Source organism: Streptomyces sp. NPDC046727 (assembly GCF_040645635.1).
Lineage (GTDB): Bacteria > Actinomycetota > Actinomycetes > Streptomycetales > Streptomycetaceae > Streptomyces.
This window is the reverse complement of record NZ_JBEYYR010000006.1, coordinates 57,672-113,933: the sequence shown is the minus strand read 5'-3', so window position 1 is coordinate 113,933 and position 56,262 is coordinate 57,672. Positions and strand designations below refer to the sequence as shown.

General features: G+C 71.9%; 54 protein-coding genes, 1 tRNA gene and 1 other RNA gene (2 of these 56 running past the window's edge). 19 read left to right on the top strand and 37 right to left on the bottom strand.

The annotated features are described in order from the left end of the window. Positions 1-304 carry the end of a glycine betaine ABC transporter substrate-binding protein gene (locus tag ABZ937_RS09430; protein WP_361688034.1) on the top strand. 656 nt of this gene lie to the left of the window's left edge, so the window shows 304 of its 960 coding nt (coding positions 657-960); its start codon lies off the left edge, out of view; its stop codon occupies positions 302-304. Between the two features lie 21 nt (positions 305-325). Here the strand turns inward: ABZ937_RS09430 and ABZ937_RS09425 are convergent, their stop codons facing one another. From ABZ937_RS09425 to ABZ937_RS09415, 3 genes are read right to left on the bottom strand one after another with little or no spacing between them, the layout of a single operon-like run. Next, positions 326-1,117 (bottom strand): S16 family serine protease, encoded by a 792-nt coding sequence (locus ABZ937_RS09425; RefSeq protein ID WP_361688031.1) that lies wholly within the window; start codon positions 1,115-1,117, stop codon positions 326-328. A gap of 60 nt (positions 1,118-1,177) precedes the next feature. After that, positions 1,178-2,290, bottom strand: coding sequence for an o-succinylbenzoate synthase (gene menC, locus ABZ937_RS09420; RefSeq protein ID WP_361688028.1), 1,113 nt, complete (start codon positions 2,288-2,290; stop codon positions 1,178-1,180). Then, entirely contained in the window at positions 2,287-3,036 is a 750-nt protein-coding gene (locus ABZ937_RS09415; protein WP_361688025.1) for a chorismate synthase, read from the bottom strand. Before ABZ937_RS09415 ends, menC begins: the two co-directional genes overlap by 4 nt. Positions 3,037-3,136: 100 nt before the next feature. Here ABZ937_RS09415 and ABZ937_RS09410 point away from each other — a divergent pair, with 100 nt between their 5' ends. Next, a complete protein-coding gene (locus ABZ937_RS09410) occupies positions 3,137-4,690 on the top strand; it encodes a helix-turn-helix domain-containing protein (protein WP_361688022.1) in 1,554 nt (517 codons plus the stop codon). Here ABZ937_RS09410 and dapE read toward each other — a convergent pair. From dapE to ABZ937_RS09390, 4 genes are all read right to left on the bottom strand, one after another. Beyond that, positions 4,671-5,726, bottom strand: coding sequence for a succinyl-diaminopimelate desuccinylase (dapE, locus tag ABZ937_RS09405; RefSeq protein WP_361688019.1), 1,056 nt, complete (start codon positions 5,724-5,726; stop codon positions 4,671-4,673). The two genes, ABZ937_RS09410 and dapE, sit on opposite strands and share 20 nt — an antisense overlap. A 134-nt stretch (positions 5,727-5,860) precedes the next feature. Continuing rightward, the gene (locus ABZ937_RS09400; RefSeq protein ID WP_361688016.1) at positions 5,861-6,502 is read right to left on the bottom strand and encodes a helix-turn-helix domain-containing protein; all 642 of its coding nucleotides are present in this window, start codon (positions 6,500-6,502) and stop codon (positions 5,861-5,863) included. Between the two features lie 378 nt (positions 6,503-6,880). Next, positions 6,881-8,680 (bottom strand): DEAD/DEAH box helicase, encoded by a 1,800-nt coding sequence (locus ABZ937_RS09395; protein ID WP_361688014.1) that lies wholly within the window; start codon positions 8,678-8,680, stop codon positions 6,881-6,883. A gap of 152 nt (positions 8,681-8,832) precedes the next feature. Then, complete coding sequence (locus ABZ937_RS09390) at positions 8,833-10,275, bottom strand: MFS transporter (protein WP_361688011.1); 1,443 nt, start codon at positions 10,273-10,275, stop codon at positions 8,833-8,835. Between the two features lie 172 nt (positions 10,276-10,447). Here ABZ937_RS09390 and ABZ937_RS09385 point away from each other — a divergent pair. Next, positions 10,448-10,522, top strand: a tRNA-Cys gene (locus tag ABZ937_RS09385). Between the two features lie 136 nt (positions 10,523-10,658). Further along, positions 10,659-10,838, top strand: a complete 180-nt coding sequence (locus ABZ937_RS09380) for a hypothetical protein (protein ID WP_361688008.1) — start codon at positions 10,659-10,661, stop codon at positions 10,836-10,838. An 82-nt stretch (positions 10,839-10,920) separates the two neighbouring features. Here the strand turns inward: ABZ937_RS09380 and ABZ937_RS09375 are convergent, their stop codons facing one another. The 8 genes from ABZ937_RS09375 to ABZ937_RS09340 all read right to left on the bottom strand — a co-directional run bounded on the left by ABZ937_RS09375 (position 10,921) and on the right by ABZ937_RS09340 (position 20,884). Continuing rightward, entirely contained in the window at positions 10,921-12,081 is a 1,161-nt protein-coding gene (locus ABZ937_RS09375; protein ID WP_361688005.1) for an SUKH-4 family immunity protein, read from the bottom strand. 127 nt (positions 12,082-12,208) lie between these two features. Then, positions 12,209-12,739 carry an AAA family ATPase gene (locus ABZ937_RS09370; protein ID WP_361688002.1) on the bottom strand — a complete coding sequence of 177 codons (531 nt, stop codon included), beginning with the start codon at positions 12,737-12,739 and terminating at the stop codon, positions 12,209-12,211. A 115-nt stretch (positions 12,740-12,854) separates the two neighbouring features. Further along, complete coding sequence (locus ABZ937_RS09365; RefSeq protein WP_361687999.1) at positions 12,855-15,167, bottom strand: molybdopterin cofactor-binding domain-containing protein; 2,313 nt, start codon at positions 15,165-15,167, stop codon at positions 12,855-12,857. After that, a complete protein-coding gene (locus tag ABZ937_RS09360) occupies positions 15,164-16,987 on the bottom strand; it encodes a 2Fe-2S iron-sulfur cluster-binding protein (protein WP_361687996.1) in 1,824 nt (607 codons plus the stop codon). Before ABZ937_RS09360 ends, ABZ937_RS09365 begins: the two co-directional genes overlap by 4 nt. Then, a complete protein-coding gene (locus ABZ937_RS09355; RefSeq protein ID WP_361687993.1) occupies positions 16,984-17,877 on the bottom strand; it encodes an FAD binding domain-containing protein in 894 nt (297 codons plus the stop codon). The genes ABZ937_RS09360 and ABZ937_RS09355 overlap by 4 nt, the downstream gene beginning before the upstream one ends. A gap of 279 nt (positions 17,878-18,156) precedes the next feature. Continuing rightward, positions 18,157-19,794, bottom strand: a complete 1,638-nt coding sequence (locus ABZ937_RS09350) for a beta-N-acetylhexosaminidase (RefSeq protein WP_361687990.1) — start codon at positions 19,792-19,794, stop codon at positions 18,157-18,159. Between the two features lie 203 nt (positions 19,795-19,997). After that, the gene (locus tag ABZ937_RS09345; RefSeq protein WP_361687987.1) at positions 19,998-20,282 is read right to left on the bottom strand and encodes a DUF3039 domain-containing protein; all 285 of its coding nucleotides are present in this window, start codon (positions 20,280-20,282) and stop codon (positions 19,998-20,000) included. Positions 20,283-20,311: 29 nt separating this feature from the next. Then, the gene (locus tag ABZ937_RS09340) at positions 20,312-20,884 is read right to left on the bottom strand and encodes a YqgE/AlgH family protein (RefSeq protein WP_361687984.1); all 573 of its coding nucleotides are present in this window, start codon (positions 20,882-20,884) and stop codon (positions 20,312-20,314) included. Between the two features lie 334 nt (positions 20,885-21,218). On the opposite strand from ABZ937_RS09340, the gene murA reads away from it, so the two are divergent. After that, entirely contained in the window at positions 21,219-22,559 is a 1,341-nt protein-coding gene (gene murA, locus ABZ937_RS09335) for a UDP-N-acetylglucosamine 1-carboxyvinyltransferase (protein WP_361687981.1), read from the top strand. A 129-nt stretch (positions 22,560-22,688) separates the two neighbouring features. Here the strand turns inward: murA and ABZ937_RS09330 are convergent, their stop codons facing one another. The 6 genes from ABZ937_RS09330 to ABZ937_RS09305 all read right to left on the bottom strand — a co-directional run bounded on the left by ABZ937_RS09330 (position 22,689) and on the right by ABZ937_RS09305 (position 29,731). Further along, complete coding sequence (locus ABZ937_RS09330) at positions 22,689-22,970, bottom strand: HU family DNA-binding protein (protein WP_014673024.1); 282 nt, start codon at positions 22,968-22,970, stop codon at positions 22,689-22,691. Between the two features lie 293 nt (positions 22,971-23,263). After that, entirely contained in the window at positions 23,264-24,679 is a 1,416-nt protein-coding gene (locus ABZ937_RS09325) for an NAD-dependent malic enzyme (protein WP_361687978.1), read from the bottom strand. A gap of 389 nt (positions 24,680-25,068) precedes the next feature. After that, positions 25,069-27,411 carry a UvrD-helicase domain-containing protein gene (locus tag ABZ937_RS09320; protein ID WP_361687975.1) on the bottom strand — a complete coding sequence of 781 codons (2,343 nt, stop codon included), beginning with the start codon at positions 27,409-27,411 and terminating at the stop codon, positions 25,069-25,071. An 88-nt stretch (positions 27,412-27,499) separates the two neighbouring features. Then, positions 27,500-28,267, bottom strand: a complete 768-nt coding sequence (locus ABZ937_RS09315) for a zf-HC2 domain-containing protein (protein ID WP_361687972.1) — start codon at positions 28,265-28,267, stop codon at positions 27,500-27,502. 62 nt (positions 28,268-28,329) lie between these two features. After that, positions 28,330-28,917, bottom strand: coding sequence for a sigma-70 family RNA polymerase sigma factor (locus ABZ937_RS09310; RefSeq protein WP_361687969.1), 588 nt, complete (start codon positions 28,915-28,917; stop codon positions 28,330-28,332). 217 nt (positions 28,918-29,134) lie between these two features. Next, positions 29,135-29,731, bottom strand: coding sequence for an ABATE domain-containing protein (locus ABZ937_RS09305; protein WP_361687966.1), 597 nt, complete (start codon positions 29,729-29,731; stop codon positions 29,135-29,137). Between the two features lie 333 nt (positions 29,732-30,064). On the opposite strand from ABZ937_RS09305, the gene ABZ937_RS09300 reads away from it, so the two are divergent. Continuing rightward, entirely contained in the window at positions 30,065-30,604 is a 540-nt protein-coding gene (locus ABZ937_RS09300) for a peptidoglycan-binding protein (protein ID WP_361687963.1), read from the top strand. Here ABZ937_RS09300 and ABZ937_RS09295 read toward each other — a convergent pair. Continuing rightward, positions 30,586-31,086 carry a helix-turn-helix transcriptional regulator gene (locus tag ABZ937_RS09295; protein WP_361687960.1) on the bottom strand — a complete coding sequence of 167 codons (501 nt, stop codon included), beginning with the start codon at positions 31,084-31,086 and terminating at the stop codon, positions 30,586-30,588. The genes ABZ937_RS09300 and ABZ937_RS09295 overlap by 19 nt on opposite strands. A gap of 461 nt (positions 31,087-31,547) precedes the next feature. Between ABZ937_RS09295 and ABZ937_RS09290 the strand changes: the two genes are divergently transcribed. Next, positions 31,548-32,921: a nitrate/nitrite transporter gene (locus tag ABZ937_RS09290; RefSeq protein ID WP_361687957.1), complete on the top strand. Its 1,374-nt coding sequence runs from the start codon at positions 31,548-31,550 to the stop codon at positions 32,919-32,921. An 87-nt stretch (positions 32,922-33,008) separates the two neighbouring features. Next, positions 33,009-34,160: a uroporphyrinogen-III synthase gene (locus ABZ937_RS09285; RefSeq protein WP_361687954.1), complete on the top strand. Its 1,152-nt coding sequence runs from the start codon at positions 33,009-33,011 to the stop codon at positions 34,158-34,160. Positions 34,161-34,178: 18 nt separating this feature from the next. Here the strand turns inward: ABZ937_RS09285 and ABZ937_RS09280 are convergent, their stop codons facing one another. The 3 genes from ABZ937_RS09280 to ABZ937_RS09270 are packed head-to-tail and all read right to left on the bottom strand — an operon-like array spanning position 34,179 to position 35,316. Next, positions 34,179-34,430: a hypothetical protein gene (locus tag ABZ937_RS09280; protein WP_361687951.1), complete on the bottom strand. Its 252-nt coding sequence runs from the start codon at positions 34,428-34,430 to the stop codon at positions 34,179-34,181. Then, positions 34,427-34,783 (bottom strand): hypothetical protein, encoded by a 357-nt coding sequence (locus ABZ937_RS09275; protein WP_361687949.1) that lies wholly within the window; start codon positions 34,781-34,783, stop codon positions 34,427-34,429. The genes ABZ937_RS09280 and ABZ937_RS09275 overlap by 4 nt, the downstream gene beginning before the upstream one ends. Before the next feature lie 56 nt (positions 34,784-34,839). Then, complete coding sequence (locus ABZ937_RS09270; RefSeq protein ID WP_361687946.1) at positions 34,840-35,316, bottom strand: ATP-binding protein; 477 nt, start codon at positions 35,314-35,316, stop codon at positions 34,840-34,842. Positions 35,317-35,543: 227 nt separating this feature from the next. On the opposite strand from ABZ937_RS09270, the gene ABZ937_RS09265 reads away from it, so the two are divergent. The 8 genes from ABZ937_RS09265 to ABZ937_RS09230 all read left to right on the top strand — a co-directional run bounded on the left by ABZ937_RS09265 (position 35,544) and on the right by ABZ937_RS09230 (position 39,875). Further along, on the top strand, positions 35,544-36,398 hold the full coding sequence (locus ABZ937_RS09265; protein ID WP_361687943.1) for a helix-turn-helix transcriptional regulator: 855 nt from the start codon (positions 35,544-35,546) through the stop codon (positions 36,396-36,398). 11 nt (positions 36,399-36,409) lie between these two features. Then, on the top strand, positions 36,410-36,607 hold the full coding sequence (locus ABZ937_RS09260; RefSeq protein ID WP_361687940.1) for a DUF397 domain-containing protein: 198 nt from the start codon (positions 36,410-36,412) through the stop codon (positions 36,605-36,607). Between the two features lie 101 nt (positions 36,608-36,708). Further along, on the top strand, positions 36,709-36,900 hold the full coding sequence (locus ABZ937_RS09255; protein ID WP_361688582.1) for a hypothetical protein: 192 nt from the start codon (positions 36,709-36,711) through the stop codon (positions 36,898-36,900). Continuing rightward, complete coding sequence (locus tag ABZ937_RS09250) at positions 36,884-37,414, top strand: DUF6879 family protein (RefSeq protein ID WP_361687937.1); 531 nt, start codon at positions 36,884-36,886, stop codon at positions 37,412-37,414. Before ABZ937_RS09255 ends, ABZ937_RS09250 begins: the two co-directional genes overlap by 17 nt. Beyond that, complete coding sequence (locus ABZ937_RS09245) at positions 37,390-38,241, top strand: helix-turn-helix transcriptional regulator (protein WP_361687934.1); 852 nt, start codon at positions 37,390-37,392, stop codon at positions 38,239-38,241. Before ABZ937_RS09250 ends, ABZ937_RS09245 begins: the two co-directional genes overlap by 25 nt. Before the next feature lie 430 nt (positions 38,242-38,671). Continuing rightward, on the top strand, positions 38,672-38,896 hold the full coding sequence (locus tag ABZ937_RS09240; protein WP_361687931.1) for a DUF397 domain-containing protein: 225 nt from the start codon (positions 38,672-38,674) through the stop codon (positions 38,894-38,896). Between the two features lie 77 nt (positions 38,897-38,973). Beyond that, entirely contained in the window at positions 38,974-39,465 is a 492-nt protein-coding gene (locus ABZ937_RS09235) for a hypothetical protein (RefSeq protein ID WP_361687928.1), read from the top strand. 74 nt (positions 39,466-39,539) lie between these two features. After that, on the top strand, positions 39,540-39,875 hold the full coding sequence (locus tag ABZ937_RS09230) for a hypothetical protein (protein ID WP_361687925.1): 336 nt from the start codon (positions 39,540-39,542) through the stop codon (positions 39,873-39,875). 10 nt (positions 39,876-39,885) lie between these two features. Here the strand turns inward: ABZ937_RS09230 and ABZ937_RS09225 are convergent, their stop codons facing one another. The 3 genes from ABZ937_RS09225 to ABZ937_RS09215 all read right to left on the bottom strand — a co-directional run bounded on the left by ABZ937_RS09225 (position 39,886) and on the right by ABZ937_RS09215 (position 44,491). Continuing rightward, positions 39,886-42,012: a glycosyltransferase gene (locus ABZ937_RS09225; RefSeq protein ID WP_361687922.1), complete on the bottom strand. Its 2,127-nt coding sequence runs from the start codon at positions 42,010-42,012 to the stop codon at positions 39,886-39,888. Positions 42,013-42,031: 19 nt separating this feature from the next. After that, complete coding sequence (locus ABZ937_RS09220) at positions 42,032-43,057, bottom strand: hypothetical protein (RefSeq protein ID WP_361687919.1); 1,026 nt, start codon at positions 43,055-43,057, stop codon at positions 42,032-42,034. 441 nt (positions 43,058-43,498) lie between these two features. Then, on the bottom strand, positions 43,499-44,491 hold the full coding sequence (locus ABZ937_RS09215) for a LysR family transcriptional regulator (RefSeq protein ID WP_361687916.1): 993 nt from the start codon (positions 44,489-44,491) through the stop codon (positions 43,499-43,501). 83 nt (positions 44,492-44,574) lie between these two features. Between ABZ937_RS09215 and ABZ937_RS09210 the strand changes: the two genes are divergently transcribed. Then, the gene (locus tag ABZ937_RS09210) at positions 44,575-45,837 is read left to right on the top strand and encodes an MFS transporter (protein ID WP_361687913.1); all 1,263 of its coding nucleotides are present in this window, start codon (positions 44,575-44,577) and stop codon (positions 45,835-45,837) included. Between the two features lie 62 nt (positions 45,838-45,899). Here ABZ937_RS09210 and ssrA read toward each other — a convergent pair. The 5 genes from ssrA to ftsE all read right to left on the bottom strand — a co-directional run bounded on the left by ssrA (position 45,900) and on the right by ftsE (position 49,787). Continuing rightward, positions 45,900-46,268, bottom strand: a transfer-messenger RNA (tmRNA) gene (ssrA, locus tag ABZ937_RS09205). A 101-nt stretch (positions 46,269-46,369) separates the two neighbouring features. Then, complete coding sequence (smpB, locus tag ABZ937_RS09200; RefSeq protein ID WP_361687910.1) at positions 46,370-46,849, bottom strand: SsrA-binding protein SmpB; 480 nt, start codon at positions 46,847-46,849, stop codon at positions 46,370-46,372. A 56-nt stretch (positions 46,850-46,905) separates the two neighbouring features. Continuing rightward, positions 46,906-48,075: a S41 family peptidase gene (locus tag ABZ937_RS09195; protein WP_361687907.1), complete on the bottom strand. Its 1,170-nt coding sequence runs from the start codon at positions 48,073-48,075 to the stop codon at positions 46,906-46,908. A 68-nt stretch (positions 48,076-48,143) separates the two neighbouring features. Further along, positions 48,144-49,061 carry a permease-like cell division protein FtsX gene (gene ftsX, locus ABZ937_RS09190; protein ID WP_361687904.1) on the bottom strand — a complete coding sequence of 306 codons (918 nt, stop codon included), beginning with the start codon at positions 49,059-49,061 and terminating at the stop codon, positions 48,144-48,146. Between the two features lie 36 nt (positions 49,062-49,097). Continuing rightward, positions 49,098-49,787, bottom strand: coding sequence for a cell division ATP-binding protein FtsE (ftsE, locus tag ABZ937_RS09185; RefSeq protein WP_031159396.1), 690 nt, complete (start codon positions 49,785-49,787; stop codon positions 49,098-49,100). A 246-nt stretch (positions 49,788-50,033) separates the two neighbouring features. Between ftsE and ABZ937_RS09180 the strand changes: the two genes are divergently transcribed. After that, entirely contained in the window at positions 50,034-50,234 is a 201-nt protein-coding gene (locus ABZ937_RS09180) for a hypothetical protein (protein ID WP_361687900.1), read from the top strand. A 103-nt stretch (positions 50,235-50,337) separates the two neighbouring features. Here ABZ937_RS09180 and ABZ937_RS09175 read toward each other — a convergent pair whose 3' ends face one another. The 4 genes from ABZ937_RS09175 to ABZ937_RS09160 all read right to left on the bottom strand — a co-directional run bounded on the left by ABZ937_RS09175 (position 50,338) and on the right by ABZ937_RS09160 (position 55,822). Further along, positions 50,338-51,291, bottom strand: a complete 954-nt coding sequence (locus ABZ937_RS09175) for a hypothetical protein (protein ID WP_361687897.1) — start codon at positions 51,289-51,291, stop codon at positions 50,338-50,340. Between the two features lie 296 nt (positions 51,292-51,587). After that, on the bottom strand, positions 51,588-52,694 hold the full coding sequence (gene prfB / locus ABZ937_RS09170) for a peptide chain release factor 2 (protein WP_361687894.1): 1,107 nt from the start codon (positions 52,692-52,694) through the stop codon (positions 51,588-51,590). Between the two features lie 67 nt (positions 52,695-52,761). Further along, entirely contained in the window at positions 52,762-53,988 is a 1,227-nt protein-coding gene (locus tag ABZ937_RS09165; protein ID WP_361687891.1) for a serine/threonine-protein kinase, read from the bottom strand. Between the two features lie 139 nt (positions 53,989-54,127). Further along, positions 54,128-55,822 (bottom strand): serine/threonine-protein kinase, encoded by a 1,695-nt coding sequence (locus ABZ937_RS09160; RefSeq protein ID WP_361687888.1) that lies wholly within the window; start codon positions 55,820-55,822, stop codon positions 54,128-54,130. 418 nt (positions 55,823-56,240) lie between these two features. Between ABZ937_RS09160 and ABZ937_RS09155 the strand changes: the two genes are divergently transcribed. After that, on the top strand, positions 56,241-56,262 hold the beginning of the coding sequence (locus tag ABZ937_RS09155; RefSeq protein ID WP_361688579.1) for an FHA domain-containing protein. It continues 3,500 nt past the right edge of the window; only the first 22 of its 3,522 coding nucleotides appear in the window; its start codon is at positions 56,241-56,243; its stop codon lies beyond the right edge, outside the window.

The following is a 56,262-nucleotide window of genomic DNA, read 5'->3' as shown; positions in this document are numbered from 1 at the left end:
CACCCAGGTGGCGAAGGGCGGTTGCGCCTACGGCGAGGTGTTCACCACCGACGGCCGCATCACATCGATGCACCTGGTGGTGACGGCCGACGACAAGAAGTTCTTCCCCCACTACAACGCCACCCCCGTGGTCAACACGAAGGTCCTGGAGAAGTGGCCGGCCATCGCGGGCGTCATCGAGCCCGTCACCCGGAAGCTGGACAACACGGTGGCGCGGACCCTGAACGCCAGGGTGGACGTCGACGGCGAGGACCCGCACCAGGTGGCGCTGGACTGGATGAAGCAGGAGGGGTTCGTGACGTAGCCCGCCCTCTCCCGCCGGGGACTAGCAGCTCGGAACGGGGCCCTTGCCCTTCTCCAGGGCCACCAGGGAGTCGACCGCGCCCTTGAGCGTCGTCACCGGAACCAGCCGCAGGCCCTTCGGCAGCTCCGCCTTCGCCTCGCCGCACTCCGCCTTCGGGACCAGGAAGACGGTGGCCCCGTCCCGGCGCGCGGCCTGCGTCTTCAGGGCCACCCCGCCGACCGCGCCGACCTTGCCGGCCGCGTCGATCGTGCCCGTACCGGCGATCGTGCGGCCTCCGGTGAGGTCGCCGCCGCTGCCGTCGCCGTCCAGCTTGTCGATGATCCCCAGGGTGAACAGCAGCCCCGCGCTGGGCCCGCCCACGTCGGCGAGCTTCAGCGTGACCTTGACCTTGTCGGGGCTGAGCCCGAGGTACTTCAGCGCCGCCTGGGCCGCCGCGTCCTGGGACTCCTCCATCTGCGCCTGGTTGTGCTTCTCGATCTCCTTGACGGTGTCACCGCTCGGGTAGACCGCGTCGCGCGGCATGACGGCCCGGTCGGTACGGAACCAGTTGTCGAGCACGTCACCGAGGGAGACCCGGGTGTCCGGGCCGGTCGCCACGATCGTCGTCATCCGCAGCTGCCCGCTGGTCTTCCGGGTCGCCGCGCCGGAGACCGTGATCACCTGGGTGCCCCGGTAGGCGCCGAGCACGTTCGCCGTGCTCCCGGGCTGCGCCACCGAGAACGGCAGCGGCGCGAACACCGCCGTGGCGAGCAGTGCCGCGGCGGGCAGTGCGCAGACGGCGAGGGCCTGGGGGCGTGTGAGACGTGAGAGCACGGGGTCAATCTAACCCGGCGCCCTTGTCCGGCCCCCGGCCCCTCACCGCCCCCGGGCCCCTCACGCGGCGTAGAGGTCCCGGCGCTCGCGGGTGAACCGGCGCAGGGCGTCCGGCAGGGGGGTGACGCCGATGCCGGGGCCGGCCGGGACCGGGAGATGGCCGTCCTCGTCGAGGACGAACGGCTCGGTGATGTCCTCCGCGAAGTAGCGGCTGGACGCCGAGGTGTCCCCGGGCAGGGTGAAGCCGGGCAGCGCGGCCAGGGCGAGGTTCGGGGCGCGGCCGATGCCGGTCTCCAGCATGCCGCCGCACCACACCGGCACCCCGTGCGCGTGGGCCACGTCGTGCACCCGGCGGGCCTCCAGGTAGCCGCCGACCCGGGCGGGCTTGACGTTCACCACCCGGCAGGCGTCCAGGGCTATCGCGGACGCGGTGTCGCGGGCGTGGTGCAGGGACTCGTCCAGGCAGACCGGGGTCGACAGCCGCTGCTGGAGCAGGGCGTGGGCGTGCAGGTTGTTCTCCTCCAGCGGCTCCTCGATCAGCAGCAGCCCGAACGCGTCCAGCCGCCGCAGGTGCGCGGCGTCGGCGAGGGTGTAGGCGGTGTTGGCGTCGACCTGGAGGGGCAGGTCGTCGCCGAAGCGCTCGCGGACCGCCCGTACCGGCTCGACGTCCCAGCCGGGCTCGATCTTCAGCTTGATCCGCACATACCCCTCGGCGAGGTAGCGCTCGACGTCGTCCAGCAGCTCGGGGACCGAGTTCTTGATGCCGACCGACACCCCGGCGGGCACCCGGTCCCGTACCGCGCCGAGATAGGTCGCGAGCGGCATGCCGTACGACCGCAGCTCGGCGTCCAGCAGCGCCGTCTCCAGGGCCGCCTTCGCCAGCTCGTGGCCCTTGACCTTCGCCACGGCCGGGGCGAGGGCGGCGGCCGTGGCCTCCCCCAGCGCCGCCACGCGCGGGATCAGGAAGTCGCGCAGCACGATCTCCGCGCCGGCGACGAACTCCGAGCAGTACAGCGGCTCGGGGTCGGCGGCGAACTCCGACCAGCCCTCGGCACAGTCGGTGACGACGTGCAGGAGGAAGGTGTCCTTCGTCGTCATCGTCCCGAAGGACGTACGGAACGGGGTGACCAGCGGGATCGCGACGTGCACGATCTCGACGCGTTCGAGCTTCACGCGGCCCCCTCCGTCCGGGTCAGGGTGTACCAGCCGTCGCGGGACATCCCGGTGGCCCGGAATCCGTCCGCGAAGGCCGTCAGCAGCACCTCGCGCACCGCGTACCGCCAGCGCAGGGCCAGCGCCGGGTCGGCGGCGCGCAGCTTCACGACGTCCTCCGGCACCCGGCACCACAGGTGCCGCTCGTCGCGGCGGGCGAGGGGGTCGCCGTCGGGGGCGGTGGCGGTGACCGGTCCGCGGGGTCCGGCGTCGTACGACGCCGTCGGCGCGCCCAGCTCCCAGGTCACCGTCAGGCGGTCGCTCTCGTCGCCGTCGTTCACGCCGTCGGCCATGGGGCCGTAGAAGTCGACCAGGTACTCGGTGCCGGCGGCGCCCAGCTTGACCAGGTTGAAGCGGGCGTTGCGGCCGACCAGCGGGTCGAAGGTCCAGCGCATGGTGCGGGCGCCCAGGCCGAGCGCCCAGTCGCGCTGGGCCAGCTTCAGGGTGTGCCCGAGCCCGCGCTCGGCGGCGGCCACCAGCGAGTACGTGCTGCGATCGGCGCCGAGGACGGCGACGGACGCGCCGGCGAGCCGCTGCCCGTCGTACGCGGCGTGGACCGCGCCGCCGGCGTGCACCAGGCTGTGCAGGACCTCGGCCGGATAGGGCGGGGCGGTGCGGGGCGTCTGCCAGACGTCGCTGAAGTGGTCGGCGACGGCCGCGAGGGAGGCGACGTCGTGGACGGTACGGATGGTGACTCCTGCTGTCATGGCACGAGTCTCGGAGGAGCCGGCTCCGCGTGTGTTGTGCGAGCGGCCAACACACGCGTACGTTCGTTGCACCATCCGCCAACAGCCCGCTGGGGACCTCATGGACGCCTGCACCCTCGGTGATCTCCTGGACGTCGTCGGCGGCCCCGCCCTGCGCCTGCACACGGCTCCCGCCGGCCTCGGCGTCCCGGTCACCGAGGCCGTCCTGCACGACGGCCGCATCCCGCTCCCCCGGCTGCCCGGCGGGCTGCTGCTGGCGGTCGGGGTGCGGGCGGCGGACGCCGGGCCGCTGCTCGCGGCGGCAGCGGAGGCGGGGCTGACCGGGGTGGTCGTGCGCGGCGCGGACGGCCCGGTCGCGGCGGCTCAGGAGCACGGCGTGGCCCTGCTGTCGATCGCCGAGGACGCGGCCTGGCACCACGTCCATCTGCTGCTGGCCTCGGCCATCGCCGCCCAGCCCGCCGCCATGCCCTCCGACACCGGGCTCGGCGACCTGTTCGCGCTGGCCGACGCGATCGCGACGGCGACCGGCGGGGCCACCGCCGTCGAGGACCCGCGGCAGCGGATCCTCGCCTACTCCACCGTCGCCGGCCAGCCCGTGGACGAGGACCGCCGGCAGGGCATCCTCGGCCGGCAGGTCCCGGCGAGCGCGGAGAACACCGAGCAGTACCGGCGGCTGTTCGCCGCCGACCGGCCGGTGCGGCTGCCCGCGCTGACCGACGCCGGCCTGCCCCGGCTGGCGATGCCGGTACGGGCCGGCGGGGAGACCCTCGGCTCGGTGTGGGTGATCGACGGCGGCGCGCTCGCCCCGGACGCCGAGGACACCCTCGCCCAGGGCGCCTCCACCGCCGCCCTGCTCCTGCTGCGCGCACGGGCGGCCCGGGAACTGGCCCGGCACCGCGGCAGCGACCTGCTGCGCCGGCTGCTTGACGGCACGGCTCCGGATCCGGCGACGGCCGCCGCCCGCCTGGGGGTCGACGGCCCGGCCCGGGTGGCGGCCTTCGTCCTGGACTCCGCCGCGGGCGTCCCGGACACCGAACGCACCGCGCTGCGCCTGCTGGACGTCGTACGCCTGCAGTGCGAGGCCCGCTACGGGCGGCACGCGTGCGTGCTCCTGGACGGCGTGGTGTACGCCGTGCTCCAGGGGCCCGGAGAGCGGCACCGGCGGCTCGCCGAGGACATCGTGGCGCGGGCCGGGCAGGCGCTGCGGGTGCCGGTGCGGGCGGCGCTGGGCGAGGTGGTGCCGGGCGCGGACGAACTCGCCGACTCGCGGGCCGACGCGGACCTGGTGCTGCGGGTGCTGGACGCGGAGCTGCCGGTGGCCGCGGTGGAGGAGGTGCGGGCCCGGGTGACGCTGCTGCGGCTGACCGAGGTGATGGGCGAGCGACGGGAGCTGAGCGCGGGCGCGTGGCGGCGGGTCCTGGCGTACGACGCCGGGCACGGCACGGAGTACGCCCGCACCCTGGTCTGCTGGTTCGACGCGGGCTGCGACATGGCGGGCGCGGCGAGACTCCTCGCCGTGCACCCCAACACCTGCCGCTACCGCCTCAGGCAGCTCCAGCAACACGCCGGGATCGATCTGGACGACCCCGACGAACGGCTGGTGCTGTGGCTCCAGCTACGGACGCTGGCGGGCCTCAGCGCAGCCACGCGCTGAGCCGGGCCTCGCACCGCTCCAGGTGGTCCACGGGGACGTACTCACCCGCCGTGTGCGCCAGCGACGGATCGCCGGGGCCGAAGTTGAGCGCGGGCACACCCAGCGCGGCGAACCGGGCCACGTCCGTCCACCCCAGCTTGGCCCGCGGCTCGCCCCCGAGGGCGGCGACGAGCCCGCCGACCCGGTCGAGGTGGGGCAGGGCACCGGCGACGACCTCGGTGACCCGCACCTCGTACTCCGGGAAGAGCCCCCGCACATACGCCTCCGCCTCCTCGCCCGAACGGCTGGGCGCAAACCGGCAGTTGACGGTCACGACACACTCGTCCGGTACGACGTTCCCGGCGACCCCGGCGCGTACGGCGACGGCACTGAGCCCCTCCCGGTACTCCAGCCCGTCGATCACGACCCGCTCGGGGGTGTGCGCGTCGAGCCGCTGGAGCACCTGCCCGGCCTTGTGGGCGGCGTTGGTGCCCTGCCAGGCGCGGGCGGTGTGCGCGCGGGCGCCCTTGACCACGATGTCGGCGGTGAGGATGCCCTGGCAGCCGGCCTCGACACCGGCACCGGAGGGCTCCATGAGGATCGCGAGGTCCGCCTCCCCCAGCAGCCCCGGCCGGGCGGCGGCGATCCGGCCGAGCCCGTTGCGCTCCCCCTCCACCTCCTCGCACTCGTAGAAGACGTAGGTGAGATCGCGGACGGGCTCGGGCACGGTGGCCGCGAGCCGCAGCGCGACGGCCACCCCGCCCTTCATGTCACAGGCGCCGAGCCCGTGGACCCGCCCGCCGGCGAGCCGGGAGGGCAGGTTCCCGGCGGCCGGCACGGTGTCCAGGTGGCCGGCCAGCACCGCCCGTTCCGGCCGGCCGAGGTCGGTGCGGGCGATGACGGAGTTCCCGACGCGTTCCACGCCGAGGTGGGGCAGGCGCCGCAGGGCCGCCTCCACCGCATCCGCGATGCGCGCCTCCTCCCCGCTCTCGGAGGGCAGGTCGACGAGGGCGCGCGTGAGCGTGACGACGTCGGATTCGAGATCAAGACCGTTCATGCGAGGTGCGCTTCCTCCGCCTCGGGGCTCTGTACGACCCTCGATGATGCGGAGCGGGAGCGACGGACGGGTGCGCGGATCGGCCAAAGGTCGGGGCGGCGGGTTGGCCGAGCGGCCAAGGTGAAGCCGGTCGCTCAGCGCAGGGCTTCCGCGACCTCCCGCGCCGCCTCGACCACCCGGGGCCCCACCCGCTCCGGCACGGAATCCACCAACATCACCACACCCACACTGCCCTCGACGCCGGTGACCCCCACCAACGGCGCGGCGGCACCGCTCGCCCCCGCCTCCAACTCACCGTGCGTGAGCGTGTACCCGGGATCGGCGGACGGCGACTGCCGGGCGGCGAGGATCGCCCTGCCGGCCGCGCCCCGGTCCAGCGGATGCCGGAACCCGGCACGATAGGCCACGTGGTAGTCCGTCCACGTGGGCTCCACGACCGCGACGGCCAACGCCTCGGACCCGTCCACGAGCGTCAGATGCGCCGTGGCGCCTATGTCCTCGGCCAGTGACCGCAGCGCGGGCAACGCGGCCTCGCGTACCAGCGGGTGCACCTGCCGGCCCAGGCGCAGCACCCCGAGCCCGACCCGGGCTCGCCCGCCCAGATCACGCCGTACGAGCGCGTGCTGCTCCAGCGTGGCGAGCAACCGGTACACCACGGTCCGGTTCACGCCCAGTTTGGTGGACAGCTCGGTGACGGTCAGCCCGTGGTCCGTGTCGGCGAGCAGTTTGAGGACGCGCAGTCCCCGGTCGAGCGTCTGAGAGGTCTCCGCGGTCACGACGCCCACTCCTTCGGCGGTGAGGTCGGCAGCCCCTGAGCGACGACCGCGTAGCCGAGTCCCGTCGGCGACGCGCTTCAGAGGCCGCCGATCGGCAGGTCTGCCCGGCGGCTCTCCGGGCCGAGTCGCTTCACGGCTGCGCTCCGCGGCGGCGCTGCCACGGGGCGTGTGCGTAGCGGGACAGTAGCGAAGCCGGTTCGCTGAGCGGAAGTCTTAGTCCAGAATCCGGGCAAGACCAGATCCGGCCTGCCTGCATTCGTCCGGATACGCACACCGATACCGCACACAGGAACGGCCCGCTCTTCGGCCGACCGAGTCGCGTGGGTGGGGAGGTGGGTGGGTGGGTGGGCCGGGCATCCGCCGAAGCCGGGCGCAGCGTCACCGCATGCGCGTCGCCCACTCCTGCACCTTGGCGATCCGCTGCCGCAGCTGTCCCGCCGTCGCCTCCGCACTCGGCGGGCCCCCGCACACCCGCCGCAGCTCGGTGTGGATCACCCCGTGCGGCTTGCCGCTCTGGTGGACGTACGCGCTGACCATCGTGTTGAGCCGCTTGCGCAGCTCCATCATCTCCTTGTGGCTGACCACGGGCCGCCGCTCGGCGGGCAGTTCGAGCAGGTCGGCCTCGGCGTCCGGCTTCTTCCGGCTGTGCGCGATCTGCCGGGCCTGCCGCTTCTGCAGCAGCAGCTGCACCTGCTCGGGTTCGAGGAGCCCCGGAATCCCCAGGTAGTCCTGCTCCTCCTCGCTCCCGGGGTGCGCCTGCATACCGAACTCGGCACCGTCGTACAGCACCCGGTCGAAGACGGCGTCGGACTCCAGCGCCTCGAAGGGCAGCATGTCCTGCTCGCCGGTGTCCTCGTCCTGCTGCTTGTTCGCCTCCTCCATCTCCTTCTCGGATTCGGCGTACGGGTCCTCCTCGCCCTCCTTCTTCGGCTTGTCGAGGGCGTGGTCCCGCTCCTTCTCCATCTCGTTGGCGAAGGTCAGCAGATCGGGCACGGTGGGCAGGAACACGGACGCGGTCTCGCCGCGCCGCCGGGACCGTACGAATCGCCCGACGGCCTGCGCGAAGAACAGCGGAGTCGAGATCGTGGTCGCGTACACCCCGACCGCGAGGCGCGGCACGTCGACGCCCTCGGACACCATGCGCACGGCGACCATCCACCGGTCGGTGTTGCCGCTGAACTCGTCGATCCTCTTCGAGGCGCCGGCGTCGTCCGACAGCACGAGCGTCGCCTTCGTCCCCGTGATCTCCCGGATGAGCTTGGCGTACGCGCGCGCGGAGTCCTGGTCGGAGGCGATGACGAGCGCACCCGCGTCCGGGATGGCCTTGCGGACCTCGGTCAGCCGCTGGTCGGCGGCGCGCAGCACGCTCGGCATCCAGTCGCCGCGCGGGTCGAGGGCCGTACGCCAGGCCTGGCTGACCGCGTCCTTGGTCATCGGCTCGCCGAGCCGCGCGGCGATCTCGTCGCCCGCCTTCGTACGCCAGCGCATGTTGCCGCTGTAGCTGAGGAAGATCACCGGCCGGACGACATGGTCGGCGAGGGCGTTGCCGTACCCGTAGGTGTAGTCGGCGGCGGACCGCCGGATCCCGTCCGTCCCTTCCTCGTACGTCACGAAGGGGATGGGATTGGTGTCGGACCGGAACGGCGTACCGGTCAGCGCCAGCCGCCGGGTCGCGGGCTCGAACGCCTCCAGACACGCCTCGCCCCAGGACTTGGAGTCACCGGCGTGGTGGATCTCGTCCAGGATGACGAGCGTCTTGCGCTGCTCGACCCGGTTGCGGTGCAGCATCGGGCGCACACCGACACCGGCGTACGTGACCGCGACCCCGTCGTAGTCCTTGCCGAGCGGGCCGGCGCTGTACTCGGGGTCGAGCTTGATCCCGATCCTCGCCGCCGCCTCGGCCCACTGCTTCTTCAGGTGCTCGGTGGGCGCGACCACGGTGACCTGCTGCACGACGTGGTGGTGCAGCAGCCAGGACGCCAGCGTCAGCGCGAAGGTCGTCTTGCCGGCGCCGGGCGTGGCGACCGCGAGGAAGTCACGCGGCTGCTCCTGGATGTACTTCTCCATCGCCCCCTGCTGCCAGGCACGCAGCTTGCTGGCGGTACCCCAGGGGGCCCGGCCGGGGAAGGCGGGCGAGAGATGGTGGGAGGAAGCGGAGGTGGCGGCGGTGGTAGTCACGGTCTCCGTAGATCAGTGGTCGGGTGGCTCCATATGACAACCGGGCCACCCTACCGGCGCCGCCCTCGGGTCAACGCGCGAACAAGCCAGGGTCGCCCGTGGGTGGGAGGCACGTCACAACTGCCGCGGCCGTCCCGCGATCACCACCGCTTCTAGGCCTCCCGCCGCCGAAGCCGGCGGGTGACCCAGGCCCCGGCCAGCGCCACGCCCGCCATCGGCAGGAAGACGGCGGCGAAGGCGGCGGGGTGGCCGTCGGCGGCGGACGCGGCGGTGGGGGTCGCGGTGCTGCCGCCGCCCAGGGCCGCGAAGGCCGCGCCGGTCGCGGCGAGGAGGACGACGTTGGAGAGGGCGTCGGAGATCTGGAGGGCGGCGGAGTTGGTGCCGGCCTCCTCCGGGGCGGAGAGCTGGAGCAGCAGCACGCTGGTGGAGGCGATCACCAGCCCCATCCCGAAGCAGCCGACGCCCCAGGCGACGGCGACGGTCCACACGGGCACGGAGTGCACCAGCACGCTCGGCGCGGCGACGATCGCGGCGGCGACCAGCACCATCCCCACGGTCATCAGCCGCTCACGGTACGGCGCCACGCGCGGACGGGACTGCACGAACGACCCCAGCGCCCAGGTCCCGCCGCCGGCGGCCAGCGAGAACCCTGCGAGCGTCGGCGACAGGCCGCGCTGGGTGACGAGCATCAGCGGTACGAAGGACTCGGCGGTGATGAAGGAACCGGCGGCGAGCCCGCGCAGCAGGACGACGGAGGGCAGGCCGCGGGCCGCCCGGTAGGTGCCGCGCGGCAGGAGGCCGAGGACGGCGGGCACGAGCAGCGCGGCACCGGCCAGCCCGGGCAGCAGGGCGAGGGGCCGCAGGTCCTGGGCGGCGTACTGGAGGAGCCCGGCGCCGAGGGAGATCCCGAGGGCGAGCCGGATCCGCCGCCGGTCGAAGGAGCCGGCGCCGGCCTCCTCGTCCACCGGACCCGACGCCCTCCGCCGTATCTGCGGCAGCGCGAGGGCGAGCGGGAACACGACGAGGACCGGGATGCCGAGGAACACCCAGCGCCAGCCGAGGTGCTCGGTCGTGGCGCCGGAGGCGAGGGGGCCGACGACGGACGGTACGACCCAGCCGGCCGCGAAGGCCGCCATGATCGCGGGCCGCAGCCGTTCCGGGTAGGCACGCCCGACAACGACGTACAAGGCCACGATGACCAGCCCACCGCCCAGCCCCTGCACGGCCCGCCCGAGGATGAACACCCACATGACCTGCGCGGTCCCGGCGACGACGAGCCCGGCGGCGAAGGCCCCGATGCCGGTGGTGAGCGCCCCCAGGGGCCCCCTCCGGTCGGACCACTGCCCGGCCAGCACCATCCCGAACAGGCTGGTGGTGAAGTACCCGGAGAAGGCGAACGCGTACAGCGCCACGCCGTCCAGTTCCCGCGCGGCGACGGGCATGGCGGTCCCGACGGCGGTCGCCTCGAAGGCGATCAGCACCACGACGGACACGATCCCGACACTGAGCGCCCGGTACGACCGGCTCAGCACACCGCCGCCCTGCTCGACGGGCACTTCAAGGACGGCGGGGTCGCGGGATCCAAGGGCACTCATGCCGTCAGAGTAAGCCCCACAACCCACTTTGACCCCTGTCAGGAGTCCGACCTTCCCTCGGCCCTTGGTCGTACACCCCCCGCTTCATGAACGCCGTGTGGCAGTCGCATTGCACCCCACCGGATCCCCTTGATCCCCCACCCCGCCCCCCGTACGTTCGTCTCACGAACACGGCCGTGTGCCCGAGTGGTTCAGGGGCTCGCCTGCAAAGCGAGTTACGTGGGTTCGAATCCCGCCACGGCCTCCACTACCTCCCTGCGGGGGCAGCTCACCCACTAGGGTGCGCTCGGCGAGCCGCTGGTTGCGGGGGTGTGCATGGTGAGTTCATGAACACTACCTCTCGCCCCAAGAAGACCTTTTCCCGGATTCCACGAGCATGCGCGGTGAGCGCTGCCGTGGGCATCGCCTGCGCGGCGGGGTTGGCGTCCGCCACATCCGCCGTGGCCGCGGCGCCCGCCACGCACGTCGCCACAAAGGCCCCGGCCTACGGCGGCGGGTACGGAGACGGGGACGACATGGCGTGCGGCAACGGCCTTCTCGCCATTCTCAACTTCTGCAACTGACGTAGCGGAGAAGTCCACCCATCCGCCCCCAGGGCGGTCCGGGACAGGGGCTGGAGCCCGTTCCCTGACCGCCCTGCCGACCTCAGAACGCTCCGCCCGCCTCGTCCTGGAAGAGTTCCGTCCAGTAGTGCCAGGTGGTGTCCGGCAGGGTGCCGGTGGGGTCCAGGGTGTTCAGGGTGTGGATCATGGTGGCGACCAGGTGGTCGTAGGCGTGGGTCGCCAGTTCGTGGCCGAGGTGTTGGTCGATCGTGCGCTCGTGGTGGATGAGCCACAGGGTGAACGCCAGTGTGGAGACGTCGGTGTTGAGGGAGTGGAGCGTCGCGTCCGGCTCGCTGAAGGTGAGGACCGCGCCCGTTCTGCCGTCGACCACCAGGCTGGTCTCCTCCAGCAGACGGCCGAGACGGATCAAGTGGTCGCAGTGGGCGGGGAGTTCCGCGAGCGGGTAGTCGGGGCGTTCCTGAGAGAAGTACTCGCGCAGCGTCGGCAGGGGGACGTCCGTGTCGGCGTGGAAGAACACCGCCTCCTCCGGCAGCCCCGTCTCGCGCAGGAAGCGGCGGGTCGGCTCGTGCGTGAGCGTCACCGGGAAGTCGACCTCCTCGAAGCGGGCCACCCTGCCGTGCCCGAACTCCTGGTCCAGGACGCGCGCGGGGACGTCCAGGGTCAGGCCCGACGCCGTACCGGGGCCGGCGACCAGGGCGAGGGGGCGGATCAGGGCCGCCGCCTTCCAGTACGGCGGGACCTCGCCGTCCGTGCCCTCCTCGAAGAGCGCGAGGAGGCGGCGGGATGCCTCGGCGACCGTCTTGGGGCCGTGGTGGCCGGCCAGGGAGGCGAAACGGCCGCGCAGGCCCGCCAGTTCCTCGGTGACCGCGGCGAAGCGCAGCAGTGTGTTCAGGGAGGGCGCGAAGGGGCGCGGGTCGGCCGGGTCGAAGAGGTAGGCCGTGGTCAGCTCGCCCGTGCTGCCGTCGAGCAGGATCGACTCGCGTTCCATGCCGGCCGGGGTGAGGAGTTCGCCTATCACCAGGCGGCTGCGCAGTTCCTCCGCCAGGGCGAGGGGGCCGCCCTCGGCCGCGTCGGCGAGCGTGCGCAGGCCGTGTGTGCGCAGCGGGGAGAAGGTCAGCAGGTCGGTCTGCGGGGGCAGGCCCGCGCCCGCGAGCAGGCCGCGCGTCGGAACGTGCGTGACGTAGCGGTCCAGCTCCGCCTCGGTCAGCGTGATCGCGGTCGTACCCGCGTCCGTCGCGCTCATCGCTCCCCCGCGATCTTCCCCGTGCGTGCCGGGCATGCGTACGCCGTCGTACGCGGCCCCGGGCAGGTGCCCCACCGCTCAGCACACTACGCCGCTCCACTGACAACGGCCCTCACGAGGGAAGACGTCAGGCGACCCGGGCTCGTTGCGCGTCCGCGAGGATCGCGTCCACCGTCTCCTCGGGTGTCCAGCCGGACGTGTCCAGCCAGAGGCCGATGCGCGGGGTGCGCAGCCGCAGTTCCTCGTCCAGGGCGGCCACGGTCCAGCCGCCGCCGTACCCGGTCTTCGCCCGGCCGGCCTCGCGGGCCGCGACCTCCGCCGCGGCGGGTGCCAGGACCACCACGTACAGGGGGCGGGTGCGGACCAGGCCGGCGTACGTCCGCAGGTGTTCGCCGAGCACGACGTCCTGGACGACCGCCGTGAAGCCCGCCGCCGCGTATCCGTCCGCCGCTGCCGCCGACAGCCCGTGGCGCAGGCGGAGCTGGTCCGCGGCCTCGCCTTCGGCTCCGGGCGTGTACTCCGCCCGCCCGGACACGATCATCCGGCGGAACGCGTCGCCCCGCACGTGCGCCGCGCGCGGCAGCCTCTCCGCCAGGCGCTGGGCCACCGTCGACTTCCCGGCCGCCATCACCCCGGTGACCAGGACGACGCCGTCCATCAGGTGAAGTAGATCCCGCCCAGCACGACGGCCAGGGCCGCCACGGCGAACAGCGCGATCCACAGGGCCAGCTTGCCCACGCCGGGCGCGGGTTCGTAGCGCGGCTCAGGCGTGCTCACCGGTCCGCCACCACGGCCGCCTGCGGGCGGATCGGGAGGCGGTTGACCGGGCGGCCGGTGGCGGCGCGGACCGCGGAGGCGATCGCCGCCGGTGCCGTCACCACCGGGACCGCGCTGACCGACTTGGCGCCGAAGGGGGCCACCACGTCCCGCTCCTCGACCAGTTTCACGATCCGGATGTCGGGGGCGTCCAGGGCGGTGGGGAGGGCGTAGCCGGTGAGGTCGGGGTGGCGGATCAGGCCGCGCGGGGTGCGGAGGTTCTCCGTCAGAGCGATGCCCACGCCCTGGGTGACGCCCGCCTCGATGCGCGCCGCCAGCTGCACCGGGTTCAGCACCCGGCCCACGTCCTGGGCGACCGCCAGCTCCACCACCCGGACCGAGCCCAGCTCGACGTCGACGTCCACCACCGCGCGGATCGCGCAGAACGCGAGGCCCACGAAGGCGTCGCCCTGGCCGGCGGCGTTCAGCGGCTCGGTGGGATGCGGGCGGCACTGGGCCGTGGCCCACAGCTCCTTGCCCTCCAGCGCCTCCGTGACGGTCGTCGACAGCACACCGTCGTAGGACGTGATCTTGCCGTCGGTGATCTGCAGCAGCTCCGTCGACATGCCGAACTTGTGCGCCAGCGGCTGGAGGAGCTGGGTGCGGACCATCTTGGCCGCGCGCTCCACCGCGCCGCCGGACACCCATGTGTGCCGGCCCCGGCAGCCCGCGCCGGCCGGCGGCTGGTCGGTGTCGACGGGGGCGACGTGGACCTCCTCGATGCCGAGGGTCTCCTGGACGATCTGCCGGGCCAGCGTGGTGAAGCCCTGGCCGGTCTCCACGGCGGCGCACAGCACGGTCGCGACGCCGTCGTGGACCTTGACCGTCGCCGTCGACACCTCGTCGGCGCCCTCCGCGCCGAGCATGTGCACCATGCCCAGGCCGTAGCCGACGCCCCGGCGCACCGCGCCCGGCTCGCCCGCGCCCTCGGGGCCGCCCGGCAGCAGCCACTCCTCCTCGGGCGTGTCCTTGGGCAGGGCGGGCAGCGGGAAGTCCCGTACGGTCTGGAGGAGTTCGGCCACCGGGGCCGGGCAGGTCACCGTCTGGCCGATCGGGAGGACGTCGCCGGTGGCGAGGACGTTGCGCAGGCGTACCTCCGCCGGGTCCAGGCCCAGCTTCTTCGCCAGCTTGTCCATCTGCGCCTCGTACGCGGCGCACACCTGCATGGCGCCCTCGCCGCGCACATGCCCGGAGGGCGGGTTGTTGGTGCGGACGGCCCAGCCCTCGATGAAGGCGTTCGGTACGACGTAGGGGCCGCAGGCGAAGGAGACGGCGGCGGCGAGGGCCTCGGCGGAGGTGTCGGCGTAGGCGCCCGCGTCGAGGAGGATCTGCGCCTCGACCTTGACCAGCCGGCCGTCGGTGTCGGCGTGGTGGCGGTAGCGCAGCAGGGTTGGGTGGCGGTGGGCGTGGCCGAGGAAGGACTCCTCGCGGGTGACCGTGAGCTTGACCGGGCAGCCGGTCTTGAGCGCGAGCAGGCCGAGCGGCAGCTGGAAGCCCTGGTCCTCGCGGTCGGCGGTGGCGCCGGGCACCCCCGTGACGACGATCTTCACCCGATCCGGGGACAGGCCGTAGCAGGCGGCTGCCGTGTTGCGGTCGGCGTGCGGGTCGGTGGAGGCCAGGTACAGCTCCACGCCGCCGTCGGGGCGCGGTACGGCGAGGCCCGCCTCCGCGCCGATCGGGGCCGGGTCCTGGCGGCCGATGCGGTACAGGCCCTCGACCACCACCTCGCCGGCCGCCTCCGCGTCGCCGTGGCGCAGCGGGATGTGCCGGATCAGGTTGCCGTCGGGGTGCAACGGCTCGGCTTCGAAGGCGTGTTCGGGGTCGGTGACGGGGTCGAGTACCTCGTACTCGACGATCACGGCCGCGGCGGCCATCCGCGCGGTGTCCGGGTGGTCGGCGGCGACCGCGGCGATGGGCTCGCCGTGGTGCCGTACGACCTCGGAGGCGAACACCGGCCGGTCGGGCGTGCCGCGGCCGTGGCGGGGCGTGCCGGGCACGTCCTCGTGGGTGATGACGGCCCGTACGCCGGGCATCTCGCGCGCGTGGGTGGTGTCGATGGACACGATGCGCGCGTGCGCGTGCGGGGAGCGCAGTACGGCCGCCCACAGCAGGCCCTCGGCCCACAGGTCGGCCGCGTACGGGAAGGTGCCCTCGGTCTTGGCGCGGGCGTCCGCGTGCGGCAGGGAGGCGCCGAGGCCGTGCGGCGGCGACGGCTCGGCCTCGGGGGCGGGTTCCGTGGCGGTGGTCGCGATGCCGGCTTCGTTGCTCACCCCTGGCCTCCGTCCTGGCCGTAGTGCTGGTCCTGCGGTCCGGGCGGCGTGCCGTACGGGTCGTACGCGTCCGGTGTGTCGTACGACTCCGGTGGCTGCGGCGTGTCGAACGCGCCCGGCGCCTCGAACGCCGACGGGTGGACACCGCCGGAGCCGGGGCCCGCCTGGTGCGGGATGCGCGGCTCGTCCGCGTTCGTCTCGGCGCCGGCGTGGGACGCCTCGCGCTCGGCGACGACCTCCTTGACCGCTTCCAGGACGCCCCGGTAGCCCGAGCACCGGCACAGGTTGCCGCACAGCGCCTGCCGGGTCTCCAGCTCGGTCGGCGCCGGGTTGCCCTCCAGCAGGTCGTGCAGGGTCATCGCCATGCCGGGCACGCAGAAGCCGCACTGCACCGCGCCGCACCGGGCGAGCGCGCGCTGCACGTCGGAGGGCTGCCCGTCCTCGGCCAGGCCCTCGACCGTACGCACCTCGCTGCCGGCCGCGGTGACCGCCGGGACCAGGCAGGAGGCCACCAGGCGGCCGTCGACCTGCACGTTGCAGGCCCCGCACTCGCCCTGGGAGCAGCCGTCCTTGGCGCCGGCGAGGCCGAGCCGTTCGCGCAGCACGTACAGCAGGGACTCGCCGATCCACGCGTCGGTGACCGGGCGGTCGGTGCCGTTGACGCGCAGGACGTAGGAGGCGAGGGGATGGTCGTCGTGCGGCGGGAGGGGCGCCTCGGCCGGCTCCCCGGCCGCCTCGGGGGCGGACTCCTCGGCGCCTTCCGGGACGCCGTCCGGCGCGGGTACGGCCGGGTCGGCGAGGTCCGCCGGGCCGGGCGTGCCGGACGCGTCGGCGGGGGCCGTCGGGTGAGCCGGCGTCACGGGGTCCGCGGGGGCCGCCGGGTCGGCCGTGGCCGCCGTTGTGGCGGCCTGGGGTGCGCCGGCCGGGTCCGCGGGCGGCTCGTGGCCCGCGGGGGCGTCAGCGGGGCGTTCAGGGGCTTCGGCGAGCCCGTGGGCCTCCGCCTCCGGCGCCGTACCGGGCTCGACGGGCGTGTCGGCCTCGCCCTCACCGGGGTCGTCGTGACCGGCCTGGACGTGTCCGGCGTCCGCGTGGCCGCTCTCGGCGTCGCGGTTCTCGGCGAACCCGGCCCCGTGACCGGCCGGACCGTGTCCGTACACGTCCTCGCGGACGTATCCGCCGTCCGCCCCGTACGCGTCCGGGGCGCCGCCCGCCGGGTGCGCCCCGGTGTGGTCGGGCAGGCCGGGGTTGTCGCCGTGGTCGGCCGGCTGGTCCGCGGGCCGGTCCCACGCGCGGCCCGCGCCCTCCGTCGCCCAGGGCGCCGGCGCGCCGCCCGGCAGCGTGGCCGGCGGGGTGCCGCCCCACTGCTCGACCAGCGAGGACGTGGTGAACTCGCCCGACTCGTCCGGCAGGTCCCCGCCGGCGACCGGGATGGACCACTGGCCGGTGACGTCGTGGGCCGGTGCGGCGGCCGGTGCCGCGGGCTCCTCGAAGGTCCACTGCTGGGTGGCGGGGGGCTCGTAGCTGAACCGGTCGTCCGCGGCCTGCGGCCGGGCCTGCACGGCGTTCGCGTCGGGCCACTGGCCGCCGTCGGGGGCGGGCCAGGTGCCCGCGGCGCCGTCGTCGTGCGTGGCCGTTATCCGCGGCGGCACATAGCCGTGTCCGGGCGCGGCCAGCGGGCTGTCGCCGGACAGCAGGGCGTCGATGCCGCCCTCGGGGAGTTTGACGAAGGCGGTGGCGCCGTCGTCGTAGTCGCCCTGGGGCAGCGGGTTCCAGCGTCCGCCGCCCTGGGGCGTGCCCTCTCCGTGCTGGTCGTCGGTCACGACAGCGCCCTCCCCAGTGCTCGTCGGGCCAGCGCGGCGACGGTGCGCCGCAGGTGCAGTACGGCGGGCGGAAGCGGGGTCACCGAGCCGTCGGGCTCGGGAGCCGGATCCGGGATGCAGGCCGCGGCGACGTACTCACCGAAGGCATGCAGGGCCTCCGGGACGAGGGCGCGGTCGTTGTCCCAGTCGATGAGCCGCGCGACCCACTCCTCGGCCTCCAGGGGCCGCAGCGGCATCGGCGCTATGGCCCCGACGGCGCAGCGCACACCGCGCCGGGCGGGGTCGAGGACGAGGGCCACGGAGGCCAGCGCGCGGCCCGGGCCGGTGCGCCCGGTCGCCTTCAGGAAGACCTGCGGGGCGTGCAGCAGCGGTACGCGCACGTAGCCGATGAGTTCGCCGCCGCGCAGCATCTCCACGCCGGCCAGCAGGTGCGACACCGGGATCTCCCGGCGGGCCCCGCCCGGGCCCGCGATGATCAGCGTCGCTTCCAGGGCGGCCAGTACCGGCAGCGCGTCCCCGGTGGGGGCGGCCGTGGCGATGTTGCCGCCCAGGGTGCCCGCGTTGCGGATGTGCGGCGGGCCCGCGGCGCGCGCGGCGGCGGCGAGCGCCGGGATCAGGGCCGCGAAGTCGGGGCGGCCCATGCGCGCGTGGGTGAGGCCCGCGCCGAGCAGCGCGTGGCCGTCCTGGTACTGCCAGCCGCGGATCTCGCTGATCCGGCCGAGTCCCACCAGCGCGGAGGGCCTGAGCTGACCGGAGTTGACGGCCGCCATCAGGTCGGTGCCGCCCGCCACGGGGACGGCGGTGGGCATGGCGGCGAGGGCCGCCACGGCCTCGTCCAGCGTCGTGGGCAAGGTGACGGCCTGCGCCGCCTGCGGTGCGTGCGTGGTCAAACCGGCTGCCCCTTCCCGCTGCCCCACCTGGTCCCGCCTGTGTTGCCGTACGGTACGTGCTGACAGGGCGGACGACGCAACTCTGGCACATCTTCGCAACACCCGAACGCGGGGGTCCGCTAGGAGGCATTCGCCCACCTCACCAGGGAGATGGTCCGTTTTCGCACGGCATCACCGGTACAGGCGGATTGCCACCCTTCGGGGATGTTGACGGTGTTTTCCCGCTGCCTGTTCGGGGACGGGCCGCTTGTTCGGGAACGGCCGCGGCCGCCCGCGCCGCTACCGGTTCGGCGGCAGCCCCTCGATCGGGCGGCCGAGCACGCCCGGGCGCTTCTGCCACGGACGGGGACCGGTGGGTGGCCGATAGGCGACGCCGAGGGCGTCCAGTCGCCGGTAGTGGGCGGTCATCCGGCGCTCGAAGTCCGCGAAGTCCCGTTCCGCCGGGGCGGGCAGCCGGCTCCAGGCGACCTCGGCGAAGGCGGCGAGGCGGGGGAAGGTCTGGTAGTCCACGCGCGCGACGTCCTCCATCACCTCGGTCCACACGTTGGCCTGGGTGCCCAGCACCCGCCGGGCCTCCTCCTCGGTGAGCCCGTCCGGCACCGGCTCGAACCGGTAGACGTCCTCCAGGGTCCGCACGAAGCCGATCGGTACGGGCTCTTCCTCGCCCGGCGCCTGCCGGTGGTCCAGGTACACGTACTGCTCCGGGCACATGACCACGTCGTGCCCGGCCCGCGCGGCGGCGATCCCGCCTCCGTAGCCGCGCCAGGAGGAGACGGCCGCGCCCGGGGCGAGCCCGCCCTCCAGGATCTCGTCCCAGCCGATGAGGCGGCGCCCGCGCGCGGCGAGCCAGGCGTCGAAGTGCCCGATGAACCAGGACTGCAGCGCGTCCTCGTCGGTGAGGCCGAGGTCGGTGAGCCGCGTCTTGGCGGTCACGGACTCGGCCCACTGCTCCTTGCGGCACTCGTCGCCGCCGACGTGGACGAACCGCGAGAACTCGGCGGCGCCCGCGGGGAACAGCTCCAGGACCTCCTCGAACACCCCTTCGTAGAAGCGCAGGGTGGTGTCGGTGGGGGCCAGTACATTGGCCGAGATGCCCCAGGTGTCCCAGACGGAGAGGGCGGTGGTGTCGATGACGTCGGCGTTGCCGAGTTCGGGGTACGCGGCGATGGCGGCCTGCGAGTGGCCCGGTACGTCGATCTCCGGGACGACGCTGATATGCCGCTCGGCGGCGTAGGCGACGATCTCCCGGATGTCGTCCTGGGTGTAGTAGCCGCCGTGCGGTTTCTCGTCCCACAGCGGTGAGGCCCGGTGGCCGAATTTGGTCCGCGAGCGCCAGGAGGCGATCTCGGTCAGTTTCGGATACCGCTTGATCTCGATCCGCCAGCCCTGGTCGTCCGTCAGGTGGAAGTGCAGGACGTTGAGTTTGTGCGCGGCCATCAGGTCCAGATAGCGCAGCACGCCCTCCTTGGGCATGAAGTGCCGGGCGACGTCGAGAAGAAGGCCCCGCCAGCGGAACCGGGGGGCGTCCTCGATGATCCGGTGCGGGACAGCGGGGGTGGTGTCCGGGCGTACGGGGGCGCGCCGGAAGGCGTCGGCGCCGAGCAGCTGGCGCAGGGTCTGCGCGCCCCAGAACACACCGGCGGGCCCGCCGCCGCGGATCTCCACGCCCCGGCCGGGGACGGCATCGAGCCGGTACGCCTCCGGGTCCAGGCCGTCGTCCAGGAGCAGTCGCACGGAGTCCCGGGCGCCCCGCGGGCCGGGGCGCAGCGGCAGGCCCAGGGACGGGCCGAGCGTGGCGCGCAGCCAGCGTTCGGTGCGTTCGGTGCCCGGACCGGCCCACAGCGTGGTGTCAGGGCCGAGCGGCACGCCGGACCCGGCCGGCTCCTCGACGGCGCGCGGCGCCGGAATCAGCTCCATGACATCAGCCCCTCACCCCGCGGCCCGTTGCACATCACGCAACGGCCTTTGCGCCCAACGCATGCACGACGCCTCGAAGGCTAGGCACTGCACCGAGACCCCACAAGAGGTCTGGACCACTCAGCGCCCGGAAAACACAAAGATCCCCGGGACGCGCCTGACGCGCACCCCAGGGACCTCACCGTCCACGGCGGACCGGGGACCTACTTGTCGTCGCCGCCCTTGCCCTCGTCGCCACCGCTGCCCATGGACTCGTAGATCTCCTTGCACATGGGACACACGGGGTACTTCTTCGGGTCGCGGCCCGGCACCCAGACCTTGCCGCACAGCGCCACGACGGGGGTGCCGTCGAGGGCGCTCGCCATGATCTTGTCCTTCTGGACGTAGTGGGCGAAGCGCTCGTGGTCACCGTCGCCGTGGGACACCTGTGGCGTCGGCTCTACGAGGGTCCCCGTACCAGTCCCGCGCTCGGGCTCAAGAGTGCTCATATCAGCAAGGGTACTGAAGCTCACAGGCATCAGTTGAGCGACGGGTCGTCCGGGTACGTGGCCACCATCGCCAGTTCGTTCCGCTGGCGGCGCAGCACCTCGCGCCAGAGTCTCTCCGGGGCCGGCGAGGAGACGTCGCCCGGCTCGGACTCGACGACGTACCAGGCGCCCTCCACCAGCTCGTCCTCCAGCTGGCCCGGGCCCCAGCCCGCGTACCCGGCGAAGATTCTGAGGCTGCCCACGGCGGAGGCGAGCAGTTCCGGCGGGGCCTCCAGGTCGACCAGGCCGATCGCGCCGTGCACCCGTCGCCAGCCCAGCGGGGCGCGGTCGCCGTTCGCGCCGCCCGGGATGACGGCGACGCCGAGTGCCGAGTCCAGCGAGACGGGCCCGCCCTGGAAGACGACGCCGGGCTCGCCGGCGAGATCGCCCCAGCCCTCCAGGATGTCGCCGACGACCACCGGCGTGGGGCGGTTGAGGACGACACCGAGGGAACCCTCCTCGTCGTGGTCGAGAAGGAGCACCACCGCGCGGTCGAAGTTCGGGTCCGCCAGGGCGGGCGTGGCCACGAGCAGCCGCCCTGTGAGCGAGGACACCTCGGTCATGCCAGACATGATCCCGCATCTTCCCCCGGTGTGGGGAGCCAATCGGGGGCACGGGAGTGACGGCGGCACGATCCGGGGGAAGCGGCCTGTCAGAGCCTCGTCCGGGGTCGCGGCGGGGGGCGGGAGGGCGCAGGGGGGCGGCCCCGGCGCACACCCGCCGCGCCGGTGACCCCATGTGCCCGTTTGGGAACGGTTCGTGTTGTGACACAGCTATGACGTGACTGGGCGGTCCTTGGGCTTACGGGAGGGGGGTGATCGGCGATTACCCTGTCTTCCCGGCCCCCGCGCACAGTGATCGGCCGGCCCCTGCCCAACTCATCGGAACGCGAGATTCATGACCGTCAACGACGATGTCCTGCTTGTCCACGGCGGAACCCCGCTGGAGGGCGAGATCCGTGTCCGCGGTGCGAAGAACCTCGTGCCGAAGGCCATGGTCGCCGCCCTGCTGGGCAGCGAGCCGAGCCGACTGCGCAATGTTCCGGACATCCGTGACGTGCGGGTCGTCCGGGGCCTGCTCCAGCTGCACGGGGTGACGGTCCGTCCGGGCGAGGAGCCCGGCGAACTGGTGCTGGACCCGACGCATGTCGAGAGCGCCAACGTGGCTGACATCGATGCCCACGCGGGTTCCAGCCGTATCCCGATCCTCTTCTGCGGTCCGCTGCTGCACCGTCTCGGCCACGCGTTCATCCCTGGCCTCGGCGGCTGTGACATCGGCGGCCGGCCCATCGACTTCCACTTCGACGTGCTGCGGCAGTTCGGCGCGACCATCGAGAAGCGGGCCGACGGCCAGTACCTGGAGGCGCCGACCCGCCTTCGGGGCACGAAGATCCGGCTGCCGTACCCGTCCGTCGGCGCGACCGAGCAGGTGCTGCTGACGGCCGTACTGGCCGAGGGCGTCACGGAGTTGTCCAACGCGGCCGTCGAGCCGGAGATCGAGGACCTCATCTGCGTGCTGCAGAAGATGGGCGCGATCATCGCGATGGACACCGACCGCACGATCCGCATCACCGGTGTGGACAAGCTCGGCGGCTACACCCACCGTGCCCTGTCGGACCGTCTGGAGGCCGCGTCCTGGGCCTCCGCGGCCCTCGCGACCAACGGCAACATCTACGTCCGCGGCGCCCAGCAGCGCTCGATGATGACGTTCCTGAACACCTACCGGAAGGTGGGCGGTGCCTTCGAGATCGACGACGAGGGCATCCGTTTCTGGCACCCCGGTGGCCAGTTGAAGTCCATCGCGCTCGAGACGGACGTGCACCCCGGCTTCCAGACCGACTGGCAGCAGCCGCTGGTGGTGGCCCTCACCCAGGCGACGGGCCTGTCCATCATCCACGAGACGGTGTACGAGTCCCGGCTGGGCTTCACCTCGGCCCTCAACCAGATGGGCGCGCACATCCAGCTCTACCGCGAGTGCCTGGGCGGCTCGGACTGCCGTTTCGGCCAGCGCAACTTCCTGCACTCCGCGGTCGTCTCCGGCCCCACGAAGCTGCAGGGCGCCGACCTGGTCATCCCCGACCTGCGCGGCGGCTTCTCGTACCTCATCGCGGCCCTGGCCGCCGAGGGCACGTCCCGCGTCCACGGCATCGACCTCATCAACCGCGGCTACGAGAACTTCATGGAAAAGCTGGTGGAACTCGGCGCGAAGGTCGAACTGCCCGGCAAGGCGCTCGGTTAACGGGGTGAGAAGGCTGTAGAACGGCCGTACGACGAAGGGGCGGCCCTCCGGTGAAGGAGGGCCGCCCCTTTGGCGTCATCGCGCGTCAGAACGCCTCGTACGCCGTCCCGTGGCGTACGAGCGGCAAGATCACTTGCCCTTGGCGGCTTCCTTGAGCTTGCTGCCCGCGGTGACCTTCACGCTGAAGCCGGCCGGGATGTTGATGGGCTCGCCGGTCTGCGGGTTGCGCGCGGTGCGAGCGGCACGGTGGGTGCGCTCGAAGGTCAGGAAGCCGGGGATGGTGACCTTCTCGTCGCCCTTGGCGACGATCTCGCCGACGGTCTCGGCGAACGCGGCCAGCACGGCGTCGGCGTCCTTGCGGGTCACCTCGGCGCGGTCGGCCAGCGCGGCCACCAGCTCACTGCGGTTCATGTTGTTACTCCCGTGTTTTTCTTGCCGTTGGGGTGTGCCACGCGGCGGGGCCGCATAGGAGGCACTGCGATGCCGATGCGCTCGCGCCCAGGGACGCATCCTGCCCCTACCTGCGGCGGGAAAGCCAATCCGGCACCCGTAGGAGTCGTGAGAACACCCTGGGGAGTCACACGAAAAGCGCCCGCTCGGCCGTCACCCTAGAGCGCGCCCGGCATCCGGTGGTTCCACGACGCGCCGGTGCGGGGGCCGCCGTGGTGATGCTCACAGCCCCCCGCACAGTACGACAGCCGTGGCTAGGCCGTCGCGCCGGCGGCCTTGGCGGCCTCGCGGACCGCCCCGGCCACCGCGCCCGCGACCTTGTCGTTGAAGACGCTCGGAATGATGTAGTTCGGGTTCAGCTCGTCCTCGGTCACCACGTCGGCCAGGGCCTTCGCGGCGGCGAGCATCATCTCGGTGTTCACCGTGCGGGACTGGGCGTCCAGCAGGCCGCGGAAGACACCCGGGAAGACCAGCACGTTGTTGATCTGGTTCGGGAAGTCCGAGCGGCCGGTGGCCACGACGGCCGCCGTCTGCCGGGCGATGGCCGGGTCGACCTCGGGATCCGGGTTCGCGAGCGCGAACACGATGGCGCCGTCGGCCATGGCGGCCACGTCGTCGCCGTCCAGGACGTTCGGGGCGGAGACGCCGATGAAGACGTCGGCGCCGCGCACGGCCTCCTTCAGGGTGCCGGTGAGGCCCTCGGGGTTGGTGTTGTCGGCGATCCAGCGCAGCGGCGAGTCGGCCGGGGCGTTCACGAGGTCCTCGCGGCCGGCGTGGACGACACCGTGGATGTCGGCGACGACCGCGTTCTTGACGCCGGCGGCGATCAGCAGCTTGAGGATGGCCGTACCGGCCGCGCCGGCGCCGGACATGACGACCCGGATGTTCTCGATCGCCTTGGTCGCGACGCGCAGGGCGTTGGTCAGGGCGGCGAGCACGACGATGGCGGTGCCGTGCTGGTCGTCATGGAAGACGGGGATGTCGAGGGCCTCGCGCAGCCGGGCCTCGATCTCGAAGCAGCGCGGCGCGGAGATGTCCTCCAGGTTGATGCCGGCGAAGCCGGGGGCGATCGCCTTGACGATCTCCACGATCGCGTCGCTGTCCTGGGTGTCCAGGCAGATCGGCCAGGCGTCGATGCCGGCGAAGCGCTTGAAGAGGGCCGCCTTGCCCTCCATGACGGGCAGCGCGGCCTTGGGGCCGATGTTGCCGAGGCCCAGCACGGCGGAGCCGTCCGTCACGACCGCAACGGAGTTGCGCTTGATGGTGAGGCGGCGGGCGTCCTCGGGGTTCTCGGCGATGGCCATGCACACGCGGGCCACGCCGGGCGTGTAGACCATGGAGAGGTCGTCACGGTTGCGGATGGGGTGCTTCGACGCCATCTCGATCTTGCCGCCGAGGTGCATCAGGAACGTACGGTCGGAGACCTTGCCGAGCGTGACGCCCTCGATGCCGCGCAGCTTCTCGACGATCTCCTCGGCGTGGGCCGTGGAGGTGGCCGCGATGGTGACGTCGATACGGAGCTTCTCGTGGCCGGACGCGGTGACGTCGAGGCCGGTCACCGAGCCTCCGGAGGACTCCACGGCGGTGGTGAGCTGCGAGACGGCGGTTCCGCTCGCGGGCACCTCCAGCCGGATCGTCATCGAGTAGGAGACGCTGGGCGCCGTTGCCATGGCCGACTTCCTCTGCTTTCACCGTGTCGCGAGTTGTGCCGTCCGATCGTCGCACCTACCGCTCAGTACGTGTTAGTCGCCCTGGATTGCGGACGTTGTGTTCACACGGACTTCCCCAGCAGATGCATGATTTCGGAAAACCACTTCCACCATACGAGAAACGATCAGGTGAGGAAAGGGGCCCGGGACGCAAAGAAGGAGGCCCACGTCACACACGTGACGTGGGCCTCCCACACGTTCATGACACCGACCCGCCATGCTCGCCTCGCGGCAAGTGGTCCCTCTGAGGGACGAAGGTTGGGCCCGGGGGCTTGGATCGGGCCGGTGCCACGACAAGGCTAACAAACGGATGCCGCACGGCCATTCCCGTGCCGGAGGTTCACCGGAAGTCAGTCCCTGAGCAGGTCCGGAACCCCCGCCGGGTCGGGCTCGTCCCGCTCCCCCGACACCACCGTGAGCTGCTGGGTGGCCCGGGTCAGCGCCACGTACAGCACGCGCAGGCCGGCCGGTGACTCGTCGGCGATCTCCGCGGGCGAGACGACGATCGTCGCGTCGTACTCCAGGCCCTTGGCCTCCAGGCTGCCGAGGGCCACCACCCGGTCGCCGAGCCCGGTCAGCCAGCGCCGGGCCTCCTCGCGCCGGTTCATCGCGACGACCACGCCGACCGTGCCGTCCACCAGGTCGAGCAGCCGCTCGGCCTCCGCGCGCACGGTCTTCTCCAGCGAGTCCCGTACGACGATGAAGCGCGGCTCGACCCCGGTGGACCGTACGGCGGTCGGCGACTCGGAGCCGGGCATGGCGAGCGCGAGCACCTTCGCGGCCAGCTCGGCGATCTCGGCCGGGTTGCGGTAGTTCACGGTGAGCTGGAAGCGGCGCCGGGGCCGGGTGCCGAGGGCCTCGTCGCGGGCCTCGGCCGCCTCGTCCGGGTCGGACCAGGAGGACTGCGCCGGGTCGCCGACGACGGTCCAGGTGGCGTGCCGGCCGCGGCGGCCGACCATGCGCCACTGCATCGGCGTGAGGTCCTGCGCCTCGTCCACGATGACGTGCGCGTACTCGGTGCGCTCCTGCGCGAGGCGCTCGGCCCGCTCCCGCTGGGTCTCCTCGCGCACCGGCATCAGCTCCTCCAGGCCGGTGAGCTGGTCCAGCGGGTCGAGTTCCCGCTTCTTCCTCGGCCGGGCCGGGGCGCCGAGGATCGCCTGGAGTTCGTCGAGCATGGCGATGTCGTGCACGGAGTGGCCGTCCCGCTTCAGGGAGCGGGCGACCTTGCGGACCTCGCCGGGGTTGAGGATCCGCCGGGCCCAGCGGCCGAGCCGGCGCTCGTCGGCCATGGCGGTGAGCACGGCCTTCGGGGTCAGCTCGGGCCACCAGGCGTCGAGGAAGGCGAGGAAGGCGTCCTCGCTCGTGATGTCCTCGTCGAAGGACGAGCGCAGCTCGGCGGCCAGCTCCGGGTCGGTGTGCCGGGCGCCGGCGCCGGACTTGGCCCACAGGGCGTCCAGCAGCAGCTTGCGGGCGCGCGGGCGGAGCAGGTTGACCGGCGCGGTGCCGCCGAGGGCGTTGCGGCGGATACGTTCCAGCTCGGCGGCCTCCAGTTCGAGGCGGCGCCCGAAGGCGACGACACGCAGGCGGGACGGCGGACCGGTGACCGCTTCTCCCCCTTCTCCCCCCGGCGCGGTGGACCCCAGCTCCAGGGCGCCCCGGGCCGCCTTCCGCAGCACCTTCAGCATCCGGTACGAGCCCTTGGCGCGGGCCACGGACGGCGAGTCGTACAGGCCGGCCTCCTCGCCGTCGACCAGCGAGCCGATCGCGCGGATCGCGACCTGGCCCTCCTCGCCGAGCGAGGGCAGCACGCCCTCGGTGTAGGCCACGAGCAGCGGGGTCGGCGAGACGATCAGGATGCCGCCCGCGTAGCGTCTGCGGTCCTGGTAGAGCAGGTAGGCGGCGCGGTGCAGGGCGACGGCGGTCTTGCCGGTGCCCGGGCCGCCCTCCACGTAGGTGATGGAGGCGGCGGGGGCCCGGATGACCAGGTCCTGCTCGGCCTGGATGGACGAGACGATGTCCCGCATGGTGTGACTGCGGGCCTGGCCGAGGGCGGCCATCAGGGCGCCGTCGCCGATGACGGGCAGCTCACCGCCGTCGAGGAAGGCCGTCAGCTCGGGCCGCATCAGGTCGTCCTCGACACCGAGCACCCGGCGCCCCTTGGACCGGATGACCCGGCGCCGTACCACCCGCCCCGGCTCCACGGGCGTGGCCCGGTAGAAGGGGGCGGCGGCGGGGGCCCGCCAGTCGATGACCAGCGGGGAGTAGTCCTCGTCGAGGACGCCGATCCGGCCGATGTGCAGGGTCTCGGCGATGTCGGCGGTGTTGTCGGCCCGTACGGCGCCCTCGGCGGGCTCCACCGCGGTGTAGGCGCCGTCGGGCCCCTTCTTCCCGTCCTTGCCGAGCAGCAGGTCGATCCGTCCGAAGAGGAAGTCCTCGAACTCGTTGTTGAGCCGGTTCAGGTGGATGCCGGCCCGGAAGACCTGCGCATCCCGCTCGGCGAGCGCGCCCGGGGTGCCGACCTGGCCGCGCTTGGCCGCGTCGTTCATCAGGAACTCGGCCTCGTGGATCTTCTCCTCGAGCCGCCGGTACACCCGGTCCAGGTGTTCCTGTTCGACGCTGATCTCTCGGTCACGGGCGGAATCGTGTGCGTCGTGTACCGAGCCGACCGCGGACTGCTGAACCTGAGCGGCCACCGGGCCCCCTTCTGACGTGCTGGGCAGCCGTCAACCGTACGCGAAGGGGACCCATCAAAGCTACGGGGTGGCCGTTCCCCCCAGGATGCTAGGCCTGCACCTGGACGAGCTTCTTGCCCTCGAAGGTCACCACCTCGAAGTGGTCGATCTCGTTGGGCTGGAAGGCCGCGGCCCCGCCGATGTACAGCGGTTGCTTCGACTGCTCGGTCTTGGCGTCCGGGATGCCGTACCCCCAGTCCGGGACGGACCACGACGACATGGTCACGCGCTGTCCGTTCTTCGCGACGAGCACCAGGGAGCACTTCAGCGGCCCCTTGACGTTCTTCAGCTCCAGAACGGCCTGCGTGCCCCAGTCCTTCGACGTCATGGCGACGGTCGCGCTGACGTGGGACGACGGGTCCGTGGCCGACTTCTTGTCGGACATGGTCCGGAACGTCTGCTGGGCCGGTGTGGCGGTGACCTGCCCGCCGCTGTCCGAGCCGCCGTTCACCGCCACCGCGGCCAGCGGCCCGGCGATGATCAGGGCTGCCGCCGCCGCGATCATGTACATGCTGCGCCGGCGCTTCTGAGCCCGCCGCTCGGCGACCTCGTCCACCAGCTTCTCCACCACCCGCGGACTGGGCTTCGCGGACAGCGACTCGCCGATCGCGGGCGTACTGCCGGAGCCCGGCAGGTCCGCGAGGGCGGCCAGCATCGGCTCCATCCCGGCCAGCTCGTCCAGCTGCTGGGCGCACCACTCGCAGCCGGCGAGATGCGCCTCGAAAGCGGTTGCCTCGGCGTCGTCGAGGATCCCGAGGGCATAGGCGCCGACGGTCTCGTGCTCGCTCGGCACCGAAGATCCCTGACTGGGGTTCATGGGCCCAGACATACCCGGACCACCCGGTCCGAATCCCTGGATACCCCCGTACCCGCTGCTCATCACGCCGTCACCCCCCGCTCCTCCAGTGCCAGCTTCATCGACCGCAGGGCGTAGAACACCCGAGAACGGACCGTTCCGCTCGGTATGCCCAGTGTTTCGGCCGCCTCATTGACGGTACGCCCCTTGAAGTACGTCTCGACGAGCACCTCCCGGTGGGCCGGGGTCAGGTCGTCGAGCGCATCGGACAGCGTCATCAGCCACAGCGCCTTGTCGATCTCGTCCTCCGCGGGGATGACCTCCAGCGGCGACGGATCGACCTCCTGCGGCCGGGCCTGCCGGCTGCGGTGGCCGTCGATGACGATGCGGCGCGCGACCGTCACCAGCCAGGGGCGTACCGAACCGGTCGCCCGATTGAGCTGACCGGCGTTCTTCCAGGCACGGATGAGCGTTTCCTGTACGACGTCCTCGGCGCGCTGCCGATCACCGGCGACCAGCCGCATGACATACGCAAGGAGGGGCCCCGCGTGCTCCCTGTACAGGGCACGCATCAGCTCCTCGTCGGGTTCGGAGGGCTGCGATGAGGACATGCGATGTCGGGCCCTCGCTCCACGTTCATTGGCCACGGCCGCATCCTTGCGCACGCCCACCTCCGGTGTCCGGGGGTTCCCCCAGTCGGTCGCTCGCCCACCTGTACGGACCGGGGTGCCCGAGTGTTCAAACCGGAGTGACAGATTTCTTGGGGGTGACGTGACGAGCGGGACATGGGCGCACATTCCCACCGCGTGATCTTTACATTTCCGACACATCGCCGGAGGCGGCCGGGAATGCCCGTGTACGGGCCAACCAAACCTGGTGTTACGGAAATCACGCCCGCGTCAACGCGGCGCGCCGCCGGTGCCGGGCCACCCGTTCCCGGTTCCCGCACACCTCGCTGGAGCACCAGCGCCGTCGCCGGCCACGGGACGTGTCCAGGTACACGAGGGGGCAGTCGTCCGCCTCGCACTTCCGCACGGCGGCCCGCGCGACGGGATCGGTGAGCAGCTCGACGGCGTCCCGCGCGACGACGGCGAGCAGCGCGGCACAGCTCGGCGGCCCGGCCAGCTCCCGCACCAGGCGGCCGTCCTCCCCGGGTACGGCGAGGGGTGCCGGGGTCGCGGCCCGCGCGACCTCGTTCACCCGGCCGAGCGCACGCCCGTACGCGGGAGCCTCCACGCCCCGCATGCCGCGCACCAACAGCCCGACGCTCCCCCGCAGTTCCCGGAACCCGGCCGCCCAGGAGCCGTCGACGTGTTCCAGGGGGGTGACGGCCGGCACGAGCCCCGCGCCGGCGATCCAGGCGCACAACGCCCCCGCCCCGTCCAGCCGTTCCACGGGATGGCTGGTCGCGAGGAGGTCCAGACAGATCCGTCCGGCGTCGAACCGCGGCTCGTACGAGGGTTTCGAGGCCGTACCCAGTGCCATGTGCCTGTCACCGCCTAGGGTCACCAGGGTGGGGATTCCCCCTCTCACAGTGCCTGCCCGCACCCGTCTCCGGAACCCCCCGTACCGCCTGAGGCACGCTCCCCGGTGCCGCGCCGGCCCACCCGGCCCACGCCGTTTCCTCTCCGGCCCGTCCCCGGCGGGGACTTCGGTGCCCGGAGGGCGGGCCGGCCCCTCCCGGTCCGGATCCGCCGCCGGCCCTCGCCGCTCCCCGCCCGCAGCCGTGACCCTTTGTCCTGCGAATCTCCCGCGAACGCACAGCGAGCCGCCCCCGGGGGGACCCACGAGGGACGGCGGTTCAGAAAGGACACGTTCATGAGCATGCGCACCCGGGCCGTCGCGATGGCGACCGCCGCGCTGCTGGGCGCCGGAGCCACCGGGCTGGCCGTGGCGCCGGCCGCGAACGCCGCCCCGTACCACGGCATCGACGGTGGCGGCGCCGTCAACGACGACTGGCAGGACGAGGAGGACCTCGGCGTCGACGACTACACGGAGAGCAACGCCACCGCCCTGTGGGAGACCGTCCTGTACGCGGACGGCGCGCAGTGGCAGGACGACGACGGAGACTGGCACACGTTCGCGAAGAACCGGATCGACGGCTCGTTCGGCCCGGAGACGGAATCGGCGACCCAGTGGTGGCAGGAGCACCACGGCCTCTCGGACAACGACGGCGTCGTCACCGACCAGAGCTGGACGTACGCCCAGCGGTGGCTCTCCGGCCCGGCCTCGGGCGGCGTCGTCACGTACCACGGCGACGTACGGAACGTCACCTTCAAGCGCATCAGCGGCAAGTACCGGGTCCGCATCAAGGGCACCGGCCAGTGGAAGCTCGCGTACTACGACCAGCGGGGCTGACAGCGGGTCGAGGGCAGGGGGCGGGCGATCGCACGGTCGTCGCCCGCCCCTCGGCGACCTGGGACGCGGGCGGCGTTCGCACCGTCACCGGCTCCCCGGGGCAACGCCCACACCACCGCGACCCCCGTCGCCAGCACGACGACGCCGAACGCGACGAGCGCGGCCTTCCGCCACCGCGAATCGGCCTCCGCCACCTCGGTCTCCGGCTCTCCGGCGGGTGCCACCGTACGCCCCCGCGGCCACGCCTGATCGGCCAGCTCCCACAGCGCCAGCAACCGCGCCTGGTCCGCGCCGGCCAGCCGGGCGAGGACCTGTGCGGCCCCCCTCGGCGGCGGCTTGGTCCCGCTGAGATACCGCTGCCAGGACGACTTGCTGTACGCGGTCCGCCGGGCCAGCTCGGCCAGACTGAGCCCGGTACGGCCCTTCAGGACGCGCAGTTGCTCGACCAGGTACCGCGCCTCGCTCGGCAGCGAATCCGGCAAGGGCTGCCAGCGTGTCATTCCCGTCCCCCCGCCTCCGCGTGCGGCCCCGCCCCGCCGCGGTCCGGCGTCAGCCTGACGCCCGCCCGAAGACCTCCGGCAGAGCGCACACGCGACCGCCCGGAGCACTCCCGGCGACCCGCGCGCGGTCCCACGGGACGGCCCGGCCCACAGGGGGAGGAACGGACCGGAGTGGCGAGACCGGGACCGCCTCTTCTACGCCACGCTCGCGGGGGGCGCCGGGTCTGCTGCGGGGGCGCGGTACCGAGAACGCCGTACGCACCGGTCCGCCGCATCGCAAGCCTCGTCGACGGGCGGGCCGCCTCACCGGCCGCTCCGCGGGGGAGTGAGAGCAACGTTCCCTTCCGGTCACTCACAGCCACAGGGCCGGAAACGCGTCCTCCCTACCTTCGGGCTCAGTCAGTGGTTGGCAGACCGAGCAGCCGGAGCCCCGTGGAGGCGTGATGACAGCCCCAGCCCCAACCCGTCGCAGTGGCCGCTGGATCGAGCTCTGGGATCCGGAGGACGAGCAGTTCTGGATCGCGACCGGGGAGCGGATCGCCCGGCGGAACCTGTGGTTCTCCGTGCTCTCCGAGCACATCGGGTTCTCCGTCTGGGCCCTGTGGTCGGTGCTGGTCCTGTTCATGGGCCCCGAGTACGGCCTCACCCCGGCCGACAAGTTCCTGCTGACCTCGATGGTCACGCTGGTCGGCGCGGTGGTCCGGGTGCCGTACACCTTCGCCGTGGCCGTCTTCGGCGGCCGCAACTGGACGATCATCTCGGCGAGCCTGCTGCTCGTCCCGACCGTCGCCGCGTACCTGGTGATGGAGCCGGGGACGTCCTTCTCCACCTTCCTCCTGGTGGGCCTGCTGGCCGGCATCGGCGGTGGCAACTTCGCCTCTTCCATGACCAACATCAACGCCTTCTTCCCGCTGCGGAAGAAGGGCTGGGCGCTCGGGCTCAACGCGGGCGGCGGCAACATCGGCGTGCCCGTGATCCAGCTCGTCGCGCTCGCCATCATCGGCGCGAGCGGCGGCCCGCGCGTGCTGCTCGGGATCTACATCCCGCTGATCGTCGTGGCCGCCGTACTCGCCGCGGTGTTCATGGACAACCTGGCCTCGGTGCGGAACGACACCGGCGCGGCCAAGGACGCCGCGAAGGACGCCCACACCTGGATCATGTCCTTTCTCTACATCGGCACCTTCGGCTCCTTCATCGGCTACAGCTTCGCCTTCGGCCAGGTGCTGACGAACCAGTTCGGCCGGACCCCGCTGCAGGCGGCGTACCTCACCTTCATCGGCCCGCTGCTCGGCTCCCTCATCCGCCCCGTGGGCGGCTGGCTCGCCGACCGCTACGGCGGCGCCCGCATCACCCTGTGGAACTACGTCGGCATGGCCGCCGCCACCGCCGTGCTCGTCGTGGCCGCCATGCAGAAGTCGCTGCCACTGTTCGTGTCCGTCTTCGTCGTCCTGTTCGTGCTCAGCGGGCTCGGCAACGGCTCGACGTACAAGATGATCCCCGGCATCTTCCAGGCCAAGGCGCTGGCCAAGGGGCTGGAGGGCGAGGAGGCCGTCGCCTACGGCCGCCGTCTGTCCGGCGCCTCGATGGGCCTCATCGGAGCGGTCGGCGCGCTCGGCGGCGTCGGCATCAACCTCGCCTTCCGCCAGTCCTTCCTCGCCTACGGCTCCGGCACGGGCGCGTTCGTCTCCTTCCTCGCCTTCTACGGCCTCTGCTTCGCGGTCACCTGGGCCGTATACCTTCGCCGCCCGGTGCGGGCCCTCCCGGCCGCGGCAGCCGCTTCGGAGACGAACGCCCAGCTCAGCTACGCCGAGGTGTGACGTAACACCGGCGACATCAAGCCGAACCGAGCCTGTCACGGATCGTTGACAGGCTCGATCGGCGTGCCGGTCAGCTAGGAGAGCCCCATGTACGACGAAGAGCAGCAAACCGAGCACGGTCCCCTCGCCGGGTTCACCGTGGGCGTCACCGCCGCGCGCAGGGCCGACGAACTGGGCGCCCTGCTCCAGCGGCGCGGCGCCACCGTCCTGCACGCCCCCGCCCTGCGGATCGTGCCGCTCGCCGACGACAGCGAACTGCTGGCCGCCACGAAGGAGATCATCGACCAGGTGCCGGACGTCGTCGTGGCCACCACGGCGATCGGCTTCCGGGGCTGGGTCGAGGCCGCCGACGGCTGGGGGCTCGGCGAACAGCTGCTCGGCCGGCTGCGCGGGGTACGGCTGCTGGCGCGCGGCCCGAAGGTCAAGGGCGCGATCCGCGCGGCGGGCCTCACCGAGGAGTGGTCACCGTCCTCGGAATCCCTGGCCGAGGTGCTCGACCGCCTCCTGGAGGAGGGCGTCGACGGCAACCGCATAGCCGTTCAGCTGCACGGCGAGCCCCTCCCCGGCTTCGTGGAGTCGCTCCGCGCGGCCGGGGCGGAGGTCGTCCCCGTCCCGGTCTACCGCTGGATGCCCCCGGAGGACCTCAGCCCCCTGGACCGCCTCCTGGACGCGGCCGTCACCCGTGGCCTCGACGCCCTCACCTTCACCAGCGCCCCCGCGGCGGCCTCCCTCCTCAACCGCGCGGAGGACCGCGGCCTGCTGGGCGAGCTGCTGGCGGCCCTGGCCCACGACGTCCTGCCGGCCTGCGTGGGCCCGGTCACCGCGATCCCCCTCCAGGTCCGCGGAGTGGACACGATCCAGCCGGAACGCTTCCGCCTGGGCCCCCTCGTCCAGCTCCTCTGCCAGGAACTCCCGGCCCGCGCCCGCTCGTTGCCCATCGCCGGCCACCGGGTGGAGATCCGCGGCCACGCGGTCCTGGTGGACGGCGACCTCAAGCCCGTCCCCCCGGCCGGCATGTCCCTCCTCCGCGCCCTGTCCCGCCGCCCCGGCTGGGTGGTGGCCCGCGCCGACCTCCTCCGCGCCCTCCCCGGCGCGGGCCGCGACGAACACGCCGTGGAAACGGCGATGGCCCGCCTCCGCACGGCCCTCGGCGCCCCGAAACTCATCCAGACGGTGGTGAAGCGGGGCTACCGCCTGGCCCTGGACCCGGCGGCGGACGCGAAGTACGCGGATGCCTGAGGGGGCGCCTGGCTCAGCTCACAAGTACGTGGCTTGGTGGACGTACAGGCACTCGTGGCGCGGGACGATCAAGTAGAGGAAGAATCCGCCGGGGACATGCGAGACGTTCCCCTTCGGGCCCGCCTCCTGGTACGAGGCGCCGTCGAGGTAGAACGCGGCTGCGGCGCGGACCAGCTCGTCGGCCTGCTTTTCGACCTCGGCCACGAAGGCCGGTGGAGCGCCACCGATGACGTACTCCTCATCCGGGTCGTACTCCCATCGCCAGGTCACGCGGACACCGCCTGCCGGGCCTCGGTCTCGACCGTACGGAGTTCTGCCATCGCCGCGCGGAACTCAGGGTCGTCCCGACTGTCTGTGCTGTGCATGGAGACAAGGGCGGCCTGATAGCGGGAACGCAAGTCGGGCCGCCGCTCGATCTCCACCTGCGCCTGCCAGTAAGTGAGCCAGTACTGAAGGTGGCCGATCTTGCCGTCCTGGAGGGCAGCCCCCAGTGCCTGCTCCTTGTGCTGTTCCATTTCGCTCACCCGGTGCGGGGCGATGCGCGCCAGCGCGATGCGAACCGCCGCCGGAGTGCCCTCGGGGCGGGGGATCAGCTCGTGGCTGTGATCCGGTTGTGTGGTCACGCGGCGGCTCCTCCGTGCTCACGTGCTCAGCTTCCTGCACCCCACCGTACTGGGCATCACGGACAGCGGTGTGGCGTCCGGGGCGTCCGCGCCCCACCCACCTCGAACCACAGCAGCTTCCCGGCGCCACGGCCGAGCGGGCTGTCCCCAAGGGGCCATCCTCCCCACGAGTCGGCGTACTCCGGTACGAGGCCCAACCCACGCCCGCTGTCGGCGTCCGCCGGGGGCAGCGGTGCCCGGTCCCAGGGCGGCTCCCCGAAGGGCGCGGGGATACGGGGATGACTGTCCCAGACCCCGACCCGCAACCGCCCGTCGGCAAGGGCGGTGAGCCGCAGGGAGGCGGGACCGCCGGTGTGCCGGTAGGCGTTGCCGACCAGCTCGGACGTCAGCAGCTCGACCGAGTCGAGTTCGTCGAGTCTCCCGTGGCCGCTGAGCACGGCCCGTACGGTCATACGTGCGACGCGTGCCGCGCGGGGATCATGGGGCAGCCGAAGGGCGTACGCCCAGGTGTCGGGCAGGGATACGGTGCCCATGAAAACCTCCGGTGAGAGAAGGGACTCGGGCTCGCTCAACGTCCGCGCCGGGCGGTGGCTTTGCCTGGGCGTAGGTGCGCTTCCGGCTTCTGGGCGGGGAAGTTGAGTAGGTACGAGGCAACCGTAGGGCAGATGGTTAGATGCATCTAACGAATCAATAAGGATGCATCCATTCTTCACTCGTGTGAGGGAGCGCAGCGCCGCGTCGCGGCCGGGAAGGAGACGTCGTGCCGCCCACCAACAGCCCTACGCTGCGGCAGCGAAGGCTGGGTGCAGAGCTGCGCAAGCTTCGAGAACGAGCGGGACTCACCGCCACAGGCGCCGCCGAACTCCTCGGCGTCAACCAGGCACGCGTCAGCATGATCGAGACGGGCCGCACCCCCATCAGCGCCGACCGGCTGCGCTCCATGGCAGGTGTCTACGACTGCGGCGACGAGGAACTCGTCAACGCCCTCGCCGCGATGACCGGCCGACGTACCCGTGGCTGGTGGGAGGAGTACCGCGACCATGTACCGGTCGCCCTGGTCGACTTGGCGGAGCTGGAGCATCACGCTGCCGCGATCCGCGTGGCACTGGTGATCCATATCCCGGCGCTACTGCAGACCACCGACCATGCCCGCGCCCTCTTCCAGTCGGCGGCGCCGCCCATGCGTCAGTACGAGATCGAATATCGCCTCACGCACCGGATGAAGCGGCAAGGCATCCTGCACCGCGAAGATCCGCCTCCGTACACGGCGATCATCCACGAGGCGGCACTGCGCATGGGCTTCGGCGGCCCCGTCGTCACCCGAGGCCAGCTCAAGCACCTGATCGACATGAGTGAACTGCCCCACGTCACCATCCGAGTGATCCCCTTCGGCGCGGACCGCTTCCCGGCCACCGGCCCGGCCTTCGACTACGTCGAGGGGCCCGTCCCGCATCTCGACACGGTCCAGCTGGACTCACACCACGGGGCCTGTGAATTCCTGGACGCCGAGGCACAGTTGCACAAATACCGGGCCGCGCTGACCCGCATGGAGTCCTGCGCACTCAGCACCGCCGAGACACGCGACTTCATTCACCACCGCATCCAGGACCTATGAGGGAGCCAACCATGCCGACTCTCCGCTGGCAGAAGTCCACCTACAGCGCCGAGGGCTCGAACTGCGTAGAGATAGCCACCACCCCCACCACGATCCACATCCGCGACTCGAAGATCCCCGCCGGCACCCGCCTCACCCTCACCCCCTCCGCCTGGGCGGACTTTCTCCCGTACGCAGCGCACGCCGGATCCTCATCCGCTTCGCGCTGACGTTTTCCAGAAGCGGAAACCAGCAACCCTTGCCGAGCACCTGACACGGTCAGGAAGATCTGTCGGGTCAGTCGCCCCACGAACGCGAGGAGCGCGCAGTGGTGAAGCTGACACGGCTAGTGGGTGAGTGCGACGGGGGAGAGTGCCCCACGTTATATCTCACGGACCGTGGAACTCTGGCGGTACAGGGAAGCCTTCTGACCGACCACGGCAGAGAGGTTCCAGCGCATGAAGCCCTTGTGGAAATCCCCGTCGAACTGATCTGGAAGGCTGTCCGTGGCAACCTCATCTAGCCGTTCCCTGGCGGACTGGTTCACCGCGTTCGAACAGGAAGCCTTTCGGCTGGAGACGTTGGACGACTACAGCCAATCCGGCGGCGTCGAGGCATACCAGGAATTCCTGGCAGGACGAGAGCAGCCGGAGTCGTACAAGACCGCCGCATGGCTGACGACGGTGGGGAACGCCACCGCCGCCGGCAAGCGCGTGTACCGCGTACACGTCCTGTCCCGGCCGTTGACGGACTACCTCCGGTTCGAGTTGTCCTGGGGATACCAGCGGAACATGACCGCCGGCGAGGAGTTCTTCATCCTCGACACCACCGACCGGGAGAGCCCGATCCCTGACGCGCCCGACTTCTGGATGTTCGACGGCAGTGCGGCAGCGGTGATGGAGTACGACGGTTCCGGGAAATACCTCGGGTCCGAATTCGCGGACGACGACCGGCTGGCCGAATTCCGGTCCTATCGGGACACCGCGCTCGCGCATGCCGTGCCGTTCACGGAATGGTGGGCGCGGCACGGCAGGTGAACAAATCTGAGCTGGGGTCCGCGCTGCGGGCGCTGCGGCAGGCATCCGGGAAGGAGGCCAAAGCCGTCGCCCGCAGCGCGGCCATGTCCGCTTCGAAGCTGTCCAAGATCGAGAACGGCAGTGTCATGCCGAGCATCGTGGACGTGGAGCAGATCCTCACCGCCGTAGGAGTGTCCGAGGATGTCAAGGCCGAGTACATGTCGGCTGCTCGGGCAGCGGCGACCGAGGCAACAGCATGGCGCCTGTACCGGCGGCTCGGGTATCACCGGAAGCAGCAGCAGATCCAGGCGATCGAATCCCGTACGACATTGATCCGGCTCTTTCAGCCCGCGCTCGTGCCTGGTCTGTTGCAGACGCCGGAATATGTTCAGGCCGTCCTCGGGCGTAAGCAGCTCACCGCGGACCAACTCGCGCGTGCCGTAGGGGCACGACTGGCGAGACAGGGCATTCTGTACGAGCCAGGGCGGCAGCTGCGCTTCATTGTCACGGAGTCCGTACTGCGGTGGAGAATCGTCCCGCCTCTGGTGATGGCCGGGCAGCTCGACAAGCTCATCTCGGTCTCCCGACTTCCGGGCGTCGACCTTCGGGTGGTGCCGCTTTCGGCGCCGCAGAACGACTTTCCCAGTCACTCCTTCTCGATCAAGGATGATCGTATGGTGACGGTAGAAACCGTTCACGCAGAGCTGTCGGTGACCGATCCCCGAGACGTCGCTCTCTACGTCGAGAAATTCGAGGGCTTCGCAGAAGTCGCACTTTCCGGCGATGCCATGCGCGGCATGGTCGAAGAGATCCGGGATGAGCTCTTGCAGGAACAGGAAATCGACTAGTTCGGCATCCCTGGTCTGCCGAACATAGGGCCATGGAGAGCGAAGCGAGTGTCCGAGTGATGCGCGGCGAGCCGTCACCGAACCACAGCGCAGTGACCGACACGAATGTGCTGCTGCGCCGGCGTCAGGCACAGGCGCACCCATCGTGAACGGGAAAACCTACGCCCAGCTCATCGCCGAGCGTCCCTTGATGACGCTTCGGGTGTCGCACGACTCCGGTCGGACATGGGGTTCCGAGCAGGCTGTGCTCGCTGACGACGATCTCCCGCCTCTGGCCACGGCAGCGTGGCCGCCCTGCGAGTGCCCGCGATGCACCGGGGCCGGTAAGCGCCCGTCCGGCTGAGGCGCACTCCATTCCCTTGTACTCCCGCCCGACACGGGCGGCGGCGGTCAGCCATGGCCGCGATCAGTTGAGCAGGAAGGTGCAGTGATGCAGAACGGAACTGACCTGTACGCGCTCGACATCAGCGGGGCCTCGTTCGTGAAGGCGTGCGGCGGCCCTTGCACCGAGGGGTGCGTGACCCTGGCCCCGATCGGTGACGGCGTCTGGGCGCTGGGCGACAGCAAGCGGCCGAGCGCGGAGCCGTTGCGATTCACCACGGAAGAGCTGGACGCGGCCGGCATCGACCCGGCGCGCTTCGGCCTGAACATCTGATCCTCCCGCCAGCCGGGCCGGGCCCGAGCCCCTCCCCGGCCCGCGCCCGGCTGGCACCTCTCGAAACGGAACGACAGGTGCACCACCACGGCTACCTATGGACCGGGCCGAAAGCGCGCTTCGACCAGGAGGCTCTGCGGCGGCCCCCGCACCCCCACCCGCCTCCGGCCCCGGTGTCCGATGGTGACGTACACGCGGCACAGCTGCTCAAGCGCTACCGGGAAGTGGTGGCCGAGTTCCCCACCTGCGATCTGCCGCCGATCCAGACGGCGTACTGGCTGATCAAGCCGCGCTCGTTGGTCCGGGGCACGTGGCACGAGGCCAAGGAAGCGGCCGTCTGGCTCGGCGAGCGACTCGCCGAGTACGCGCACCGGTTCGCCTCGGACCGGGAACGGGACGCCGACCGACTCGCCGCCCTGGTCGACTCGGCCGCCGAACAGCTGCGTTCCGGACGGGACGTATCCGTCGGAGCCTACCTGGAGAGCCCCGCCTACCTGTCCTTGGCCGTCGTGACCTGTTCGCCGAACCACTCGATGCCCGAACTCCCCTGCCCCGCACGCGCCGGGTGAACCCATACGGACAAGCCTCTGGAACTCCTCAAGTGATTTGGAGACTGCCTGGCGGGACAACCACCATGATCTGCATGAAGGGATTCGCGGGACTCAACAAGCGGCACGACGTCGTGCTGGTCATCCGGGACGCGGACGTCGTCGCCGCGGCGTTGCGGCAGGCGTTGGAGGGGGCCTCGGACGAGGAGCGGCCGGGGCTGGAGCGTGCGGTCGCGGTCGTCGCCTCCGCCGCCGGTGCGAGCGAAGGCCGGCTTCGGGCCGACTGGGTCCGGGCGCGGCTGGCCGACGTCGGATTCACCGGGGACCTCGCCTCGGTCGCCGCCGTGAAGGCGCTGCGTCAGGCGGAGCCGAGCCTGAGCCTGCTGGCGGCGGTCCAGCTGCAGAAGGAAGCGGTGGCCCACCCGGAGTAGGCCCCGCGGATCACGCCCCCGCCTCCGCCGGCGGCGCCGCCACCACGCCGGTACGGCGGAGCTTCTGCCAGCGCAGCCGGCCGCCGGTGAGGGCGGTGATCCAGGACTGGAGCAGGACGACGTACATGAGCTGGCGGTAGAGGAGCTGCTGGAGCGGGAGGGAGAGCAGGGGGGTGAGGGGTTCGCGGTCGAGGCGGAAGGCGTAGGCCGCGCACGTCGCCTGCACGGCGAGGACGGCGAACCAGGCCGCGATCGTCTTCCCGGTCGGGCCGAAGACCAGGCCGTAGACCAGGAACAGGTCGATCAGGGGGGCCAGGAGGGGGGCCACCACCGTGAAGAGCGAGACCAGGGGCAGGCCGACGCGGCCGAAGCGCCCCGACGGGCCCCGCTCGAACAGTGCCCGGCGGTGCTTCCAGATGGCCTGCATGGTGCCGTACGACCAGCGGTAGCGCTGGGACCACAGCTGCTGCACCGACTCGGGCGCCTCCGTCCAGGCGCGGGCCTTCTCGGCGTACACCACCCGCCAGCCGTCGCGGTGGAGGGCCATGGTGACGTCGGTGTCCTCGGCGAGCGTGTCGTCGCTCATGCCGCCGACGCGTTCCAGGGCGGACTTCCTGAACGCCCCGACCGCGCCGGGGATGGTCGGCATGCACCGCAGGATGTCGTACATCCGGCGGTCGAGGTTGAAGCCCATCACGTACTCGATGTGCTGCCACGCGCCGATGAGCCGGTTCTTGTTGCCGACCTTGGCGTTGCCGGCGACGGCGCCGACGCGGGGGTCGGCGAAGGGCTGGACGAGTTCGCGGACGGTGGCGGGTTCGAAGACGGTGTCGCCGTCCATCATCACGATCAGGTCGTGCCGGGCGTTCGCCAGGCCCCGGTTGAGAGCGGCCGGCTTGCCCGCGTTGGCCTGGCGGATCACCCGGACGTCGGGCAGGGCCAGCGCTTCGACGATCTCCGCGGTGCCGTCCGCCGAGCCGTCGTCGACGACCAGCACTTCGACGGGGTGGTCGCTGCGGGTCAGCGAACGGACCGTGTTCTCGATGCACTTGGCCTCGTTGTACGCCGGGACCAGCACCGACACCGGCTCGGTGACCGGCTCTTCGCCCCAGCGGAAGTCGCGGCGCCGGGTGCGGCGGGCGTGCGTGCTGGACAGCAGCAGCATCAGGCCGAACCGGGCGAGGACCAGGATGCCGACCGCGGCGAGACCGACGACGAGCACGTCGGTGATGTTGTCGGCGGCCTTCACCAGGAAGGTCCAGGCCTTCCCCTTCCACAGGTCGAGGCCCGTGACCGGGGTGTCCGCGCTCGGCGCCCGCAGCGCGCCGGTGAGGGTCTGGAAGGTGTAGCCCCGGTGCTGGAGCCGGGGCACGAGCGTGTCGAGCGCCTGGACGGTCTGGTGCCGGTCGCCGCCCGAGTCGTGCATGAGGACGACCGCGCCCCGGCCCCCGTGGGGCGTGGCGTTGCGGATGATCCGCTCGACGCCCGGCCGCCGCCAGTCCTCGCTGTCGGTGTCGTCCACGACGGTGAGATAGCCGCGGCTGCCGATGTACCGGGTGACGGGCCAGGACCTGTTGTCGATGGCGTTCGCGGAGGAGGAGTACGGCGGCCGGAACAGCGAGCTGCGGATACCGGCCGCTCCGGCGAGGGCCAGCTGGTTCTGGGACAGCTCCCAGTCGATGCGCTTCGTGGAGTGGTACGACAGGTCGGGGTGGCCGAAGGTGTGCAGGCCGACCTCATGCCCCTCGGCGACCATGCGCCGGACCAGCTCCGGGTGGCGGGAGGCCATGGTGCCGGTGACGAAGAAGACCGCGTGCGCGTGGTGCTTCCTCAGTACGTCGAGCACCTTCGGGGTCCAGGTCGGGTCGGGGCCGTCGTCGAAGGTGAGGACGATGCGGTGGTCCGGTATGCGCAGGCTGGTGCTGCGGCCGTGACGGGTGTCGATGACCGGCCCGCCGTCCAGGATCCGCCGCGGCACCTCGTCGTTCGCCGCCGCGGGCCGGACCCGGTGGTCCGCGAGGATCTCGTTGTGCACGTAGCCGCGCAGCATGAGCATCGCCAGGGTCGCGCACAGGACCAGGAGGGGGAGCAGGTAGCGCAGCGGCAGCCGCGTACGGCTGCGGGGTCGTGAGGCCATCTGAGGGTGTTCCGCCTGGTCAGAGTGAGATCTTGGGGTGCGGGTGCCGGGTGCGGCCGGGCGGGGTGTGGGTACGGCCCGTCGGGGACGGCGTGGGGGCGGGAGCGGTGGCGGTGCCGGAGTCGGACGGCGCCGGGGACACGTCGGTGGACGGGGCCGACGGGGTCGGGGAGCCGGAGGTGCCGTCCTCGGCGCCGGGCGCGGTGGAGGTGCCGGCCCCCGGCTGGGCCGACGAAGAGTCCTCGGCGTCGGTGGGCGTCGCGCTGCCCGGTACGCCGGTTCCGGTCGCCGCGGCGCCCACGGCCGGGCCGGTCACCGCGGTACCGGTCCCCGGCGGGGGCGGGGTCGTGGAGACGCTGGGCAGCGGCGAGGTCTCCACCTTGCCGGCCGGCTTCTCCTCGTGCTGGCCCGGCACCGGCAGCCAGGGCGCGGCGGAATTGCCGGACAGCAGGGTGGCGACGATGACGGCGGCGTAGCTCGCACAGGCGACGGCCACGGCCACACCGAGACGACGGAAACGGCGGCTACGACGCCCCGACTCATCCACGAAGACCGGGCCGTCGGAGCCACGGGGGTTGGGTACGGGGGCGAGCGCGTCGTCCGCTGCCGCGTCACCGCTCACAGGGACGAGCCGAACGTCGCCCAGCTGGACTGTGACGTCGTGCGGGGCGGAGGGGCGGGAGGAGTCGCTGGAATCGGCGCAGGCGGAGGAGTCAGTGGAGTCTGTGGAGTCGGTGGTCTCGGTCGGCTCCGCGGATTCAGCGGGCTCGGCGGACTCGGCGGACTCGGCGGACTCGGCGGACTCGGCGGACTCGGCAGACTCGGCAGACTCCAACGGCTCGGCAGACTCGACAGTCTCCGCAAGCTCGGCGGACTCAGCGGAGTCGAAGGGCTCGCCGGGCTCGGCAGACTCCAACGGCTCAGCGGACTCGACAGCCTCCGCAAGCTCAGCGGACTCACGGGACTCGACCGGCTCGCCGGACTCCATCGGCTCGGCAGGCTCGACAAGCCCGGCGGACTCATCGACCGGCTCGGTCGACTCCATCGGCTCAGCAGCCTCCGCGCCACCCTCGCCGGCATCCCCAGACTCAGCAGACTCGGCGCCGGACTCACCGGCCCCAGCCTCCGCGGACTCGACCAGCTCGCCAGGCTCGACCGACTCCACCGGCTCAGCGGACTCGACAGCCTCCGCAAGCTCAGCGGGCTCAGCGGACTCGACTGGCTCGACGGGTTCCGCAGCCCCCGCTTCCCTGTCCGAATCCGTCCGCTCCCCGCCCCTGGTCCCAGCCAGACTCCGCCCCACGGACGCCACTTCACACCCTCCTGGTTGGGCGTCTTTCCGCCACCTTTTCATGCACGCAGATCCCCCCACGGGACAGTTCCGAGCGCGCTCACGATCCCGGACACCGTCGAACGGATCGGGCCCCACACCCTGTGTCCGGGCCATGAATGTAGCGCACGCGAAGGAGTGCCGTTCGTCGCGTCGTCACCCGTGGACGGGCGGCATGCCCCCGCTCATCACCTCTTCGTCGGTGGCCGGAATCCAGCTATCGGCAGGCCTTCGCAGCCACCCCTCAATCCGCGCGATCTCGGCCACCGCCTTCCGGAGTGCGGCCAGTCCGGGATGAACCAGCCCTTTCCGCCAGACCAGGGAGACGGGCGACAGCGGCACGGGATCGACGAGGGGACGCCGTACCGTGCCGGGCATGGGCGGGAAGTCCACGACGGCCAGCACCGGGTTCCCGGTCTTCGCCATGATGCGGCCGAACTCCTCGTCCCCGACGACCAGCGGAAAGGGCGGCGCCAACCGGATGCCCCGGCCCTCGAAGAGCCGCAGGGCCAGGTCGGTCCACTCCGGGGTGCGCGGGTTGCCGGCGCCCGCGTACACCGTCTCTCCCGCCAGCGCGGCCACCGGTACCGCCGCCGGCCCGGCCAGCGGGTGGCCCTCGGGCAGGACGACGGCCATCGGCTCGTACCGCACCGGCTGCTGTGCCAGGCCGGAGCGGAGCGCCGGGTCGAGGCCGGCGAACCGGCCGAAGGAGACGTCCAGGCGGCCGGCCAGCAGCTCGGCGGCGGCTCCGGTGAGGCCGCTCTCGTAGCGGGCCATCAGCTCGTGGGCGGGGGCGAGTTCGCGGGCCCGGTGCAGCACCCGGCGGCCGGTGACCAGGCCCTCGGTGTTGAGGTCGACCAGCAGGGGGCGGGCCTGGGCGGCCGAGAACGCGGCGAGCAGGTCGTCCTGGGCGGCGAGGACGCGGCGCGCGTGCGGCAGCAGGCGTTCGCCGTCCGGGGTCAGCGTGACCTGCCGGGTGGTCCGTACGAACAGCTCGGCGCCCAGCTCCCGTTCCAGTCGCCGTACGTCCCGGCTGAGCGCCTGCTGGGCGACGTACAGGCGGGCCGCGGCCCGGGTGAAGTGCAGTTCCTCGGCGACGGCGACGAAGGCGCGCAGCAGGCGGGGGTCTATGTGAGCGGGAGCGGGCATGGCGCGAACTTACAACGTGAGTGCGTGAATCGGCGCAGGGAAGGTGTTGGACCCGGTGATCCACTGCGGGCGACCCTGGATCCATGCCGCAACAGACCGCCCAGGACACGCGACAGTCCACCCAGGAGGATCGAATAGAGAGCGAAGCACGGCGATTCACCGGATATCGCCGCCTCTTCAGCCTTCCCGGCGCCCGCGCCTTCACCGTCGGCAATCTGCTCGCCCGGCTCCCCATCGGCATGTTCAGTGTGAGCGCGGTCGTGATGATCGCCGGTTCCCGTGGGTCGTACGCCCTCGCCGGTGCCGTCACCGCGACCGGGCTGGCGGCGACCGCGCTGGCCGGGCCCTGGCTCGCCCGGCTGGTCGACCGGCACGGGCAGGCCCGGGTCGCGCTGCCGGCCACGGTGGTCGCCGTGCTCGGCAGCCTCGCCCTGCTGCTGTGCGTCCGCTACGACGCCCCCGACTGGACCCTGTTCGCCGCCTACGCCGGCACCGCGGCCACCCCCAACATCGGCGGCCTGTCCCGCGCCCGCTGGGCCCATCTGCTGCGCGACGAACCCGACGCGCAGCACACCGCGAACGCGTTCGAGCAGGCGGCGGACGAGCTGTGCTTCATGCTCGGGCCGGTCCTCGCGTCCTTCCTGACCGGCACCTTCTTCCCGGAGGCGGGGACACTCGTCGGGGCGGTGCTGCTGCTCGCCGGCATGGCGCTGTTCACCGCCCAGCGGGCCACCGAGCCGCCGCCACAGGCCCGTTCGAAGGGCCGGTCACCGCTGCGCAGTCCGGGCATCCCGGCCCTGCTGGCCTGCTTCACGGCCACCGGTGCGGTGTTCGGCTCGATGGAGGTGGTCACGATCGCGTACGCCGACGCCCAGGGCCACCGCGCGGCGGCCGGGGTGGTCCTCGCGCTGCAGGCGGCGGGGTCGTGCGCGGCGGGACTGGCGTACGGCGCCCTGAAACCGACCGGGCTGCGGCTGGTCCGCTGTCTGGCGGGGATGGCCGTGCTGATGACGCTGCCCTGGCTGGCGGCGGGGCTCACCGGGTCGCTCGTCGCTCTCGCCGGTGCGCTGCTGGTGGCGGGCATGGCGACCGCTCCGACGATGGTCACGGCGATGACGCTGGTGCAGCGGCGCACCCCGGCCGACCGGCTGAACGAGGGCATGAGCCTGATGGTGACCGGGCTGCTCACGGGGATCGCGTGCGGCTCGGCTACGGGCGGCTGGGCGACGGAACACCTCACGCCGACCGTGGCGTACGCCGTACCGGTGACCAGCGCGGTCCTCGCCCTGGGGGTGGCCACGCTCGCCCGCGTCGGCGCGGTGCGCCCCGCGGTGCCGGCCGCATGACAACGGCCCCGCCGCTAGAAGCGACGGGGCCGTTGCCCACATGGGGTGCCCCCGGAGGGGTGTGGTGGAGATGGCGGGAATCGAACCCGCGTCCAACGGTGCGGAACCAGGGCTTCTCCGTGTGCAGTTCGCTGTGCTTTTCTCAGCCCCGGCGATCACGCGAACAAGTCGCCGACGGGCTCAGTCACTGTTTGATTTCCCTCTTCACCCCGTGACCGGGATCAAGGTTTAGTTCCCTAGCTGATGCCAGGATCCGGGTCGGGAACAGCCCCGGGCTGACACTTCGCAAGTCGCTACTTAGGCAGCGAGGGCGAAGGAATCGCGCTTGGTGTTGGCGATTATTGTTTTCGGCCTGTGGTTTACGAGATCATGGCCGCTTCCTCGACACGCTTCCCCTGCTTCGACATCCGCTGTCGAAACCGATCATCCCCATGTTGATTTCTCAAGGTTCACACCGGGCGCTCGCGTCCGGTGCTGTTGCCATCGTACGGGAACAACGCAGGCCCGTGCCAGCGTATTCCCCCCGGCCGGCCTAGCCGCGCTGCCGTCGGCGTGCCGACGCCATCGCCCGGTCCGCCTCCCGCCGGTCCTGCTTCTCGCGCAGGGTCTGGCGCTTGTCGTACTCCTTCTTGCCCTTCGCCAGCGCGATCTCGACCTTGGCGCGGCCGTCCTTGAAGTACAGGGCGAGGGGCACGATCGTGTGACCCGTCTCCTGGGACTTGGCCTCCAGCTTGTCGATCTCCACGCGGTGCAGCAGCAGCTTCCGCTTGCGGCGGGCGCTGTGGTTGGTCCACGTGCCCTGGCTGTACTCGGGGACGTGCACGTTGTGCAGCCACGCCTCGTGACCGTCCAGTTGCACAAAGCCGTCGACCAGCGACGCTCGCCCCTGGCGCAGTGACTTCACCTCGGTGCCCATGAGGACCAGACCGGCCTCGTAGGTGTCGAGGATGTGGTAGTCGTGCCGCGCCTTCTTGTTCTGCGCGATCAGCTTGCGCCCTTTTTCCTTAGCCATAGTGCCGACCATTTTCGCACCAAGGAGGGGGTGCGAGTACAGCCGATTTCGTGTGGCTACGACGGGTCGCCGAGACCGGTGAGGACGGTCTCGGCCCGCTGCAGGGCCCCGGTCCCCGCCTCCAGGTCGGGCGTGATGCCCCGGCCGTCGACGGCGCGGCCGGAGGGGGTGCGGTAGTGGCCCACGGTCAGCTCGGCCACCGACCCGTCGGGCAGGGTCGTCGGCATCTGGATGGAGCCCTTGCCGAAGGTGCGGGAGCCGATCACCACCGCGCGGCCCCGGTCCTGGAGGGCGCCGGTGAGCAGCTCGGCCGCGCTCATCGTGCCGCCGTCGACGAGGACGACCAGGGGGCGGGTGGTGTCGCCGCCGGGGTCGGCGTGCAGGGCGCGCTGGGCGCCGTCGACGTCATAGGTGGCGACCAGGCCGCCGTCCAGGAAGGCGGAGGCGGTGTCCACCGCCTCGGTGACCAGTCCGCCGGAGTTGCCCCGCAGATCGAGGACGGTCCGCCCGTCGGCCGGGGCGACGCGCAGGGCCTCGCGGACCGCGTCGGCGGAACCCTTGGTGAACGCGGCGATCTTGAGGACGGTGACCCCGTCGGGCAGCCGGCGCACGGTCACGGAGTCGGTGGACAGCCGGACCCGGTGCAGGGTCTTCGTCCACGCGCGCGTGCCGCGCTCCAGGCCGAGGGTGACCGTCGTACCGGCCGGGGCGCCCTCGGCGTCGCCGCGGAGTAAGGAGACCACGTCGGTGACCGGGCGCCCCACGACCTTGCTGCCGTCGACGCTGCGCAGCCGGTCGCCGGCCCGGATCCCGGCGTCGGCGGCGGGCGAGCCGGGCCGCACCCTCGTGACCGCGATCCCGCCGTCCGCCTCCTGCCGCGCCCACAGGCCGACGCCGGTGTACCGGCCGTCGAGCGCGGCCCGGAACTCCTCGTACTCGCCCTCGGAGTAGACCGCGGCCCAGCGGTCCCCGCTGCGGCTGACGGCCCGCTCGGCCGCCTCCATCGGGGACTTGCCGTCCGCCATCGCCTCGGCGGCGGCCTTCTCGACGGCCTCGTGCCGGGTGGCCGGGTCCATCGGTCCGGCGGCGGCCTTCCGCGCGAGCCCGCCGGGTTCGGGAAAGGAGCCGGTGGCGGCGCCGGCGACGAGCACTCCGGCGAAGACCAAGGTCAGGGCGGCCCCGTGGCGGATGCGGCGGGGCTGACAGAACAGGTCGCGGCCTGACATGGCCGTGAGTCTAGGGGAACGCGAAGGGGCCGCACGGCCTGAACTCCGTACGGCCCCCTTGGCATGCGTCACACCTTCAGGTACTTGCGCAACGCGAAGAAGGCGGCGAGCGAGGGCATGAGCACGCTGGTGGCGAGGATCAGCGGCAGCTTGGTCAACACCGCGTCCCAGCCGACGAAGTTGATGAGCGTCAGCTTGTGGGAGAGGTCCATGCCGTGGTCGATGGTGAAGTACCGGCCGACCACCAGGCCCACGCAGGCGAGGCCGCCGCCGATGAGTCCGGCGACCGCGGCCTCGGCGATGAACGGCGCCTGGATGTAGAAGCCCGAGGCACCGACCAGGCGCATGATGCCGGTCTCGCGCCTACGGCTGAACGCCGAGACACGCACGGTGTTGACGATCAGCAGGAGGGCGACGATCAGCATCATCGCCATCACGCCGAGCGCGCCCCGGTTCATCAGGTTCAGCAGCTGGAAGAGGTTGTCCAGGATGCCCTTCTGGTCCTGCACCGACTGCACGCCGTCCCGCCCGTTGAACGCGGTCGCGATCACCTGGTACTTCTGCGGGTCCTTGAGCTTGATCCGGTACGACTCCTGCATCTGGTCCGGCGTCAGCGAGCCGGCCAGCGGGGAGTTGCCGAACTGCTCCTTGTAGTGCTTGTACGCGTCGTCCTGCGACTCGTACGTCACCTTCTCGACGACCGGCATCTTCTTCAGGTCCACGAGGATCTGCTTCTTCTGGTCCTCGGTGACCGCGCCCTTGGCGCAGTGGACGTCGTTCTCCGCGTCGTGCTTGTTGCACAGGAAGATCGAGACGTTGACCTTGTCGTACCAGTAGCCCTTCATGGTGCTCACCTGGTCGCTCATCAGCAGCGAGCCGCCGAACAGGGCCAGGGACAGGGCGACGGAGACGATGACGGCGAAGGTCATCGTCAGGTTGCGGCGGAGACCGACACCGATCTCCGACAGGACGAACTGGGCGCGCATGGCGGGTTCTTCAGGCCTTTCGGGAGCTGGGTGCGGTCAGTGCTGGTAGCCGTAGACGCCGCGGGCCTGGTCGCGGACGAGGCGGCCCTTCTCCAGCTCGATGACGCGCTTGCGCATCTGGTCCACGATGTTCTGGTCGTGCGTCGCCATGATCACGGTGGTGCCCGTCCGGTTGATGCGGTCGAGCAGCTTCATGATGCCGACGGAGGTCTGCGGGTCGAGGTTGCCGGTCGGCTCGTCCGCGATCAGCAGCTTGGGCCGGTTGACGAAGGCGCGCGCGATGGCCACGCGCTGCTGCTCGCCACCGGACAGCTCGCCCGGCATCCGGTCCTCCTTGCCGCCGAGCCCGACGAGGTCGAGCACCTGCGGCACGGACTTGCGGATCTCGCCGCGGGACTTGCCGATGACCTCCTGCGCGAAGGCCACGTTCTCGGCCACCGTCTTGTTAGGCAGCAGCCGGAAGTCCTGGAAGACCGTCCCCAGCTGGCGGCGCATCTGCGGCACCTTCCAGTTGGAGAGGCGCGCGAGGTCCTTGCCCAGGACGTGCACCTGGCCGTGGCTGCACCGCTCCTCGCGGAGGACGAGCCGCAGGAAGGTGGACTTTCCGGAGCCGGAGGACCCCACGAGGAAGACGAACTCGCCCTTCTCCACCTCCAGGGAGACATCCCTGAGTGCGGGGCGGGTCTGCTTGGGGTAGACCTTGGAGACGTTGTCGAATCGGATCACGGATGCACCACGGGTCGCCGGGGGTAGATGAGCGTGACCATACGCGAACCGGGTGTGCAAGTGCAGTCGCAGGTTGAGGTTGGGCAAGACTTGTACGTTTTTGTACTGGCCCCTGTCCGTGCCTCCTCCACCGAGGCCCCGCGCACGCTCCGCGGGAACCTGGCACAGTGGAGGGGGAACGCAGGGGAACGTTCTCGTTCCCGCGAACGTTGTACGTGTGATGGCCGGTGCAAGGAGGGCGAGCGCATGACGTACGACCGGTTGGTGTGCGCGAACTGCGCGGCGCCCGTGAGCGAGGGCCGGTGCCCGGTGTGCCGTGCCAACCGCGCGCGACTGCAGCAGGAGGGCTTCTTCGGGGGCCTGAACGGGCTGAACCCGATGGCGCTGATCGCGCTGCTGGCGGTGCTGATCGCCGCGGTGGCGCTGCTGGCGCACCAGACCGCGTAGAAACGCGTAGAAAGCCCGCGGAAGCGTCGTAAGGGCCCGGAGCGCCAAGCTCCGGGCCCTTACGCATGTACTGCGGGTGCGGTGTGTGCGCGCGTGGCTACGCTCAGGCCGCGGCGCCGCCCCGGCCGCTGACCAGGCGCGGCAGGATACGGAAGCCGATGCCGCCGGCGATCATCGTCGCGGCGCCGACGAGCAGGAACGCGGTCTGACCGGCACCGGTCTCGGCGAGCTGCTTGTCGCCGCCCTGGGCCGAGGTGTCGGAGCCGGTGTCGGTCAGCTGCGAGGAACCCTCGTCCTGGGGGACGTTGTTGTTGCCGCCGTCGGGGGTGGTGTGGTTGCCGCCGGTGCTGCCGGAGCCACCCGTGGTGGAGGTGGAACCACCGTCGCCGGAGCCGCCGGAGGTGCCGCTGTTGCCACCGTTGCCGTTGCCGCCGGAGTTGCCGTTGCCGCCGGAGTTCCCGTTGCCACCGTCGGAGTTGCCGCCGGAGTTGCCGTTACCGCCGTCGGAGTTACCACCGTCGGTGCCGTTACCGCCGTCGGAGTTACCGCCGTCGGTGCCGTTGCCACCGTCGGTGCCGTTGCCACCGTCGGAGTTACCGCCATCGGTGCCGTTGCCACCGTCGGTGCCGTTGCCACCGTCGGTGCCGTTGCCACCGTCGGTGCCGTTGCCACCGTCGGAGTTACCGCCGTCGGTGCCGCTGTCGCCACCGATGGCACCGCCGATGGTGACGTCGCCGCCGGTCGAGGCGTCGCCACCCGTGGCGGCGTCACCGCCGGTGGACGCGTCACCGCCCGTGGCGGCGTCGCCACCGCTGGCAGCCGCGCCGCCCGAACCGTCCGTGCCACCGTCGGTGCAGATGCCGATCGGGCAGTCGCCACCGCCACCGTCGGTGTTGCCGCCGTCGGCGCCGACTCCGCTCACACCGAGGCTGATCGGGCCCGCCTGGACATCGAGGTCCAGGGCGGAAGCCGCGCCGGCCGCGGTCAGCGACGCACCGGCCGCGATCACGGCGCCGGCGGCTATCCGCGCGACCCGGATCCGCGTCTTCTTCGTCATATGGTTGCTACCCCCAGTAGCTGTTCGTCAATGAGGCGTCGCGTGGGGCGTGCCGTGATCGACGGAGGCAGCTGGTGACGAAGTCCACGTCAACTCGATCCCCCGGTTCACATGCGCCCCTCAAGTACGCATGCCGCGCCTCACCCTTCCCATTTTTCAAAGCAACGTCAAGGGCGTTGCGGGCGCAATGTCCGGTGGGGTGCCGTTTACGGGGAATTGAAGCCTGTGAGTGTGATGTAAAACCCAGACAAACGACAACTGCCGCCCTTCGGACGGCAGTTGTCATGTCGACAAAGTTACTTCTCCTGCTGCTTGCGCCAGCGAATTCCGGCCTCCAGGAACCCGTCGATCTCGCCGTTGAACACGGCCTCCGGGTTGCCCACCTCGAACTCGGTGCGCAGGTCCTTGACCATCTGGTAGGGGTGCAGCACGTACGAACGCATCTGGTTGCCCCAGGAGTTGCCGCCGTCGCCCTTGAGGGCGTCCATCTTGGCCTGCTCCTCCTGGCGGCGCCGCTCCAGCAGCTTGGCCTGGAGGACGTTCATCGCGGTGGCCTTGTTCTGGATCTGCGACCGCTCGTTCTGGCAGGAGACCACGATGCCGGTGGGGATGTGGGTGAGGCGCACCGCCGAGTCGGTGGTGTTCACGCCCTGGCCGCCGGGACCCGAGGACCGGTACACGTCGACGCGCAGCTCGGACTCGTCGATCTCGATGTGGTCGGTCTGCTCGACGACCGGAAGCACCTCGACACCGGCGAAGGAGGTCTGGCGCCGCCCCTGGTTGTCGTAGGGCGAGATCCGGACGAGCCGGTGGGTGCCCTGCTCCACGGAGAGGGTGCCGTAGGCGTACGGCGCCTGGACGGAGAAGGTGGTCGACTTGATGCCGGCCTCTTCCGCGTACGACGTCTCGATCAGCTCGGTCTTGTAGCCGCGCTGCTCGGCCCAGCGCAGGTACATGCGCTGGAGCTTCTCGGCGAAGTCGGCGGCGTCGACGCCGCCGGCCTCGGCGCGGATGTTGACGAGCGCCTCACGGGAGTCGTACTCGCCGCTGAGGAGCGTCCGGACCTCCATCTCGTCCAGCGCCTTGCGCACGGAGACCAGCTCGGACTCGGCCTCGGCGCGGGTGTCCGGGTCGTCCTCCTCCTCGGCCATCTCGAAGAGGACCGCGAGGTCGTCGATACGGCCGCGCAGCCCCTCCGCCTTCCTGACCTCGGCCTGGAGGTGGGAGAGCTTGCTGGTGATCTTCTGCGCCTCGTCCGGGTTGTCCCACAGGGACGGCGCGGCCGCCTGCTCCTCGAGCACGGCGATGTCTGCCCTCAGCTTGTCGAGGTCCAGGACGGCCTCGATCGACTCCATGGTCGAGGAGAGGGACTTCAGCTCTTCGGATACATCGACGACTGCCACGCCTTCCAGCGTAACGGCTGTGGCAACCTGCCTCGGCCGGTCCGGGGGCCGGAGCCCCCCGGGCAGGTCAGGGGGCCGATGTGCTGGTGCCGACCGGCGCCGGGTGGTCGTCCCCGTCGGCGGACGCCCACCACGCGCCGACGCCCACCGCCGCCGCCACCGCCAGCCCGGCCACGCCCAGCGTGATCCGGCGCCGGCGCACGGTGGCGCGGTGCCGGGCCGACCCCGGCCGCGGCGCGCCGGAGGTCCGAGGGGCGCGAGCGGTCCCGTGGGCGCCGCCGGCCAGCTCGTCCGGTCCCGGTACCCGCATCGAGGTGTGGGTGTCCCGGTTGGAGTCCGGCTTGGCGCCGGGCACCAGGGACACCGCGCCCCGCCGCCGTACCGGCTCACCGCCCGGTGCGGGCTCCGGCGCCGGCTCGGCCGCCTCGTCCTCGGCCGGCCCCGGCTCGTCCACGTCCAGCGGCGGCATCCCGGCCAGCATGGGCAGCTGCTCGCGCAGCCGCGCCGCCAGCTCCGAGGCGCGCAGCCGGGAGGCGGGGGCCTTGGCCAGGCACTGCACCAGCAGCTGCCACAGCTCCTCGGGGATGCCCGGCAGCGGTACGACGGTCTCGGTGACGTGCCGGCGCAGTACCGCGCCGGGGTGTCCGCCGCCGAAGGGCGTGAAGCCGGCCAGCAGCTCGTACAGGACCGTCGCCAGGGCGTAGATGTCCACGGCGGCCCGGGGCGGCAGGCCCTCCACGATCTCCGGGGCCAGGTAGTCCGGCGTACCGATGATCTTCGTGGCACGGGTCCGCTTCGGCGAGTCGATCAGCTTGGCGACGCCGAAGTCGGTGAGCAGCGCGGGGTGGGATCCGCCCGGCCCGAGCGGGCCCTGCATGTCGAGCAGGACGTTCTCCGGCTTGACGTCCCGGTGCACGACCCCGGCCGCGTGGGCCGCCGCCAGCGCGTCGGCGATGTCGGCGGCGATCGCCACGGCCGCCTCGGGGGCGAGGCGGCGCTCCCGCTCCAGCCGGGTGCGCAGGTCGGTGCCGCGCACGAGGTCCATGACCAGGGCCAGGTCGTTGCCGTCGACGACCAGGTCGCGCACGGTGACGATGTGCGGGTGCTCCAGGCCGAGCAGCGCGGTGCGCTCCTGCACGAAGCGTCCGACGAGTTCCTGGTCGGAGGCGAGGTCCTCGCGCAGCAGCTTGATGGCGACGGGACCGTCCGGCCCCTCGCCCAGCCACACCGTGCCGGCGCTTCCCCGCCCCAGGATCTGGTTCGCCGTGTACCGGCTGCCGATCTTCCGTGCCAAGACTGCTCCTACAGACGCGTGTTGTCGCTAAAACTACGCGTCGGACGAGCCAACCTTCACCGCGGAGACGGAAATCACCCGGCAGATGTCGACAAATCCCTAAACCAGCGATCAGTTTCCGCCGGTAACCCTCCGGCGGTCAGTTTCCGGACGAGCCGCCGAGATCCTTGATCCAGCCGCCGACCTTGCCGACCCACTCGCTCATCTGGTCCCAGTAGCCCTTGCCGGTCCCGATCCAGTCCTGCAGCGGGGTCAGCTCCCAGATCAGCCAGCTGGCCACGATCAGGATGACGATCGTGAACAGGCAGCCCTTGAGACAGCCGAGGCCCGGGATCTTCATCGGGTTGGCGCTGCGCTGCCGCGGCGCCCGGGGCTCGCGCGCGGGCCGCTGCGGCTCGGGCGGGGCGGGCGGCGCGTACCGCTGGGGCTGCTGCGGCGGGGCGTACTGCTGGGGCTGCTGCTGCGGATAGCCGTACCCGGGGGCCTGCTGCGGGCGCCGGCCGCGCGGCTGCGGCTGCTGCGGGCGGGGCTGCGGGGCCGGTCGCGGCTGCTGCTGGGGCCGGGGGGCGACCTGCCGCTGGGGGCGGCGGCGCAGCGGGTCCTCGTCCGGGTCCAGGTACTGGATCTGCGTCTGCTCGTTGCGGTCGCGGGCTGCCCGCAGCTGCGTCTGCCAGGGGTGCGGCTGGTCCGGCTGCTGCCCCTGCTGGCCCGGCTGCCCCTGCGGGACGGGCGGCAGGACGGCCGTCGGGTCCGCCGCGCCCGTGTTCGGCAGGACCGCGGTGGGGTCGGCGGCGCCGGCCGGGCCGCCGGTGTGCGGCAGCACACTGGTCGCGGCATTCGGGTCGTACGCCCCCTGCGGCGCGTTCGTCGGCAGCACCTGGGTGGGGTCGGCGGCGCCGGGCACGCCCGGGACGGCGGTCGGGGCCGGGTCGGGGGCGAGCAGCGCGCCGACGCCCTCGGCCGCGGCGATCTGCGCCGCGTTCGCGTGGACGCCGATGCCCTCGGCGACGACCCGCAGGCCGCGCGCGAGGTTCTCGGCGCTCGGCCGTTCGTCGGGGTTCTTGCGCAGACAGCGCTCTATGACCGTCCACAGCGGGTCGGGGACGGTGGAGGGGCGGCGCGGCTCGGCGCTCAGGTGCTGGTGCAGGACCTCCAGGGCGGTGCCGCCGGCGAACGGCGGACGGCCGGTGACCAGCTCGTAGAGCAGGATGCCGGCGCCGTAGATGTCGACGGCGGAGGTCTGCGGGCGGCCCTCGGCGGACTCCGGCGCGACGTACGCGGGCGTGCCGACGAACTCGTGGGTGCGGGTCAGGCCCGGGGAGTCGGCGAGGCGGGCGATGCCGAAGTCGGTCAGCATCGGGTGCATCTGCCCCTCGTACTGCATGAGCAGCACGTTGGCGGGCTTCAGGTCGCGGTGCACGATGCCGTCGGCGTGGCTCACGGCGAGCGCGTCGGCGATCTGGGCCGTCATCAGCGCGGCGGCGACCGGGGTGAGGGGGCCGTTCTCGCGCAGGTAGCGGTGCAGGTCGGGACCGTCGACGAGGTCCATGACCAGGGCCAGCAGGTCGCCCTCGACGACCAGGTCGCGGACCCGGACGATGTTCGGGTGGGTGAGCCGGAGCAGGACGGAGCGCTCGCGCAGGAAGCGCATCACGATGTCCGGGTCGCTCGCCAGCTCCTCCTTGAGGACCTTGATCGCGACCGTCTCTCCCGGCTGTCCGGGCACGGCCGCCTCGGCGCCCGCGGTCTCGCGCTGGCGGGCACGCCAGACGGTGCCTGTGGCGCCGCGTCCGAGCGGCTCCTCAAGCAGGTACTTGCTGCCGACTGGCCGCACGTCACGCGCTCCCTGCTGGTTGCTGTTGGTTGCTTGGCTGCATTCAGATGTTCCGACCCACTGTAGTGCCGTGCTCCAGAGCACTACGTACGCGTTCCCGAGCATGTTCGGGGCATGTTCCGAACGTGTTCGGGGAGTTCGACGGGAAGACGCGTGTCCCGGTCTCCCGGTTGCCGGGACCGGACGTGACCGATCTCAACTGATCGCCGGTGGGGTACTGGTCAGGCACTTTTGGGGGCAGAGCCGACCAATCAAGATCACTTGTGCCCGGGTCCCGGGCGCGTTGTCAGTGGCAGGTGCGAGGATGCCCTCAGCAGCCCGCTGGGACGGCTCCGGCGGCTACTGGCCGACGTGTTGGCGCGGGGCGGGGGGAAGTCCGCGCCCGCGCAGACCCGCGCAGAAGGGACCGCTGACGCCGATGCAGATCCGGCTGACCGTCG

Bases quoted from the DNA above. Each gene is read 5' to 3' on its own strand.
- ABZ937_RS09350 (WP_361687990.1), bottom strand. From the start codon at position 19,794: ATGGAGCTGATTCCGGCGCCGCGCGCCGTCGAGGAGCCGGCCGGGTCC.
- ABZ937_RS09195 (WP_361687907.1), bottom strand. From the start codon at position 48,075: ATGTCAGGCCGCGACCTGTTCTGTCAGCCCCGCCGCATCCGCCACGGG.
- ftsX (WP_361687904.1), bottom strand. From the start codon at position 49,061: ATGCGCGCCCAGTTCGTCCTGTCGGAGATCGGTGTCGGTCTCCGCCGC.
- ABZ937_RS09300 (WP_361687963.1), top strand. From the start codon at position 30,065: ATGAGCATGCGCACCCGGGCCGTCGCGATGGCGACCGCCGCGCTGCTG.
- ABZ937_RS09285 (WP_361687954.1), top strand. From the start codon at position 33,009: ATGTACGACGAAGAGCAGCAAACCGAGCACGGTCCCCTCGCCGGGTTC.
- ABZ937_RS09220 (WP_361687919.1), bottom strand. From the start codon at position 43,057: ATGGAGTCGACCGAGCCGGTCGATGAGTCCGCCGGGCTTGTCGAGCCT.
- ABZ937_RS09315 (WP_361687972.1), bottom strand. From the start codon at position 28,267: ATGAACCCCAGTCAGGGATCTTCGGTGCCGAGCGAGCACGAGACCGTC.
- smpB (WP_361687910.1), bottom strand. From the start codon at position 46,849: ATGGCTAAGGAAAAAGGGCGCAAGCTGATCGCGCAGAACAAGAAGGCG.
- ABZ937_RS09325 (WP_361687978.1), bottom strand. From the start codon at position 24,679: ATGGCAACGGCGCCCAGCGTCTCCTACTCGATGACGATCCGGCTGGAG.
- ABZ937_RS09180 (WP_361687900.1), top strand. From the start codon at position 50,034: ATGACGTACGACCGGTTGGTGTGCGCGAACTGCGCGGCGCCCGTGAGC.
- ABZ937_RS09375 (WP_361688005.1), bottom strand. From the start codon at position 12,081: ATGAGCGCGACGGACGCGGGTACGACCGCGATCACGCTGACCGAGGCG.
- ABZ937_RS09305 (WP_361687966.1), bottom strand. From the start codon at position 29,731: ATGGCACTGGGTACGGCCTCGAAACCCTCGTACGAGCCGCGGTTCGAC.
- ABZ937_RS09260 (WP_361687940.1), top strand. From the start codon at position 36,410: ATGCCGACTCTCCGCTGGCAGAAGTCCACCTACAGCGCCGAGGGCTCG.
- dapE (WP_361688019.1), bottom strand. From the start codon at position 5,726: ATGAACGGTCTTGATCTCGAATCCGACGTCGTCACGCTCACGCGCGCC.
- ABZ937_RS09370 (WP_361688002.1), bottom strand. From the start codon at position 12,739: ATGGACGGCGTCGTCCTGGTCACCGGGGTGATGGCGGCCGGGAAGTCG.
- ABZ937_RS09215 (WP_361687916.1), bottom strand. From the start codon at position 44,491: ATGCCCGCTCCCGCTCACATAGACCCCCGCCTGCTGCGCGCCTTCGTC.
- ABZ937_RS09225 (WP_361687922.1), bottom strand. From the start codon at position 42,012: ATGGCCTCACGACCCCGCAGCCGTACGCGGCTGCCGCTGCGCTACCTG.
- ABZ937_RS09410 (WP_361688022.1), top strand. From the start codon at position 3,137: ATGGACGCCTGCACCCTCGGTGATCTCCTGGACGTCGTCGGCGGCCCC.
- ABZ937_RS09230 (WP_361687925.1), top strand. From the start codon at position 39,540: ATGAAGGGATTCGCGGGACTCAACAAGCGGCACGACGTCGTGCTGGTC.
- ABZ937_RS09345 (WP_361687987.1), bottom strand. From the start codon at position 20,282: ATGAGCACTCTTGAGCCCGAGCGCGGGACTGGTACGGGGACCCTCGTA.
- ABZ937_RS09240 (WP_361687931.1), top strand. From the start codon at position 38,672: ATGCAGAACGGAACTGACCTGTACGCGCTCGACATCAGCGGGGCCTCG.
- ABZ937_RS09390 (WP_361688011.1), bottom strand. From the start codon at position 10,275: ATGAGTGCCCTTGGATCCCGCGACCCCGCCGTCCTTGAAGTGCCCGTC.
- ABZ937_RS09270 (WP_361687946.1), bottom strand. From the start codon at position 35,316: ATGGGCACCGTATCCCTGCCCGACACCTGGGCGTACGCCCTTCGGCTG.
- ABZ937_RS09175 (WP_361687897.1), bottom strand. From the start codon at position 51,291: ATGACGAAGAAGACGCGGATCCGGGTCGCGCGGATAGCCGCCGGCGCC.
- murA (WP_361687981.1), top strand. From the start codon at position 21,219: ATGACCGTCAACGACGATGTCCTGCTTGTCCACGGCGGAACCCCGCTG.
- ABZ937_RS09245 (WP_361687934.1), top strand. From the start codon at position 37,390: ATGGTGGGCGCGGCACGGCAGGTGAACAAATCTGAGCTGGGGTCCGCG.
- ABZ937_RS09340 (WP_361687984.1), bottom strand. From the start codon at position 20,884: ATGACCGAGGTGTCCTCGCTCACAGGGCGGCTGCTCGTGGCCACGCCC.
- ABZ937_RS09210 (WP_361687913.1), top strand. From the start codon at position 44,575: ATGCCGCAACAGACCGCCCAGGACACGCGACAGTCCACCCAGGAGGAT.
- ABZ937_RS09290 (WP_361687957.1), top strand. From the start codon at position 31,548: ATGACAGCCCCAGCCCCAACCCGTCGCAGTGGCCGCTGGATCGAGCTC.
- ABZ937_RS09330 (WP_014673024.1), bottom strand. From the start codon at position 22,970: ATGAACCGCAGTGAGCTGGTGGCCGCGCTGGCCGACCGCGCCGAGGTG.
- ABZ937_RS09415 (WP_361688025.1), bottom strand. From the start codon at position 3,036: ATGACAGCAGGAGTCACCATCCGTACCGTCCACGACGTCGCCTCCCTC.